At 36.9% G+C, this 55805-nt stretch carries 63 protein-coding genes and 4 pseudogenes (2 of these 67 cut by a window edge); 51 read left to right on the forward strand and 16 right to left on the reverse strand.

The features are described 5' to 3' along the window. From CYK18_RS01435 to CYK18_RS01445, 3 genes and pseudogenes are all read left to right on the forward strand, one after another. Positions 1-1697, forward strand: the 3' portion of a protein-coding gene (locus CYK18_RS01435; RefSeq protein WP_101784649.1) for an ABC transporter ATP-binding protein. It extends 28 nt beyond the left edge of the window; only the last 1697 of its 1725 coding nucleotides appear in the window; its start codon lies beyond the left edge, outside the window; it ends in the stop codon at positions 1695-1697. Between the two features lies 1 nt (position 1698). Continuing rightward, positions 1699-3447, forward strand: a complete 1749-nt coding sequence (locus CYK18_RS01440) for an ABC transporter ATP-binding protein (protein WP_101782735.1) — start codon at positions 1699-1701, stop codon at positions 3445-3447. A gap of 136 nt (positions 3448-3583) precedes the next feature. Continuing rightward, positions 3584-4874: pseudogene (locus CYK18_RS01445) on the forward strand (IS4 family transposase). A gap of 601 nt (positions 4875-5475) precedes the next feature. Here CYK18_RS01445 and CYK18_RS01450 read toward each other — a convergent pair. Then, positions 5476-6372: a tyrosine-type recombinase/integrase gene (locus CYK18_RS01450; RefSeq protein WP_101782561.1), complete on the reverse strand. Its 897-nt coding sequence runs from the start codon at positions 6370-6372 to the stop codon at positions 5476-5478. Positions 6373-6465: 93 nt separating this feature from the next. On the opposite strand from CYK18_RS01450, the gene CYK18_RS01455 reads away from it, so the two are divergent. After that, the gene (locus CYK18_RS01455; RefSeq protein ID WP_075228613.1) at positions 6466-7212 is read left to right on the forward strand and encodes a toll/interleukin-1 receptor domain-containing protein; all 747 of its coding nucleotides are present in this window, start codon (positions 6466-6468) and stop codon (positions 7210-7212) included. On the opposite strand, the gene CYK18_RS01460 is transcribed toward CYK18_RS01455, so the two are convergent. Beyond that, positions 7171-8538 (reverse strand): SIR2 family protein, encoded by a 1368-nt coding sequence (locus CYK18_RS01460; protein WP_080980799.1) that lies wholly within the window; start codon positions 8536-8538, stop codon positions 7171-7173. The genes CYK18_RS01455 and CYK18_RS01460 overlap by 42 nt on opposite strands. A gap of 515 nt (positions 8539-9053) precedes the next feature. Here CYK18_RS01460 and CYK18_RS01465 point away from each other — a divergent pair. The 8 genes and pseudogenes from CYK18_RS01465 to CYK18_RS01505 all read left to right on the forward strand — a co-directional run. After that, positions 9054-9149, forward strand: a pseudogene (locus CYK18_RS01465) (plasmid mobilization relaxosome protein MobC); the annotation flags it as partial. Then, positions 9136-9510, forward strand: a pseudogene (locus CYK18_RS01470) (relaxase/mobilization nuclease domain-containing protein); the annotation flags it as partial. The pseudogenes CYK18_RS01465 and CYK18_RS01470, both read left to right, overlap by 14 nt. Positions 9511-9959: 449 nt before the next feature. Further along, a complete protein-coding gene (locus CYK18_RS01475) occupies positions 9960-10193 on the forward strand; it encodes a hypothetical protein (protein WP_101784651.1) in 234 nt (77 codons plus the stop codon). A gap of 305 nt (positions 10194-10498) precedes the next feature. Beyond that, positions 10499-12004, forward strand: a complete 1506-nt coding sequence (locus CYK18_RS01480; RefSeq protein ID WP_101782563.1) for an AAA family ATPase — start codon at positions 10499-10501, stop codon at positions 12002-12004. Further along, entirely contained in the window at positions 11991-12935 is a 945-nt protein-coding gene (locus CYK18_RS01485; protein WP_050243434.1) for an HNH endonuclease, read from the forward strand. The genes CYK18_RS01480 and CYK18_RS01485 overlap by 14 nt, the downstream gene beginning before the upstream one ends. 335 nt (positions 12936-13270) lie before the next feature. Beyond that, complete coding sequence (locus CYK18_RS01495) at positions 13271-13630, forward strand: SAG1252 family conjugative relaxosome accessory protein (protein ID WP_101782564.1); 360 nt, start codon at positions 13271-13273, stop codon at positions 13628-13630. Positions 13631-13639: 9 nt separating this feature from the next. After that, positions 13640-14005, forward strand: coding sequence for a plasmid mobilization relaxosome protein MobC (gene mobC, locus CYK18_RS01500; RefSeq protein ID WP_000263039.1), 366 nt, complete (start codon positions 13640-13642; stop codon positions 14003-14005). After that, entirely contained in the window at positions 13992-15857 is a 1866-nt protein-coding gene (locus CYK18_RS01505; protein ID WP_101782565.1) for an SAG1250 family conjugative relaxase, read from the forward strand. Before mobC ends, CYK18_RS01505 begins: the two co-directional genes overlap by 14 nt. Before the next feature lie 44 nt (positions 15858-15901). Here the strand turns inward: CYK18_RS01505 and CYK18_RS01510 are convergent, their stop codons facing one another. Further along, positions 15902-16756 carry a helix-turn-helix domain-containing protein gene (locus tag CYK18_RS01510; RefSeq protein WP_101782566.1) on the reverse strand — a complete coding sequence of 285 codons (855 nt, stop codon included), beginning with the start codon at positions 16754-16756 and terminating at the stop codon, positions 15902-15904. A gap of 79 nt (positions 16757-16835) precedes the next feature. Between CYK18_RS01510 and shp3 the strand changes: the two genes are divergently transcribed. From shp3 to CYK18_RS01520, 3 genes are all read left to right on the forward strand, one after another. After that, a complete protein-coding gene (shp3, locus tag CYK18_RS10680) occupies positions 16836-16907 on the forward strand; it encodes a peptide pheromone SHP3 (RefSeq protein ID WP_001812431.1) in 72 nt (23 codons plus the stop codon). A 203-nt stretch (positions 16908-17110) separates the two neighbouring features. Beyond that, positions 17111-17266: an ATP-binding cassette domain-containing protein gene (locus CYK18_RS01515; protein WP_257958639.1), complete on the forward strand. Its 156-nt coding sequence runs from the start codon at positions 17111-17113 to the stop codon at positions 17264-17266. Positions 17267-17304: 38 nt separating this feature from the next. Then, on the forward strand, positions 17305-17934 hold the full coding sequence (locus tag CYK18_RS01520) for an ATP-binding cassette domain-containing protein (RefSeq protein ID WP_257958642.1): 630 nt from the start codon (positions 17305-17307) through the stop codon (positions 17932-17934). A 218-nt stretch (positions 17935-18152) separates the two neighbouring features. On the opposite strand, the gene gdhA is transcribed toward CYK18_RS01520, so the two are convergent. Next, the gene (gene gdhA / locus CYK18_RS01530; protein ID WP_101785293.1) at positions 18153-19499 is read right to left on the reverse strand and encodes an NADP-specific glutamate dehydrogenase; all 1347 of its coding nucleotides are present in this window, start codon (positions 19497-19499) and stop codon (positions 18153-18155) included. A gap of 229 nt (positions 19500-19728) precedes the next feature. Between gdhA and CYK18_RS01535 the strand changes: the two genes are divergently transcribed. The 7 genes from CYK18_RS01535 to CYK18_RS01565 all read left to right on the forward strand — a co-directional run bounded on the left by CYK18_RS01535 (position 19729) and on the right by CYK18_RS01565 (position 26302). Beyond that, positions 19729-20664: a dihydroorotate oxidase gene (locus tag CYK18_RS01535; protein ID WP_101782567.1), complete on the forward strand. Its 936-nt coding sequence runs from the start codon at positions 19729-19731 to the stop codon at positions 20662-20664. Between the two features lie 32 nt (positions 20665-20696). Next, entirely contained in the window at positions 20697-21734 is a 1038-nt protein-coding gene (holA, locus tag CYK18_RS01540) for a DNA polymerase III subunit delta (protein ID WP_101782568.1), read from the forward strand. A gap of 144 nt (positions 21735-21878) precedes the next feature. Further along, on the forward strand, positions 21879-22484 hold the full coding sequence (gene sodA, locus CYK18_RS01545) for a superoxide dismutase SodA (RefSeq protein ID WP_000974728.1): 606 nt from the start codon (positions 21879-21881) through the stop codon (positions 22482-22484). A gap of 156 nt (positions 22485-22640) precedes the next feature. Then, entirely contained in the window at positions 22641-23171 is a 531-nt protein-coding gene (locus CYK18_RS01550; RefSeq protein WP_084889475.1) for a YutD family protein, read from the forward strand. A gap of 20 nt (positions 23172-23191) precedes the next feature. Continuing rightward, complete coding sequence (rlmN, locus tag CYK18_RS01555; RefSeq protein WP_101782569.1) at positions 23192-24277, forward strand: dual-specificity RNA methyltransferase RlmN; 1086 nt, start codon at positions 23192-23194, stop codon at positions 24275-24277. Then, positions 24277-24759 (forward strand): VanZ family protein, encoded by a 483-nt coding sequence (locus tag CYK18_RS01560; RefSeq protein ID WP_101782570.1) that lies wholly within the window; start codon positions 24277-24279, stop codon positions 24757-24759. The genes rlmN and CYK18_RS01560 overlap by 1 nt, the downstream gene beginning before the upstream one ends. A gap of 1 nt (position 24760) precedes the next feature. After that, complete coding sequence (locus CYK18_RS01565; protein ID WP_101784653.1) at positions 24761-26302, forward strand: ABC-F family ATP-binding cassette domain-containing protein; 1542 nt, start codon at positions 24761-24763, stop codon at positions 26300-26302. A gap of 140 nt (positions 26303-26442) precedes the next feature. Here CYK18_RS01565 and CYK18_RS01570 read toward each other — a convergent pair whose 3' ends face one another. The 5 genes from CYK18_RS01570 to CYK18_RS10990 form a co-directional block, all read right to left on the reverse strand. Further along, the gene (locus CYK18_RS01570; protein ID WP_101784655.1) at positions 26443-27267 is read right to left on the reverse strand and encodes a peptidylprolyl isomerase; all 825 of its coding nucleotides are present in this window, start codon (positions 27265-27267) and stop codon (positions 26443-26445) included. 179 nt (positions 27268-27446) lie between these two features. After that, entirely contained in the window at positions 27447-27572 is a 126-nt protein-coding gene (locus CYK18_RS10985; protein WP_257958648.1) for a hypothetical protein, read from the reverse strand. Positions 27573-27848: 276 nt separating this feature from the next. Next, entirely contained in the window at positions 27849-28073 is a 225-nt protein-coding gene (locus CYK18_RS01580; RefSeq protein WP_001041097.1) for a helix-turn-helix transcriptional regulator, read from the reverse strand. Between the two features lie 2 nt (positions 28074-28075). Then, the gene (locus tag CYK18_RS01585) at positions 28076-28672 is read right to left on the reverse strand and encodes a hypothetical protein (RefSeq protein ID WP_101782572.1); all 597 of its coding nucleotides are present in this window, start codon (positions 28670-28672) and stop codon (positions 28076-28078) included. Between the two features lie 431 nt (positions 28673-29103). Then, entirely contained in the window at positions 29104-29277 is a 174-nt protein-coding gene (locus CYK18_RS10990) for a FanG protein (RefSeq protein ID WP_078374329.1), read from the reverse strand. A gap of 28 nt (positions 29278-29305) precedes the next feature. On the opposite strand from CYK18_RS10990, the gene CYK18_RS01595 reads away from it, so the two are divergent. The 4 genes and pseudogenes from CYK18_RS01595 (at position 29306) to CYK18_RS10995 (ending at position 31313) form a co-directional block, all read left to right on the forward strand. Continuing rightward, positions 29306-29920, forward strand: a complete 615-nt coding sequence (locus CYK18_RS01595; protein WP_000615750.1) for a CadD family cadmium resistance transporter — start codon at positions 29306-29308, stop codon at positions 29918-29920. Between the two features lie 11 nt (positions 29921-29931). Then, the gene (cadX, locus tag CYK18_RS01600) at positions 29932-30270 is read left to right on the forward strand and encodes a Cd(II)/Zn(II)-sensing metalloregulatory transcriptional regulator CadX (protein WP_000711078.1); all 339 of its coding nucleotides are present in this window, start codon (positions 29932-29934) and stop codon (positions 30268-30270) included. A 43-nt stretch (positions 30271-30313) separates the two neighbouring features. Next, positions 30314-30721, forward strand: a pseudogene (locus tag CYK18_RS01605) (helix-turn-helix domain-containing protein); the annotation flags it as partial. A 466-nt stretch (positions 30722-31187) separates the two neighbouring features. Continuing rightward, on the forward strand, positions 31188-31313 hold the full coding sequence (locus CYK18_RS10995) for a hypothetical protein (protein WP_257958669.1): 126 nt from the start codon (positions 31188-31190) through the stop codon (positions 31311-31313). Positions 31314-31492: 179 nt separating this feature from the next. On the opposite strand, the gene CYK18_RS01620 is transcribed toward CYK18_RS10995, so the two are convergent. Continuing rightward, on the reverse strand, positions 31493-31684 hold the full coding sequence (locus CYK18_RS01620) for a hypothetical protein (protein WP_101784657.1): 192 nt from the start codon (positions 31682-31684) through the stop codon (positions 31493-31495). Positions 31685-31869: 185 nt separating this feature from the next. On the opposite strand from CYK18_RS01620, the gene rpsP reads away from it, so the two are divergent. The 7 genes from rpsP (at position 31870) to CYK18_RS01655 (ending at position 35272) form a co-directional block, all read left to right on the forward strand. Further along, complete coding sequence (gene rpsP / locus CYK18_RS01625; protein ID WP_000268760.1) at positions 31870-32142, forward strand: 30S ribosomal protein S16; 273 nt, start codon at positions 31870-31872, stop codon at positions 32140-32142. Between the two features lie 19 nt (positions 32143-32161). Beyond that, on the forward strand, positions 32162-32401 hold the full coding sequence (gene kphA, locus CYK18_RS01630; protein WP_000379617.1) for an RNA-binding protein KphA: 240 nt from the start codon (positions 32162-32164) through the stop codon (positions 32399-32401). A 44-nt stretch (positions 32402-32445) separates the two neighbouring features. Then, positions 32446-32772, forward strand: a complete 327-nt coding sequence (locus tag CYK18_RS01635) for a MazG nucleotide pyrophosphohydrolase domain-containing protein (RefSeq protein WP_101785295.1) — start codon at positions 32446-32448, stop codon at positions 32770-32772. Positions 32773-32875: 103 nt separating this feature from the next. Then, positions 32876-33664 (forward strand): alpha/beta fold hydrolase, encoded by a 789-nt coding sequence (locus tag CYK18_RS01640; RefSeq protein WP_101784659.1) that lies wholly within the window; start codon positions 32876-32878, stop codon positions 33662-33664. 30 nt (positions 33665-33694) lie between these two features. After that, positions 33695-34213 (forward strand): ribosome maturation factor RimM, encoded by a 519-nt coding sequence (gene rimM / locus CYK18_RS01645; RefSeq protein ID WP_057487241.1) that lies wholly within the window; start codon positions 33695-33697, stop codon positions 34211-34213. Then, a complete protein-coding gene (gene trmD, locus CYK18_RS01650; protein ID WP_101784662.1) occupies positions 34203-34922 on the forward strand; it encodes a tRNA (guanosine(37)-N1)-methyltransferase TrmD in 720 nt (239 codons plus the stop codon). Before rimM ends, trmD begins: the two co-directional genes overlap by 11 nt. A gap of 11 nt (positions 34923-34933) precedes the next feature. Beyond that, positions 34934-35272, forward strand: a complete 339-nt coding sequence (locus CYK18_RS01655; RefSeq protein WP_001196040.1) for an ATP cone domain-containing protein — start codon at positions 34934-34936, stop codon at positions 35270-35272. Positions 35273-35302: 30 nt separating this feature from the next. Here CYK18_RS01655 and CYK18_RS01660 read toward each other — a convergent pair whose 3' ends face one another. Next, positions 35303-35623, reverse strand: coding sequence for a hypothetical protein (locus CYK18_RS01660; RefSeq protein WP_060805622.1), 321 nt, complete (start codon positions 35621-35623; stop codon positions 35303-35305). Between the two features lie 98 nt (positions 35624-35721). Here CYK18_RS01660 and CYK18_RS01665 point away from each other — a divergent pair, with 98 nt between their 5' ends. After that, positions 35722-35937, forward strand: a complete 216-nt coding sequence (locus CYK18_RS01665) for a YdbC family protein (protein WP_000807422.1) — start codon at positions 35722-35724, stop codon at positions 35935-35937. A 158-nt stretch (positions 35938-36095) separates the two neighbouring features. On the opposite strand, the gene CYK18_RS01675 is transcribed toward CYK18_RS01665, so the two are convergent. Beyond that, positions 36096-36632: a biotin transporter BioY gene (locus tag CYK18_RS01675; RefSeq protein WP_101784664.1), complete on the reverse strand. Its 537-nt coding sequence runs from the start codon at positions 36630-36632 to the stop codon at positions 36096-36098. A 426-nt stretch (positions 36633-37058) separates the two neighbouring features. On the opposite strand from CYK18_RS01675, the gene CYK18_RS01680 reads away from it, so the two are divergent. The 4 genes from CYK18_RS01680 to CYK18_RS01695 all read left to right on the forward strand — a co-directional run bounded on the left by CYK18_RS01680 (position 37059) and on the right by CYK18_RS01695 (position 40562). Next, positions 37059-37397, forward strand: coding sequence for a hypothetical protein (locus tag CYK18_RS01680; protein WP_000746106.1), 339 nt, complete (start codon positions 37059-37061; stop codon positions 37395-37397). 65 nt (positions 37398-37462) lie between these two features. After that, the gene (locus tag CYK18_RS01685; protein WP_033677480.1) at positions 37463-39445 is read left to right on the forward strand and encodes an ABC transporter permease; all 1983 of its coding nucleotides are present in this window, start codon (positions 37463-37465) and stop codon (positions 39443-39445) included. Continuing rightward, positions 39442-40065: an ATP-binding cassette domain-containing protein gene (locus tag CYK18_RS01690; RefSeq protein ID WP_000151033.1), complete on the forward strand. Its 624-nt coding sequence runs from the start codon at positions 39442-39444 to the stop codon at positions 40063-40065. The genes CYK18_RS01685 and CYK18_RS01690 overlap by 4 nt, the downstream gene beginning before the upstream one ends. Beyond that, positions 40062-40562, forward strand: a complete 501-nt coding sequence (locus tag CYK18_RS01695; protein WP_101784666.1) for a hypothetical protein — start codon at positions 40062-40064, stop codon at positions 40560-40562. The genes CYK18_RS01690 and CYK18_RS01695 overlap by 4 nt, the downstream gene beginning before the upstream one ends. A gap of 165 nt (positions 40563-40727) precedes the next feature. On the opposite strand, the gene gor is transcribed toward CYK18_RS01695, so the two are convergent. Further along, positions 40728-42074: a glutathione-disulfide reductase gene (gene gor / locus CYK18_RS01700; RefSeq protein ID WP_101784668.1), complete on the reverse strand. Its 1347-nt coding sequence runs from the start codon at positions 42072-42074 to the stop codon at positions 40728-40730. A 289-nt stretch (positions 42075-42363) separates the two neighbouring features. Here gor and CYK18_RS01705 point away from each other — a divergent pair, with 289 nt between their 5' ends. The 4 genes from CYK18_RS01705 (at position 42364) to metG (ending at position 47636) form a co-directional block, all read left to right on the forward strand. Next, positions 42364-43569: an efflux RND transporter periplasmic adaptor subunit gene (locus tag CYK18_RS01705; protein ID WP_180948008.1), complete on the forward strand. Its 1206-nt coding sequence runs from the start codon at positions 42364-42366 to the stop codon at positions 43567-43569. Then, on the forward strand, positions 43553-44254 hold the full coding sequence (locus tag CYK18_RS01710; RefSeq protein ID WP_101784672.1) for an ABC transporter ATP-binding protein: 702 nt from the start codon (positions 43553-43555) through the stop codon (positions 44252-44254). Before CYK18_RS01705 ends, CYK18_RS01710 begins: the two co-directional genes overlap by 17 nt. A gap of 1 nt (position 44255) precedes the next feature. Continuing rightward, on the forward strand, positions 44256-45515 hold the full coding sequence (locus CYK18_RS01715) for an ABC transporter permease (RefSeq protein ID WP_101782581.1): 1260 nt from the start codon (positions 44256-44258) through the stop codon (positions 45513-45515). Between the two features lie 123 nt (positions 45516-45638). Further along, a complete protein-coding gene (metG, locus tag CYK18_RS01720) occupies positions 45639-47636 on the forward strand; it encodes a methionine--tRNA ligase (protein WP_101784674.1) in 1998 nt (665 codons plus the stop codon). A 300-nt stretch (positions 47637-47936) separates the two neighbouring features. On the opposite strand, the gene trhA is transcribed toward metG, so the two are convergent. Further along, complete coding sequence (gene trhA, locus CYK18_RS01725) at positions 47937-48584, reverse strand: PAQR family membrane homeostasis protein TrhA (protein WP_101782583.1); 648 nt, start codon at positions 48582-48584, stop codon at positions 47937-47939. Beyond that, entirely contained in the window at positions 48581-49027 is a 447-nt protein-coding gene (locus tag CYK18_RS01730; RefSeq protein WP_101782584.1) for a DUF1836 domain-containing protein, read from the reverse strand. The genes trhA and CYK18_RS01730 overlap by 4 nt, the downstream gene beginning before the upstream one ends. Positions 49028-49161: 134 nt before the next feature. Here CYK18_RS01730 and CYK18_RS01735 point away from each other — a divergent pair, with 134 nt between their 5' ends. The 7 genes from CYK18_RS01735 (at position 49162) to trxB (ending at position 53516) form a co-directional block, all read left to right on the forward strand. Continuing rightward, a complete protein-coding gene (locus CYK18_RS01735; RefSeq protein ID WP_101784676.1) occupies positions 49162-49656 on the forward strand; it encodes a GNAT family N-acetyltransferase in 495 nt (164 codons plus the stop codon). Then, positions 49656-50174 (forward strand): methylated-DNA--[protein]-cysteine S-methyltransferase, encoded by a 519-nt coding sequence (locus CYK18_RS01740; protein ID WP_101784678.1) that lies wholly within the window; start codon positions 49656-49658, stop codon positions 50172-50174. Before CYK18_RS01735 ends, CYK18_RS01740 begins: the two co-directional genes overlap by 1 nt. A 5-nt stretch (positions 50175-50179) precedes the next feature. Further along, positions 50180-50536, forward strand: a complete 357-nt coding sequence (locus CYK18_RS01745; RefSeq protein WP_101782587.1) for an arsenate reductase family protein — start codon at positions 50180-50182, stop codon at positions 50534-50536. Positions 50537-50693: 157 nt separating this feature from the next. Beyond that, on the forward strand, positions 50694-51494 hold the full coding sequence (locus tag CYK18_RS01750; RefSeq protein ID WP_101784680.1) for an amino acid ABC transporter permease: 801 nt from the start codon (positions 50694-50696) through the stop codon (positions 51492-51494). After that, positions 51494-52237, forward strand: coding sequence for an amino acid ABC transporter ATP-binding protein (locus CYK18_RS01755; RefSeq protein ID WP_000590982.1), 744 nt, complete (start codon positions 51494-51496; stop codon positions 52235-52237). Before CYK18_RS01750 ends, CYK18_RS01755 begins: the two co-directional genes overlap by 1 nt. A 77-nt stretch (positions 52238-52314) precedes the next feature. Then, complete coding sequence (locus tag CYK18_RS01760; RefSeq protein WP_000926599.1) at positions 52315-52539, forward strand: DUF4059 family protein; 225 nt, start codon at positions 52315-52317, stop codon at positions 52537-52539. Positions 52540-52604: 65 nt separating this feature from the next. Further along, on the forward strand, positions 52605-53516 hold the full coding sequence (trxB, locus tag CYK18_RS01765) for a thioredoxin-disulfide reductase (RefSeq protein WP_101782588.1): 912 nt from the start codon (positions 52605-52607) through the stop codon (positions 53514-53516). Between the two features lie 110 nt (positions 53517-53626). On the opposite strand, the gene CYK18_RS01770 is transcribed toward trxB, so the two are convergent. Beyond that, on the reverse strand, positions 53627-53812 hold the full coding sequence (locus tag CYK18_RS01770) for a hypothetical protein (RefSeq protein ID WP_001068559.1): 186 nt from the start codon (positions 53810-53812) through the stop codon (positions 53627-53629). A gap of 225 nt (positions 53813-54037) precedes the next feature. On the opposite strand from CYK18_RS01770, the gene rpiA reads away from it, so the two are divergent. Continuing rightward, entirely contained in the window at positions 54038-54721 is a 684-nt protein-coding gene (gene rpiA / locus CYK18_RS01775) for a ribose-5-phosphate isomerase RpiA (RefSeq protein ID WP_101784682.1), read from the forward strand. Between the two features lie 23 nt (positions 54722-54744). Beyond that, positions 54745-55805, forward strand: partial view of a phosphopentomutase gene (locus CYK18_RS01780; RefSeq protein WP_101784684.1) — the 5' portion only. It continues 151 nt past the right edge of the window; 1061 of the gene's 1212 nt are visible here — the first part of the coding sequence; the start codon lies at positions 54745-54747; its stop codon lies off the right edge, out of view.

Raw genomic sequence — 55805 nt, forward strand, 5'->3', positions numbered from 1 at the left:
CCTACATCAAGGAATCGATTTTAGCACCCCTGTTCAAGCTACTAGAAGCTGTGTTTGAGCTCCTGGTTCCCATGGTGATTGCAGGAATTGTTGACCAATCCTTGCCCCAGAGAGATCAAGGACACCTCTGGATGCAGATTGGCCTGCTCCTTATCTTTGCAGTAATTGGTGTTTTAGTGGCCTTGGTAGCCCAGTTTTACTCAGCCAAGGCAGCGGTTGGGTTTGCCAAAGAACTGACAAACGACCTTTATCGTCATATTCTTTCCTTACCCAAGGATAGCAGAGACCGTCTGACAACTTCGAGCTTGGTGACTCGCTTGACTTCGGATACCTATCAGATTCAGACTGGTATCAATCAATTTTTGCGCCTCTTTTTACGAGCACCTATTATCGTTTTTGGAGCCATTTTTATGGCCTATCGAATCTCAGCTGAGCTGACTTTCTGGTTCTTGGTCATGGTTGTCATTTTGACCCTTGTCATTGTCGGCCTCTCTCGACTGGTCAATCCTCTCTACAGCAGTCTCAGAAAGAAAACGGACCAGTTGGTTCAGGAAACGCGCCAGCAATTACAAGGAATGCGAGTAATTCGTGCTTTTGGTCAAGAAAAACGAGAGTTACAGATTTTTCAAACCCTTAACCAAGTTTATGCGAGACTGCAAGAAAAGACGGGTTTCTGGTCTAGTTTATTAACCCCTCTGACTTATCTAATTGTTAATGGAACTCTTCTCGTCATCATCTGGCAGGGCTATATTTCTATTCAAGGAGAAGTGCTCAGTCAAGGTGCCTTGATTGCTCTTATCAATTACCTCTTACAAATTTTGGTGGAATTGGTTAAGCTCGCCATGCTGATCAATTCTCTTAACCAGTCCTATATCTCAGCCAAGCGAATCGAGGAAGTTTTTGCTGAGGCTCCAGAAGATATCCATTCAGAGTTAGAACAAAAGCAAGCTACCAACGAGCAGGTTTTACAAGTTCAAGAATTGACCTTTACCTATCCTGATGCGGCCCAGCCTTCTCTGAGAGGCATTTCTTTTGATATGAAGCAAGGGCAAATCCTCGGTATCATCGGAGGGACGGGTTCTGGTAAATCAAGCTTGGTGCAAGTCTTACTTGGACTTTACCCAGCAGACAAGGAGAGCATTGACCTTTATAGAAATGGACGTAGTCCTCTTAATCTTGAGCAGTGGCGGTCTTGGATTTCCTATGTGCCACAAAAGGTCGAACTTTTTAAGGGAACTATTCGTTCCAACTTGACTCTAGGCTTAAATCAAGAAGTGACTGATCAAGAACTCTGGCAATCCTTAGAAATCGCGCAAGCCAAGGATTTTGTCAGTGAAAAGGAAGGTCTCTTGGATGCCACTGTTGAGGCAGGAGGTCGAAATTTCTCAGGTGGACAAAAACAAAGGCTGTCTATCGCACGTGCAGTCTTGCGCCAAGCTCCGTTCCTTATCCTAGATGATGCGACCTCGGCCCTCGACACCATTACCGAGTCCAAACTCTTGAAAGCTATCCGAGAAAATCTGCCAAATACCAGTTTAATCTTGATCTCTCAACGAACCTCGACTTTACAGATGGCTGACCAGATTCTCCTCTTAGAAAAAGGAGAGCTCCTAGCTATCGGCAAGCACGAGGACTTGATGAAATCTAGTCAAGTTTATCGCGAAATCAATGCATCCCAACATGGTAAGGAGGACTAGTATGAGACGACAAACTGCAAACCAGACGCTCAAACGTTTGGCCAAAGATTTAGCAAGCCATCCCTTCCTCCTTTTACTAGCCTTTCTAGGAACTATTGTCCAGGTTGCCCTATCAATCTACCTACCTATATTGATTGGACAGGTCATCGACCAGGTCCTAGTGGCTGGTTCTTCGCTAGTTTTTTGGCAGATATTTCTCCAAATGATCTTGGTGGTCATAGGAAATACTTTGGTACAATGGGTAAATCCTCTTCTTTATAATCGCCTAATTTTCTCTTATACCAGAAACTTGCGAGAGCGAATCATCCATAAGCTCCATCGTCTACCGATTGCTTTTGTAGATAGGCAAGGTAGTGGGGAGATGGTCAGTCGTGTAACCACGGACATCGAACAGTTGGCAGCTGGTTTGACCATGATTTTTAACCAATTTTTCATTGGCGTCTTGATGATTTTGGTTAGTATTCTAGCCATGCTCCAAATTCATCTCCTCATGACTCTCTTAGTCTTGCTGTTGACGCCACTGTCTATGGTGATTTCACGCTTTATTGCCAAACGCTCCTATCATCTCTTCCAGAAGCAAACAGAGACGAGGGGAATTCAGACTCAGTTGATTGAAGAATCGTTGAGCCAACAGACCATTATCCAGTCTTTTAATGCTCAGGAAGAGTTTATCCAAAGGTTGCGTGAGGCTAATGACCACTACGCAGGCTATTCTCAGTCAGCTATCTTTTATTCTTCAACGGTCAATCCTTCGACTCGCTTTGTCAATGCGCTCATTTATGCGCTCCTAGCTGGGGTGGGAACTTATCGTATCATGATGGGGTCCACCTTGACCATTGGACGTTTAGTGACTTTTTTGAACTATGTTCAACAGTACACCAAGCCCTTTAACGATATTTCTTCAGTGTTAGCTGAGTTGCAAAGTGCTCTGGCTTGTGCAGAGCGCGTCTATGCTGTCTTAGAAAGTCCTGAGGTGGCTGAAAGTGGTAAGGAAGAGTTGACCAGTGACCAAGTTAAGGGAGCTATTTCCTTTAAACATGTCTCTTTTGGCTATCATCCTGAAAAGATTTTGATTAAGGATTTATCTATTGATATTCCAGCTGGTAGCAAGGTGGCCATCGTTGGTCCGACAGGTGCTGGTAAATCAACCCTTATCAATCTTCTTATGCGTTTCTATCCTATTAACTCAGGAGATATCTTGCTAGATGGGAAATCCATTTATGACTATAGTCGTGCTTCGCTACGACAGCAGTTTGGCATGGTGCTCCAAGAAACCTGGCTCAAGCAAGGGACCATTCATGACAATATTGCCTTTGGCAATCCTGAAGCCAGTCGAGAGCAGGTGATTGCTGCTGCCAAAGGAGCCAATGCAGACTTTTTCATCCAACAGTTGCCACAGGGATACGATACAAAGTTAGAAAATGCTGGAGAATCTCTCTCTGTCGGTCAGGCTCAGCTCTTGACCATTGCCCGAGTCTTTCTGGCTATTCCCAAGATTCTTATCTTAGACGAGGCAACTTCTTCTATCGATACGCGGACAGAAGTGTTGGTACAGGATGCTTTTGCTAAACTCATGAAGGGGCGCACAAGCTTTATCATCGCCCACCGCTTGTCAACCATTCAGGATGCGGATTTGATTCTAGTCTTGGTGGATGGTGATATCGTGGAGCATGGCAATCATCAGGATCTCATGGCTAGAGAGGGCAAGTATTACCAAATGCAGCAAGCTGCAGCTTTTAGCTCTGAATAAAACTTTCTACTTTGAAATCTTATGGACAAAAAAAGTTGCCTTCGGGTCAATGTCATTAAGTTAAGAAATTCAAATACAATTCTGTATTTGGGTTTCTTTTTTATGTGATAAACTTATAGTTAAGGAGGGATTTCCCATGATAAAACAAATAAAAGCCCACTTGAATAATAGTATTCAGAGTATCATTGGTCAAAAAGTTGAGTTCGTCAAACAAGATGAACAGGCCTTTACTCGTAAAAGAAGTTTATCACTAGAAACTATGATTCGTACCATTCTGGGAATGGGAGGAAAATCCTTGTCAAAAGAATTACTAGATGCCAAACTGACAGTTTCAAATTCAGCCTTTGTTCAAAGACGCTATCAGATAAAACCTGAAGCGTTCTATGCCCTATTTAAAGAATTTACAGCACCTATTCCACTTAATACTGATTTTCCAATATTCGCTGCAGATGGGAGTGATATCTGTATTCCTCGAAATCCCATGGATACAGAAACCTCTATCCAAACCCAAAAGGATGTTAAATCCTATAATCTCATACACATAAATGCCCTATACGACTTGACGAGTGGAGTGTATAGAGATGTTTCTATTCAAGACAAACATACGCAACATGAGCGCTTAGCTCTGATTCAGATGATGGAGGATTCTCCCTTTCGAGAAAGCTCTTGTTATCATGGATAGAGGCTATGAAAGTTACAATCTTATGGCTCATTTTCAAGAAAAAGGTTGGCTTTATATCATCCGTATTCGAGATGGAAAACAATCCATGCGTTCCTCCTTCAACTTGCCAAATACGGAGTGTTTTGATCAAACATTTTCTCTAACATTATCACGAAAGCAAACCAATCAGCTCAAAAAACTTTATCGTGATTTTCCCAATGACTATCATTTTATTCCACACAATTCTACTTTTGATTTTCTTCCAGAAACAAGTCAAAAACAGGATCCTGTAGTACTCTATGAGCTTCCTTTTCGTATGGTGCGTTTAGAAGTGGAAGAAGGAAAATACGAAACTTTAGTGACAAATACAGACTATTCAATCCAAGAATTAAAAAATCTCTACGCCAGCAGATGGGGCATAGAGACTAGTTTTCGTGACCTGAAATACAGTGTTGGCTTGGTCAATTTTCATGCAAAAAAGAAGGAAGGGATTCTCCAAGAAATCTTTGCTCGCTTTACAAATTTTAACTTTTATCGTTGGGTAATCTCGCAAGTTGCCATCGACAGTAGTCGTAAAAAACAAAGATATAAAGTGTGTTTCTCAGATGCGGCTTATGCCTGCCGTTTGTTTTTTAACTGTTCCCTTTCTTCTCTCCAGTTGAAAAACTACCTCAAGAAACAGTTATCTATTATTCGACCGAATCGAAAATATCAAAGAAAGATAAAGACCCAATCGGTAGTTGATTTCATCTATAGAGTAACATAAATCTCAAAAAATAGGGTGAAAAAACCTTTATTTGTCATGCAAAAAAATAGAAGATAGGATAGAGAATCACTTTGATGTTCTCAATCCTATCTCCTATTTAAAGAGTTAGATCACTAACTTAATGACATTGCTGAGAAGGTAGGTTTTCTTTTTTAGTCAGTGAATAATATAGAATAAAGTAGATCAGAAATTTAGCAGGGTTATTCTCTTTTACTAACAATCTGCTGACAAAGATTAAACTTATTGTGAACCTTACTAGTAAGTGAAATGATAGGCAAAGAGTCTTAAAAATAAGAAAAAGGCATAGTATCAGATGTTGAAAATAACTTGATACTATGCCTTTTATTGTGGGAAGATTTACTCCATTTTCTTCAGGAATTGAGATTTTGCCCATCTCTTTTTATTATATTTAAGGATATTTGAAAGATATATTTTAGAAAAACAATTATGGAGTTCTTAAATACAGAATATATTATAAATGCTGATTCAAAGTGAAGTTTTATATGTTTTTTGATTTTGTTGAGCATAAAATCTATTAACTAAATTCGAACTACAAAAATTAATTTTAGATGAACTAAACTGTAGGCTTTGGAAAGTTCTCTTATTCGATTTCAGAATGAATCGCTGATACAGGATTAAAAGAACTAAGTATTTCTTTTTGTTTTGAATGAGATACGTGAGTATAGATTTGTGTGATTGATATAGAACTGTGTCCAAGAATTTGTTGAATGTATCGAATATCTACATCATTATCTAGAAGCATTGTCGCAAAGCTATGTCTAAACATATGTGGTGTAATAGTTTTAGATAAGCTATTTTGTTCAACGATTCTCTTTATAACTAAACGTACACTTTGCTCTGACAATGGTTTAAGAGAATGTTTCCCTGGAAACAAGAAATCATTTGATTCATTTCTTGTTTTATTTATATATGTTTCTAATAAATTGAATGTTTTTTGATCTCCTAAAAATAGGATACGTTCTTTCTTACCCTTTCCTATAATATGGAGTGTCTTATTGGAAAGATTAATATCTTTGAGATGAATATGGCAAAGTTCAGAAATTCTGATGCCTGTTGAAAGTAAAAGTGAAATAATTAGTAGATTTCTTTCAGCGTGTTGTTTTTGATAATCAGTTTTAGATAGAGCTACTCTCTGCTCTAAATATAAAAAAATACTTTTCAGAATGTCATACGGAATCGTTTTAGGCAATATTTTTTCAGTTCTAAATTGAAAACGCAATTGATTGAAGGGGTTCTCTTCAATTATGTTCTGGTATTTTAGATAGTTATAAAACACCTTCATACAAGCAATTTTTCTTCTTAATGTATTCGTTTTTATGTTAGATTGTGTCAAGTGTTCTATATAGGATTCGACATTATCATAGTCTGAGTTATAAAATTGCATAAGATCATTCTTATAAGCGCGAATTGTGTGTGAACTCAAACGCTTATGAGTTTTGCAATAATCTAAGTAAGTAGAAATAAGTTTATAATCCATAAAAATCTCCTTTATCAATAATCATGCTATTATAAACCTATTTGGGTGCTTTGTATAGCGATAATAAATAGTTATCGGTAGGAGAGATATATTTTGGAAGATAGGGTATTTTTTTGTTTTTCAGGTAAAGATAGATTAGTTTATGCTCAGTCTCTAAATTTTCATTTAAAAAATTTAGGAATTGAAGTGTGGTACGATTATGAAAAACTGTATCTAGGAGATGACGGTGACTATGTCAATATTGAAGAGGGAGTAGAACAATCTAAGATATTTTTACTTTTTATTTCAACACAATTATTTCAAAGTACAGGAGCAATGTTAGAATTAGATGCAATTAAAACCAAAATTGATAAATATCAAGAAATAGTAATCATTCCCATTCTTTGCGAGATAACCAGTAGCCAAATTCCTAAGAAATACAATTGGATTTCTAAGTATATATATGGAGAAATGAAACTTGATATTTCTAGCGGAACCTATGATTTATCAATTGATATACTAAAACGTTTACTATACGAACAATTAAAGTCAGTAGAAATAAAAAATCTACTGACTTTAGAAAATATAACAACAGATAAATTTATCAATGCTATTATTGATAAATATAATTATATTGATAAAAATTGTTTTAGCATTAGAATCACAATGCTGTATACATTGATTTTATATTGTTTAGAAAAATACAATATTAATGATAATATTTCATATTATAGTAGTAGCTTCATTTTTAATAAAGTTAAATTTAATATTCAGCCAACTTTAAAAGAAATAGCTTGTATGGAATCAATTATACTGGTATTAATCAATAAAATTGAAGGATATTTCTTCAATAATATGTAATACTAATTCCGCTAGTTTGTCTGGACTATTTTCCGAACATAATTTCTCAATATAATTTTCTAAATAAGGGTATTCAGTTATACTTGATTTTATTTTCTCCCCTAACTCTGCTGCAGCAAATCCAGTGCTAGCAATTGGAATGATATAATTTCCTTGTTCTTTCGAAATTTTAATTTCTTCCCAAACACCCCTAGAAGTGACAATGTCACCTTTACTATTGATTGCCTGACCATACATAACAATGGTAAACTTTGTATCCGATATCAGATTTCGTCTATAAGACGTATCCTCATCTAAACTCATATCGTGAGCGAATGGTCGCATAATTAAACGTTTTTCAATATTAGCCTCATTAATTGAGTAAAGTTTTTGTATGCTGGAACCGGAAATGTAATAGCCAATGTTCTTTCCAAATCCAGTAACTATATTGTATCCTCCGTCAATTAGTTTTTCAACTAAAGATTTCGAAAGGTTATAGGCTCTAGTCTCCTCTAGTGCATCATCTAAACTACCTGAGATATAAATATTTTTACTAATTGTTTTTTCTTTTATTTCCCTCAAAATTTCTTTAATGTCTTCGGGAGTTTGGACCAACAAAACTTTTATGTTGTACCTTTTTCCTAAATCATCTATAAAAAGTTGAAAATTTTTATCCCCAGGCTTATCTATCATAATTGTATAGAATGCTTTATTATTCTTACCTATGTAACTGTGTAGCTTTTGAATAGATTTTAGAACGATATCATCAGTAAAACTATAACCAATAAATAAAAAAGTATTAGTGACTAACTCTCTTTGAAAAAAACTTAAAAATAACTCATGATTAAGGTAATAGTTTTCAATATCAGATTTTGAAATAACAATTTTTGAAATACTACCTATATCTCCGTTAAGCTTGAATATATTTACTCTATTTTTCAAACTAACAGAACCTAAGTCTTGTTCATCATGAATACTATTAATATTTATTTTTTGATACTCAAAATTCTTCTCTATTACTTTATCAAAATTAGTTGTCCAAATTGATTTGAAACCAATTTGGACAATTATTTTCATTAGTTCGCTTTCATAATCAAATTTGTTAATTTTATGATTTATTAGTGAATATAATTCTCGCTCACTATACTCATTAATAAAATATTGAGCAAGTTGAAAATAGTCTGTGATACTACTAATATCGAGTCCTAATTTTTCGGCACATGGGGTTAGAAGTTCTTTCCAAGTTGGAAAATGAGCATCTAAACTACTTCCTGCACCTAAAAATAATGATAATTCTCCATCATTAAAAGAGTCACTTATTTTTGTAATAAAACTTTTTCTATCCAAAATATATCTCTCCTACCGATAACTATTTATTATCACTAGTATACCATAAATTCATTTTTAGTTGTTTGATTTGTATAATGATTTTTTAGTTAAAATTAGATGATATTGGCCAACTATAAATTAAAACACTGTTTTGAAATTATATCGAATACTTTTGAGTCAATTACAAACTTACAACAACTAGAGAATTGTGTAGTTTGAAGGAAATAAGTACAAGTTTATTAGAAAAGTAGCATTTTATAGGATTATCACGAAAAATTCTAATTTTAGAATTATACTTTCTATTAATTTAGAACATGTTTTTTTATTTTTAAATGTTATAATAGTGTTATCAAGTAAAAGGAGCATACTATAATTGGTAACAATATAAAATTATACGAAAGACACATGGCCTGACAAAAACAGATTTGCTCGAATTGTATAAATTTTAGGCAATAGCCCTTAGCTGTTATAAAAACGGAACAAGTACCATTTCAACAGAATTCATAGACACTATTTGCCAGGAACAGTTATAAAAACTGAGTAAAGGAGTCGGAGAGTTGGTCAAGGAAGTGGAGAAAGAATTTCAAGTGGAAGTGAAAAGATTGAAGGAGTTTCATGGTAGTCACTAAGCATTTTGCGACACACGGAAAAAAATATCGTAGGCGTTTAATTAAGTATATCCTCAATCCTGATAAAGCGGACAATTTGAAATTAGTATCTGATTTTGGTATGAGCAATTACTTAGATTTTCCTAGCTATGAAGAGATGGTAGAAATGTACAATGTCAACTTTACCAATAACGACAAGTTGTACGAATACAGAAATGACCGACAAGAAAAACACCAATAAAATATTCCTGCCCACCATCTGATCCAATCATTTTCTCCTGATGATAATCTAACACCAGAAGAAATCAATCACATTGGATATGAGACTATGATGGAGTTGACAGGAGGACGTTTTCGTTTCATCGTAGCAACTTACACAGAAGTGTGAGTACTGAAATTGATACATTTTTTTATGATTTTGTTTTTGAAATTACGAATAGTAAGTTGGATAGTTTTGATTGTTTTTTCAAAAATTTCATGCTAGAATATTCTTAGTAATTTAAAACCTTCTGGTATCGGGGAATAGGGGTTCGACTCCCCTCCCCATCATTTGTTGCTAACCGATGTTTCAGACTCCACTACCTTTATTCTATTGTGTGTAGAAGTAGCAATAGAAATCCTCATAGACTTAGTGAGTGATTGGCTATTCAATGTATTGAATGATATGGAGGGCAAGTTTATGGCTATAATAATTTCGTCAGGTTTTAAATTTATGTGTCTCGTTGCAGCGGTGGGGAGCTTCGGTAGCGTTTATGCAGGGCTAGCGAGACACTACAGAAGGGCATTATAAAAGGAATGCCTTTCTGTAGTGTCCCCAAGATTGGAGTTGTTATGACAGATTCTATTATTTCTAACGCAATAAAAACAAGTATAGATCGCCCTAAATATGAGGGTTTTGATGCATGTGCTGACATTACTTTTGAATTGTTAAATGGAGAAAAAAATAAACTGATTGAAAAGATATCTTCAGGTAGTTACCTCACTTCTGAGGAGCAGTATTTTTTAATAAAACTTGAATCTATTATAAACACTCTCAACGATGAATATAACGGATTTTGCTTTTGATTTTAAAGTATCTTAGTATAAATCGGAAAAATTGCACCCCCTTTTCTATAATCGTTAAAAAGTGTATCCTATCATAGGCCACTCGAAAGGGTGGTTTTGTATTAGGTTCTTAATGTGAAAAAAATCACATTAAAATTTGTATAATGGTAAGGTAGGCTTTTAGAAAGGAGGTAAATCATGGCTAGAAGGAAAATAAGAATAATTACTCAGAAGCAAGAGACTTTCCGTCAGGCTTTTGAGAATGAACTATTTGTTGAAGACTAATGTAAATTATTTAGTAGTTTATTTAGCATGGAGGATTACTGATGAAGAGAAGAAGGTTCGCAGAAGTAAATTTCTATACTACAGATTGGCCAATAGATACTGATCAAGATATGAGTGATGGATTTTATTTTGCAAAAGATAATTGGGACGATTACGGATTTAAAACAACATATCAAGTAGTGGCTTGTTTTGAGGGGGAAAAGAACGACTTAGGGAATATTAACATCACAGTTTATCCATACTCTTCAAGTGATGTGATATCTTTTGACAAAATTAAAAAGAATTTACACTCTCAAAATATAATATCTTTAGGAAATTTAGAATATTATAGATTTCTCAATAATATTTTTGATGAAAAAGATAGAATAGAGTATTTAAAAATATTAGGAGACCTTGCATTTGATGATGAAAAATTAGAAGAATTATATAATAACCCTAATTTTCAGACGATATTCAGTTGGGCACATAAAAAGGACGTAATCAGAGATTCTTTTTTTAGAAATAATAATTATAATGAAGTTATTGATCAGTTCCATCGAGTTACTCTAGGTGGAAGTTATCAGGATAAATATGAAGTTAATCTGATTAATCTTAATGAAGAGGAAATTTTTAAATTCAATGTTGATCCTAATTCTAAAATCCCCACTTCAATGTATTCTATTATCGGAAATAATGGTAGTGGCAAAACTAATTTTTTGAAACAAATTATAAGTTTTTATCATTATCAAAAAAATGGAAGTTTACTAGATGATGCTGAAGAAAAATTATATTCTGATAGGTCGAATCTTAATCAATTTAATTCATTAGTTTGTTTTTCGTATAGTCCATTTGATTCGGGTTTTAAAAAAGAAGACTCAGATATTTATAAATTTATAGGAATAAATTTTTCGAATACTGAAGATCTAAGCGAAATTATTGCAAAAGATATTCATAAATTGTTCACTGAAGTAGGCAAAAGATACCGTACAAAGTTAGGAAATATTATAAAAAAATTTTCATTTGATCCATGGTTTTTACAAATTGAACACGCTATTGATATGGAAAATTTCAGTTTAGAAGATGTGAAGAAATTAAGCTCAGGACAAAAGATTATTCTTCTAAATTTATTAAATCTAATTATTTATGTTTCAGAAAAAACTTTTGTGATTATTGATGAACCCGAACTATTTCTACATCCACCATTATTAAAAGCTTATATACGGGCGATAGATGAAATTATAAGCGATGCCAATGGAGTTTGTTTATTAGCGCCCCATTCTGCTATTGTGCTTCAAGAACTGGCTCACATCAATATTAGGAAGATAGTACGGAATTTTGATAACAATCAAAATCGAATTGAGTCAATTTCAATTAAAACTTTTGGAGAAAGCATTAGTTATATTAATAATGCGATTTTTGGTACAGATCTTAGGAACACTGGATTTTACAAATTTATAGTGGATTTAATTAAGGAAGATAAAACTGAACTAGATAAAATTGATTTTATCTTTGGAAGCGAAGCATTACTAGTAAAGAAATTTGAAGAGGTTAGTGATGAAGAAAATTAGTTCACCAAGCTTTTGTATAGCAAATGTAATTGATGAAATAGTTGGATACATGGAACAAAATCAAGGTAATAATAAATCTGGTATTATTAGGAAGCTTCATGAATCCAATTGTCTTTTACCATACTTCAATAAAATTGAAAGCGACTATCTTGAGGCTGGTGAAAATTTACAATCTTTGATTTCTAAATTAGAGCAATCAGATGAAGTTTTGGGAATTGAAAAATCAAAAATGAAAGAACTATACAAGACGTTTTACTCTTCAGAAAGTTCATTTAGGAGAGACTTGTACAAACTTACACCTAGATGTTGTCCAATTTGTGATGCCGAATGGGGTTATGCAACACATACTTTAGATCATATTTTACCAGAATCAATCTTTCCACAATTTGCTATCTTACCAATTAACTTAGTTTCAACGTGTTATAGGTGTAATCATTCAAAAAATTCGATTGTAGGCTATTCAGAAAATCAGGGAGTTTTAAATCCGTATTTTAATTCTGTAAATTTGTTACCATACTTGAAATGTTATACATATATCAAAGGTGACGATTTTATTACGCATATCCAATTAAAGAACGAGTCAGTTGTCGGACTTGATCCATTGAAATATCAAAGATTGAGATTCTTTTACGAGGAAGTTTATAAATTGAATGAAACTTATAGTGAAGTAGCACGTGTAAGTGTTTTGAATAGCCTCATTGATACGCTTTCAGAATTAGGGAATGTAACAAATGATTTTATTAAGGGGTATTTTCAATCTCTTATTATGGATGATAAAGAAGATTTAATTTTAAAGGGAGTTGTCACATTAGAATTCTTAAAAGTTTTAGTTTTAGAATCTCTTCAAGACTTGGAGGTTGAAGCGTATGATTTAATTAACAGAATGCTTCAAGAAAGACGACAAATGAGTGAAGTACAGGATATATTTTAAAATCGAGAGAGCATTCAGCTCTCTTTTTTTATCCTCTTTTCAATGATGTGATAATTTTTCCAAATTATTCTTGTTATCCTTTTATCATACTCAGGAAAATCAATCTTTGATTTTTCACTGGGGGTTTGGGGGCGAAGCCACCAAGTTATCGTATCGTTGGCTGTCAAAACTGAAAATTTTTGGTCGGCTGGCGATATGATTTTTGGGATATTGTGTCCACAATATCTGAGCTCGCAAAGACCGAACAAGGAGAGACTGAGGTCTTTAGGAATTGTACTGACAATGTGAGGCAGCCTTACATTGTCAGACAAGTATAATGTTGAAAGGATGGTAAGATGGGACAAGAAATTAAGTTAATCCGTAAGCAATTTAGAATCACGAGACAAGAAGAAAAACAGATAAAAGAAATGATGAGGGAACAAAAAGTGGATAGTTTCTCAGAATTTCTTCGTCAAAATTTATTGAAAAAGAATTATCAGTATAGAATTTTTGAAAGTTGGTTCTCCCTTTGGAAGTCTCAAAAGTTTGAACAGATTAGTCGAGATGTGTATGAAGTTCTGGTTGTCGCAAGAGAAAATCATCAAGTGACTCAAGAGCACGTCTCAATCTTATTGACTTGCGTTCAAGAATTGATTGCAGAAGTGAATCAAGTGCAGCCACTCAGTCGTGAGTTCCGTGAAAAATATATGGGTTAGGAGGATGTAATGGTTTATCGCTATCGTACCAATCTCAAAAAAGTATTTCTAACTGATCCAGAATTACACCAATTGAATGAACGGATTGCTAAGAGCAATTGTCAAAATTTCTCAGTCTATGCCAGAAAAGTTTTGCTTAATCCCAATATGTCATTTGTCACGATTAACACTGATACTTATGACCAGTTAGTTTTTGAATTGAGACGGATTGGAAATAACATCAATCAAATTGCGCGTGCGATTAATCAAAGCCATCTGATTTCTCAGGACCAATTACAAGAATTGAGTAAAGGAGTCGGAGAGTTAATTAAGGAAGTGGACAAAGAATTTCAAGTGGAGGTGAAAAGACTGAAGGAGTTTCATGGTAGTTACTAAACACTTTGCGACGCACGGAAAAAAATATCGTAGGCGTTTAATTAAGTATATTCTCAACCCTGATAAAACGGACAATTTGAAATTGGTATCTGATTTTGGCATGAGCAATTACTTGGACTTCCCTAGTCATGTAGAAATGGTAGAGATGTACAATGTCAACTTCGCCAATAATGACAAGTTGTACGAGTCCAGAAATGACCGACAAGAAAAACACCAACAAACTATTCATGCCCATCATCTCATCCAATCATTTTCTCCTGAAGATAATCTGACACCTGAAGAAATTAACCGCATTGGTTATGAGACCATGATGGAATTGACAGGAGGTCGTTTTAAGTTTATCGTAGCAACTCACACAGACAAAGATCATGTTCATAATCACATCCTAATCAACGCTATTGACCGCAATTCAGATAAAAAGTTGATATGGAACTATGCCTTGGAACGAAACCTCCGTATGATTTCAGACCGTATTTCTAAAATGGCTGGTGCAAAAATTATTGAGAAACGTTATTCCTATCGAGATTATAAAAAATATAAGGAATCTAGTCATAAATTTGAATTGAAACAATGTCTTTATTTTTTGCTTCAGCAATCTAAATCGTTTGATGATTTTTTAGAGAAAGCAAAGCAGTTGCATGTTCAGATTGATTTTAGTCAAAAGTATAGCCGTTTTTTGATGACAGATAGAACGATGGTAAAACCAATTCGAGGTCGCCAACTTAGTAAACGAGATTTATATGATGAAGACTTTTTTAAAACATATTTTGCAAAACAAGAGATTGAAAGTCGTTTAAAATTTTTACTAAAGTCTGTTTATTTATTAGAAGAATTGCATGTAAAGGCTAAAGAGTTGAATCTAACCATCGAGTTAAAACAGAAAAATGTGATGTTTACCCTAGAAGAAGATGGCAAAAAGATAAGCCTGAGTCATAAAAAAATTAGCGATAAGAAATTGTACGATGTTCAATTTTTTAATCGTTATTTTGAAGATAGAGAAGTTAGAGATATTCAAGCATTAGAAAATCTTCAGGAAGATTTTCAGACTTTTCGAGAGGAGCAGCATAAGGAGAAAGTCTCCGCTGAAGAAATCGAGGAAGCCTTCAAGAAATACAAGGAAAAACGAGATGCTATCCATGAGTTTGAGATTGAACTTACGGATAATCAGATAGAGAAGTTGGTTGATGATGGTGTCTATATCCAGGTTTCGTTTGGTATCAAACAGAGTGGACTCATCTTTATTCCTAACTACCAGCTAGATATTTTTGAGGAAGACAATCATAAAAAATATAAAGTTTACATTCGAGAAACGTCTTCTTACTTTGTCTATAATAAAGAAAACATGGATAATAATTGTTTCATCAAGGGTAGGACCTTAATCAGACAATTGAGCAACGATAGCCAAAAACTCCCCTATAGACGACCAACTTTAAAAAGTCTTCAAGAGAAGATTTCTGAAATTAATCTTATGATTGAACTATCTAATACGAACAAACAATACCAAGAAATCAAAGATGAGCTTGTATTAGAAATTGCAGAGATTGATATGCAGCTAGAAGAAACCCAAGAAAAAATCGCCACCTTAAACAAGATGGCGGAAGTCCTTATCAATTTGAAGAGTGAAGATCATGAGACTAGAAAATTAGCTAAGTATAATTTTGACCAAATGAACATGACGGAATCAATAATGTTAGATCGACTCAATACAGATATTTTAAAATTACAACAGGAACTTGGTAATGAAATTAATAAATATGAGGAGATAGCTAGAAGATTGGATTTGTTTGTGAAAATTATTAATACCAATAAATTTACAGTTCTAAAATTTCACGAGAATGCCTTACTAGAATAATATTATTTACGACTAATTAGTTAAAAGATAGAGAATAATTTCATTTATTTTTTGTTTACTAGTTTATTAAAATGGTCAGTATAGTGTAATTTTAACTTATCTTCTCCTAAAATATCGAAGACTTGTATGGCTTGTTTCATTTTTTCAATTCCACTGGTTGATTGGTAACGTTTAAATTCAAAGTAACCAGTTGCATAGAGAAAAACTGTTTGTTCATAAAAGTTTAGTTCATTATCCAACAATGTCTTTATCTTACTAATTAAATAGGAGCAATTAGAAAATTCTTCCTTACCAATGCTTAGAATGAAGCAATTAATAGCAAGCTGAGAGACAATCTGCTTATTAGTTTTATTCAGAGATGAGTAAATATAGTTATTTAACATCTCTTTAGTTAATAAGAAGTAGGAGTTGTAGTTAATTGTGCGTACACAGTTACCTAATAAAATGATTTCATAATAGCCCCATTTTTCAACTTTGAAAAGATAGTCTGTCAGATGAAGAAGCTCTTCATCTGATGGAATGATGTTCGAATCCATTGTGTGTAAAATAGATTTTACCATTGTTTTCTCAAAAGAATTTAGAGTGTAATCAGAAGTATCAGAAAGTAGACATGCTATATTATTGATACTTTGTGATGAATATTGCTTACGAATGTATTGTACTAGATTAGCAAATGATTCGGAACTGGTATAGTCGTCATTGTGTAAAACAAGGAACTCATCCAAAGTAATATGTAATTTGTCTAAAATATTGATTAGTCGAATACAAGATATCTCTGACTCCCCACGTTCAAAACGAGATATTTGTGATTTTGAAAGATGTTCATCTGCTACAGAGCATAGACTAATTTGTTTTCCTTTACGAACTTTTCTAAGTGTGATGCCAAGTTTTGATTTCATAATTTTCCATTTTCCCAACAAAAATTAAATCCGTTTTTATTTATTGTACAATAAATAAAAACGGAAAGGAAGTCCAAGTATGAAGAAAATTTCAAAATTTTTACCGATTTTGGTTTTGGTGATGGATATTATCATCATTGTTGGTGGGTAAGATGCTTAGGTGTACACCTAAGTCTTTAGATGATATCTAAAGACTTAGTACTGGTTGGAGGATACGATGAAAGATAGTATGATTAATTATTGGTTAAATTATTTTCCGGAGTATAGTTTAGAAACGTTTGAAGTAGAATAGATATTAAGGACCTTTCTTTCTCTTATTCCAAAGACTCAGCTCCTGTAATAGAAAATTTAAATTTGACTATTGAGTCAGGACAGAGAATTGCACTAGTCGGTCAACCGAGGTCAGGAAAAAGTACATTATCAAAAATACCATCAGGATTATATAAGATTGATACAGGAAAAGTTTTATGTGATTGTGTAAATATTAATCAAATAGATAAAAAATATTAAGTCAAAATTTAGAAGTAGTTCCACAGGATTCATTTTTATTGAACAGAAGTATTCTTGATAATATAACTTTAAAGCACGAAGTTACTTCACAAAAGATAGAGGAAGTTTGTAAAGCAGTTCAAATCTATGATGAAATCATGGCTATGCCGATGAAATTTAACACTATCATCTCAGATTTGGGTTCAAATATTTCAGGTGGTCAAAGACAACGGATAGCACTGGCACGTGCATTAATAAATAACCCTAGTATTGTAATTTTAGATGAAGCAACTAGTGCATTAGACACTATTAATGAGGAAAGAATAACAAAGTATATAAAAAGTAAGGGCTGTACTCAAATAATTGTAGCTCATAGATTGTCAACGATTAAGGATGCAGATATTATTTTTGTAATGAAAAGTGGTAAGATTGTTGAGTCAGGAAATCATAAGTACTTAATGGCTCTTGGTGGAGAGTACTACAGCTTATATACAAAAAGGAAATTAGGTGTAAAGAAAATGAAGAAAGAAAATGAATATGTAATTTCAACAGCAGCCTCACTAGGGGTGATGATTGGAATAGTGTTTGCAATTTTTTTAGATTTTCCAGTTGAATATGGTATTTCTTTAGGCTTGTTGAATGGAATAGTATTGGGGTCGCTGATTTCTTACAAAAACAATAAGAATTAAGCATAATTTTTTGCTGTAAACTAAGGAGTAGAGATGGCTATAGTTGAAATTATAAATCTAACAAAAAGCTTTAAAGATATTGAAGTTATTCATAACACTTAAGTACAGCCTGTTGCTCGCTTCCTAGTTTGCTCTTTGATTTTAATTAGAATTCCCCAACTGTCTAACTCAACAAAAAAATCCCCAATCGGAGCGATTGAGGATTAAGCGAATGATTCTTAAACAATACCTTGTGCAATCATAGCGTTTGCTACATTTTCAAAGGCAGCAATGTTAGCTCCTGCAAGGTAGTCTTTATCAAGACCATATGTTTCTGAAGTTGTTTTAGCTGTGTTGAAGATGTTTGTCATGATGTCTTTGAGACGTCCATCAACTTCTTCACGAGTCCATGAGAGGCGAAGACTATTTTGGCTCATTTCAAGGGCTGAAACTGCTACACCACCAGCGTTGGCAGCTTTTGCAGGTCCGTAGAAGATACCATTTTCTTTGTAAACTTTGATGGCATCAAGGTCGCTTGGCATGTTGGCACCTTCAGATACACAGATAACGCCTTGAGCAACCAAGCGTTTAGCTGCTTCACCGTTGATTTCGTTTTGAGTAGCACATGGAAGAGCAATGTCATAGTTTCCAGCGTAAGTCCATACAGAACCTTCGTGGTATGTTGCAGTTGCTTTTTCGACAGCATACTCAGTCAAACGAGCACGACGTTTTTCTTTAACATCTACTAAAAGATCGAAGTCGATACCATTTTCATCGATGACATAACCATTTGAGTCAGAAACAGAGATAACAGTTGCACCAAGTTCAGTCGCTTTTTGAAGAGCGTATTGGGCTACGTTACCAGAACCTGAAATAACCACTTTCTTACCAGCAAAGCTGTTGCCGTTAGCTTTAAGCATTTCTTCAGTGTAGTAAACCAAACCGTAACCAGTTGCTTCTGGACGAATCAAGCTACCACCAAATCCAAGAGGTTTACCAGTCAAGACACCAGCATCAAATTGGTTAAGGCGTTTGTATTGACCGTAAAGGTAACCAATTTCACGCCCACCAACACCGATATCACCAGCAGGTACGTCAAGTGATGGTCCGATATGTTTTTGCAATTCAGTCATGAAGCTTTGGCAGAAGCGCATCACTTCAGCATCTGTTTTACCTTTAGGATCAAAGTCTGATCCACCTTTACCTCCACCGATAGGAAGTCCAGTTAAGACGTTTTTGAAGATTTGTTCAAATCCGAGGAATTTCAAAATCCCTTGGTTAACAGTTGGGTGGAAACGAAGTCCGCCTTTGTATGGTCCAACAGCTGAGTTGAATTGAACACGGTAACCACGGTTTACTTGAATGTTTCCATCACGGTCAACCCAAGGAACACGGAAAGAAATCACGCGTTCTGGCTCAGTAATACGTGCCAAGATATTTTCTTCGATATACTCAGGGTGTTTTTCAAATACAGGTTCTAAAGTGTTGAAAAATTCTTCAACAGCTTGGAGGAATTCAGCCTCGTGCCCGTTACGAGCTTTTACAGTTTCAAACACGCTTTGGATATATTCTTTAGCAGATGTCATATCGTTCTCCTTAAATTCTAATTTAATTATGTGTGTCATTATAGCAGAATTTTTTTTAACTGTAAAGAGAAAAAACAAAAATTTTCTAAAAATTCTTTCAATTTAGTTTTTGGGATTTTTTGAAAATAGATAAAAAACGAACCTTTTTCTTGTAAATATCTTTCTCAAAGAGAAATTGTGAAAATATGGTATAATATTAGCAATAAAAGGAATCTGGAGGATTAGAATCATGGTATCAACGAAAACGCAAATTGCTGATTTTGAGTTTGACAATTGCTTGATGAATGCAGCAGGTGTAGCTTGTATGACTATAGCAGAGTTAGAAGGAGTTAAAAACTCAGTGGCAGGAACCTTTGTCACAAAGACAGCGACTTTGGACTTTCGTCAGGGGAACCCTGAACCACGTTATCAAGATGTTCCACTTGGTTCTATCAACTCTATGGGCTTACCAAATAATGGCTTAGACTATTATTTGGACTATCTTTTGGATTTGCAGGAAAAAGAGCCGAACCGAACTTTCTTCTTATCTCTGGTCGGCATGTCTCCAGAGGAAACTCATACTATCTTGAAAAAAGTCCAGGAGAGTGAGTTTCGTGGCCTGACTGAGCTAAACCTCTCCTGTCCAAATGTTCCAGGAAAACCTCAGATTGCCTATGATTTTGAGACAACAGACCGGATTTTGGCAGAAGTATTTTCCTACTTCACCAAACCTCTTGGAATTAAATTACCACCATATTTTGATATTGTTCACTTTGATCAAGCGGCAGCTATTTTCAACAAATATCCGCTCAAGTTTGTCAACTGTGTCAACTCTATCGGAAACGGTCTTTATATAGAAGATGAGTCTGTTGTTATCCGTCCTAAAAATGGTTTCGGTGGTATTGGTGGCGAGTATATCAAACCTACGGCACTTGCAAATGTTCATGCCTTCTATCAACGCCTCAATCCTCAAATTCAAATCATCGGAACAGGTGGCGTCTTAACTGGTCGTGATGCCTTTGAACATATCCTCTGTGGAGCAAGTATGGTGCAGGTGGGAACCACCCTTCACAAAGAAGGAGTTGGTGCTTTTGACCGTATTACCAATGAACTGAAAGCAATCATGGCGGAAAAAGGGTACGAAAGCCTAGAAGATTTCCGTGGGAAATTGCGCTATATTGATTAAATTCATTAAAAAATCAGAAGAAAGGAGAGAAGATGCTAGCTATTGAAGAAAGCCAGAAGTTGACTTTATCAAATTTATCGAGACTGAACCTTTTTACAGGGACAGACCAGGGTCAGTTTGAAGTGATGAAGAGTCAAGTATTGAAACAGATTGGCTATGATTCTGCTGACCTCAACTTTGCCTACTTTGATATGAAAGAAGTAGTTTACAAGGATGTGGAACTGGAGTTGGTCAGTCTTCCTTTCTTTGCGGATGAAAAAATCGTGATATTAGACCATTTTGTTGATATCACGACTGCTAAAAAACGATTTTTGACAGATGATGAGCTCAAGTCATTTGAGGAATACCTTGATAACCCTTCACCAACAACTAAGTTGTTGATTTTTGCGGAAGGAAAACTGGATAGCAAAAGACGATTGGTTAAATTACTGAAGCGTGATGCCAAGGTCTTTGATGCAGTAGAAACCAAAGAACAAGAATTACGCCAGTATTTCCAAAAGTGGAGTCAGAAAGAAGGTCTGCAGTTTGCCAATCATTCTTTTGAAAATCTCCTCATCAAGTCGGGTTTTCAATTTAGCGAAATCCAGAAAAATCTCCTCTTTTTACAGTCCTATAAGGAAGACTCTGTTATCGAGGAAGAGGATATTGTTAACGCAATTCCCAAGACCTTACAGGATAATATTTTTGATTTAACTCAGTTTATTCTGACTAAAAAGATGGACCAGGCGCGTGATTTGGTTAGAGACTTGACCTTGCAAGGGGAAGATGAAATTAAGCTCATAGCAGTCATGCTGGGACAATTTCGGACTTTTACTCAGGTGAAAATTTTGTCGGAGTCTGGGAAAACAGAATCGCAGATAGCAAGTAGTTTAGGCAGTTTTCTCGGACGTAATCCAAATCCCTATCAAATCAAGTTTGCGCTGAGGGATTCGCGAGGACTTTCCTTGAGCTTTTTGAAGCAAGCTATTTCTTATTTGATTGAGACAGACTATCAGATTAAGACAGGTCTTTATGAAAAAGGTTTCCTTTTTGAAAAGGCACTCTTACAGATTGCTAGTCAGGTAAATTAATCCTATTTCAAAAAATTTTTATCCCGCGTCAAGATTATCTTGTCGTGGGTTTCTTAGTGATTTCTTCATCTATAAGCAAAAAACTTGAAAAAAGTGAATGTTTGCGTTATCATTTTCATATAGAAAGAAAAAGAGGTATTACAGATGGCTATTATCTTACCAGATCTTCCATATGCATACGACGCTTTGGAACCATACATCGATGCGGAAACAATGCACTTGCACCATGACAAACACCATCAAACTTATGTCAACAATGCTAATGCAGCTCTTGAAAAACACCCTGAAATCGGTGAAGACCTTGAAGCCTTGCTTGCTGATGTAGACTCTATCCCAGCTGATATCCGTCAAGCACTTATCAACAATGGTGGTGGACACTTGAACCACGCTCTTTTCTGGGAATTGATGACTCCTGAAAAAACAGCTCCATCAGCAGAACTTGCAGCAGCAATCGATGCAACATTTGGTTCATTTGAAGAATTCCAAGCGGCCTTTACAGCAGCAGCTACAACTCGCTTCGGTTCTGGATGGGCATGGTTGGTTGTTAACAAAGAAGGTAAACTTGAAGTGACTTCAACAGCAAACCAAGACACACCAATCTCAGAAGGTAAAAAACCAATCTTGGGCTTGGACGTTTGGGAACATGCTTACTACGTGAAATACCGCAACGTGCGTCCTGACTATATCAAAGCTTTCTTCTCAGTGATTAACTGGAACAAAGTAGATGAATTGTACGCAGCTGCTAAATAATGATAGTTGGAGGGAAGAATTGTTCTTCTCTTTTTTAGGTTATATGATTCTGGTCTGACAAAATCGTCAGACTTTTTTCATTTTTATGAGAAACGTGCTAACTGCTAGAAATTATGGTAGAATAAAGTATTAAGTAATCGTGGAAAAAGGATATCTATGCGAAAAGAAATTGCACCTGAATTATACAACTATAACAAGTTTCCTGGTCCTGAGTTCCATTTACACGGGGACAAGGTCGAAACGGAAGGGATAGCTTTTTCCTTGGTTGAAAATATCAAGGATGCCTTCGATGTAACGGCTTTTAATCAGCGTTTTTCAGAAGTCTTAACCAAGTTTGATTATATCGTGGGAGATTGGAGCAACGAACAGCTTCGCCTACGAGGTTTTTATAAGGATGATAGAACAGAAGAAAAACTTGAAAAAATCAGTCGTTTACAAGACTACCTTTTAGAGTATTGTAGTTATGGTTGTGCCTATTTTGTCTTAGAAAATGAAGCCCCTAAGCGAGCATCATTTGACAAGAAAATGCGTAAGAAGGAAGAAGAAACACCTTCTAAAAAAGGAAAGAAACCGGCTCAAACCAAACGAAAACCGAATGCAGATAAGAAAAATAGACGTCGTCAGAAAGACCAGCATTCTCAGAAAGAGGACAAGGGGCAACGTCATTTTGTCATTCGTCAGAAGTGAGTAGAGAATAAGGAGAAGAAATGAAACCGTCAATTTATAGTTTAACACGTCAAACCATGCAGGAATGGGTTTTGGAGCAGGGAGAAAAGAAATTCCGTGCAGATCAAATCTGGGAATGGCTTTACCGTAAACGTGTCCAGTCATTTGAAGAGATGACTAACCTTTCCAAGGATTTGATTGCTAAGCTTAATGACCAGTTTGTGGTCAATCCCTTGAAACAACGTATCGTTCAAGAATCTGCTGATGGGACAGTTAAATATCTTTTTGAATTGCCAGATGGAATGCTGATTGAGACAGTACTCATGCGTCAAAACTACGGTTTATCTGTCTGTGTGACGACTCAGGTCGGCTGTAATATCGGTTGTACCTTCTGTGCCTCTGGTTTGATTAAGAAACAACGTGACCTCAATAATGGAGAAATCGTAGCGCAAATCATGCTGGTTCAGAAATACTTTGATGAGCGTGGTCAGGATGAACGCGTCAGCCATATCGTTGTTATGGGAATCGGTGAGCCCTTTGATAACTATAACAATGTCTTGAATTTCGTCCGTACTATCAACGATGACAAGGGGATGGCAATCGGTGCTCGTCATATCACGGTTTCAACCTCAGGTTTGGCCCATAAAATTCGTGATTTTGCTAATGAAGGGGTTCAGGTCAATCTTGCAGTGTCACTTCACGCACCTAACAATGAGTTGCGTTCAAGCATCATGAAGATTAACCGTGCCTTTCCGATTGAAAAACTCTTTGCAGCTATTGAGTACTACATTGAGACAACTAATCGTCGTGTGACTTTTGAATATATCATGCTTAATGAAGTTAATGATGGTGTAGAACAAGCCTTGGAATTGGCTGAATTGCTCAAGAATATCAAGAAATTGTCTTATGTAAACTTGATTCCTTATAACCCAGTTAGTGAGCATGACCAATATAGCCGTAGTCCTAAAGAGCGCGTCCTGGCCTTCTATGATACGCTTAAGAAAAAAGGTGTTAACTGTGTGGTTCGTCAAGAGCACGGAACAGATATTGATGCAGCTTGTGGACAATTGCGTTCTAATACAATGAAACGTGACCGCCAGAAAGCAGTCGCAGCAGTCAATCCTTAATGATGAAGAAGAGTTATAATCATGTTTTGGTCTGGGGAGTCATTTTCTATAGTATTTGTATCGTCTATTTTTGCTTTACTCCTCAAGAACATTCTCCCGTGGGAGTGGAAACTCCAGGTATTCAGCATCTTGGACGCCTGGTTTTTCTTTTGACTCCTTTCAATTCTTTCTGGAAACTGGGTGAGGTGACTGACATAGGACAATTATGTTGGATTTTTCTACAAAATATCCTCAATGTCTTCTTACTTTTTCCTCTGATTTTCCAACTCCTTTATCTCCTTCCAAACTTGCGTAAGACAAGAAAAGTGATCTTTTTCAGTTTTCTAGTGAGTCTTGGAATCGAGTGTACGCAGTTAGTCTTGGACTTTTTATTTGATTTCAATCGCGTCTTTGAGATTGATGATTTGTGGACCAATACCTTGGGTGGCTATCTAGCTTGGCTCCTCTATAAACGATTACATAAAAACAAGATAAGGAATTAAAATGAGTATTTTAGAAGTTAAAAATCTGAGTCACGGTTTTGGTGACCGTGCAATTTTTGAAGATGTGTCCTTCCGTCTCCTCAAGGGAGAACATATCGGTCTGGTCGGTGCTAATGGTGAAGGAAAATCAACCTTTATGAGTATCGTGACTGGTAAAATGCTGCCAGATGAAGGGAAGGTTGAGTGGTCCAAATATGTGACTGCCGGTTACTTGGATCAGCACTCCGTCCTTGCTGAAGGGCAGTCGGTACGTGATGTTCTCCGTACAGCTTTTGATGAGCTGTTTAAAGCAGAAGCTCGTATCAATGACCTTTATATGGAAATGGCTGAAGACGGTGCGGATGTTGATGCTCTCATGGAAGAAGTGGGTGAACTTCAAGACCGTCTGGAGAGTCGTGATTTCTATACTTTAGATGCTAAGATTGACGAAGTAGCGCGTGCCCTTGGTGTCATGGACTTTGGCATGGATACAGATGTAACCTCTTTGTCAGGTGGGCAAAGAACCAAGGTGCTTTTGGCTAAACTCCTCCTTGAAAAGCCAGATATCTTGCTGTTGGACGAGCCGACCAACTACTTGGATGCTGAGCATATTGACTGGCTTAAGCGCTATCTCCAAAACTATGAGAATGCCTTTGTCCTTATTTCGCACGATATTCCATTCCTCAATGATGTTATCAATATCGTCTATCATGTGGAGAATCAACAGCTGACGCGTTATTCTGGTGACTACTACCAGTTCCAAGAAGTCTATGCTATGAAGAAATCTCAGCTAGAGGCAGCCTACGAACGTCAACAAAAAGAAATTGCAGACCTTAAGGACTTCGTCGCACGAAACAAAGCGCGTGTTGCAACACGAAACATGGCCATGTCTCGTCAGAAGAAATTGGATAAGATGGATATTATCGAACTGCAAAGTGAGAAACCAAAGCCATCCTTTGATTTCAAACCAGCTCGTACGCCAGGACGCTTTATCTTCCAAGCCAAGGATTTGCAAATTGGTTATGATCGACCTCTCACTAAGCCTTTAAATCTTACCTTTGAACGCAATCAAAAGGTTGCCATTATTGGAGCAAATGGTATCGGGAAAACAACTCTCTTGAAGAGCCTTTTAGGGATTATCCCACCTATTGCTGGGGAAGTGGAGCGTGGTGACTACCTAGAACTCGGTTATTTTGAGCAAGAAGTAGAAGGTGGCAATCGTCAAACACCACTAGAGGCTGTCTGGAATGCATTTCCTGCACTTAACCAAGCAGAAGTTCGTGCAGCCCTTGCTCGTTGTGGTTTGACAACCAAGCATATTGAAAGTCAAATTCAGGTCTTGTCAGGTGGGGAACAAGCCAAGGTTCGTTTTTGTATCTTGATGAATCGTGAAAACAACGTTTTAGTGCTGGACGAGCCGACCAACCACTTGGATGTGGATGCCAAGGATGAACTCAAACGTGCTCTCAAAGAATATAAGGGATCTATCCTTATGGTCTGCCACGAACCAGACTTCTATGAAGGCTGGATGGACCAAATATGGGATTTTAATAATCTAACTTAAAAATGAGGACAAAAGAAATACAGTACCGAATGTGGGTACTGTATTTTTTAGGTTTTTAAGATTTAATACTCTTCGAAAATCAAATTCAAACCGCGTCAACGTCGCCTTGCCGTACTCAAGTACAGCCTGTGGCTAGTTTCCTAGTTTGCTCTTTGATTTTCATTGAGTTTAAAATCGTAGTCTTTCACCACTTCGATGCTGTCGATTGTGATAGCAGTAGTTGGCTTGTCTTTTTCATCTTTTTCGGCTTTAGCAATTTTATCTACAACATCCATACCGTCAATCACTTGACCAAAGACTGGGTGTTTGCCATCTAGACTAGGGTTTCCCCCTTCTTTATAGGCTTCGATGATTTTCTTTGGATACTTGCTTGTAGGGATTTTAGCAGAGGTATCTGTAGAGTTTTGGTTGATGAAGAACTGGCTGCCATTGGTGTTTGGTTGACCAGTATTAGCCATAGAAAGAGCACCACGGATGTTATAGAGATAAGGAGTAATCTCGTTTTTGAAACCAGTTCCCTTGTCTTTAGTCTTATCCTTGTCATGCCAGATGGATTGACCACCTGTACCGTCCCCTTTTGGATCTCCAGTTTGAACCATGAAGCCATCGATGACACGGTGGAAGGTGATGCCGTTATAGTAGCCTTCTTTGGCATGAGTGAGGAAGTTTTCAACTGCTAGAGGAGCGAGTTTAGGGAAGAGCTTAATGCGAATATCACCTTGGCTTGTGTGGAGAATCACCTCGGCTTCATCTTCAGCAACTTCTTTAGATAGTTGTGGAAAATTGGCGTTTTCGTTTGTTAAAGCATCGTTTAACTCCTTGGCAGATTGGGCTACTGCTTTGGAGCTTTCCTCAGCGGCCAAGCTAGAATCTACATAGTCATCACCACGCAGACTACGTTGGATGTTGCTACATCCAGCTAGGGCTACAGTGGATAGTAAAAGAAGGGTTGCTAGTTTTTTCATTCTATTCCTCTCAAAAATTCATTTCTACTATTGTACCCTAAAAGGAAGGGGATTTCAAATATTAGTGACAAGACAATTTTAGAGAAAATTAACTAAAAAATCGCTTGATTAAAGATTCTTCTTTGGATGAAGGTCGATAATATCCTTGTATTGTTCCAGTATCTGCTCTCCCTTTAGAGTCAATTTGTAGCCACGATTGCTAATTCTTCTTCTGAGAAGTGGTCATGAAGGGCTTGGTCCAAATTTGTAGCCTTCATCTTAGACAGTCCTGTAATTCCCTTGCTTTTCAGAATATTCTTTTTCATAGTAGCATTGAGATGATTAAGTGAGTCAGATGCAGTTTCGACAAGAGTATAACCTTTTTCTACCAGAGTTTTTAGATGCTTAGGGGAATCAATATCATAAGTCTACTCAAAGTATTTAGAGAACCAGGTATTAAGAAAGCTCGTAAAGCACCACAATTAGTAAACGTTAATTCAAAAGAATTACTATATTTTAAAAGAGCACATTTTCAAAGGATTTTTTCTTTTTGCTTCACTTCCTAATTAGTCAATGAACTTAATGCTAGGTTTCGAAAAGAATTATGCTTCCTCTTTCTGTCTGAGTTCAAAGAGGTCTTCTACTTTTAGATTAAAAACTTGAGCAATTTTAAGAGCCATTTCCAGCGAAGGGTTGTAACGGTTATTTTCCAAGTGCAGAATTGTCTCGCGTCGCATGCCGATGAGGTCGGCTAACTCCTGCTGGGTCATGCCTGTGGACTCACGAACAGATTTGAGATTAGTAATAATCTTGCTTTCTTTGGCCATGCTTATCCTCTACGTTCCAAGATAAAATAGACAACCGCAAAGATGCAAATCAAGGCAGTTATGCTAATAAATATCTGTCCCATGTAAAGAGTGAGAGACCCCATATACCCAATGATAACTACTAGGATCATCAGTGCGCCTAGTATAAAAACAAACATCAAGCTAGCTGCCTTTGCTAAATTAGCATAAAAGCGTTCGTCCGGAGTTTCTTTGACATTTTTTAAAGAGAAAAAACCAAATAGAATCACTTCAATAACGAGGATAATTCCCAAAATCCATTCTTTAATACCAGAACTTACGCTAGGGGTCGCAACCCAAATTCCTACTGTATAAAAAATGCTTGCTGCAAACACAAGTATCGTGTAAAGCTTAGCAGACAAGTCAAAAATAATCTTTCCCTTACCTTTCTGACTTTTATGAGACCATAGTTTCATATGTAGCCAGCTCCAAATAGCTATAATTTGGCCTGATACTGAAATACCAGTAATAACTAACTTGGGTCCCCAACTAAGATTAGAACCAAATAAAACAATAAAATCAATAAAGAGAGCTACGGCAATCATTGCAATGAGGCCACGCATTTTTTGACTTTTTTTCATGATAGACTCCTTTTTTATGTTATAAATATATAACACTTAAATTTTATGTTATAAATATATCACATTTAAATTTAGAAAGCAAGAATTTGTGTGCCAAGGTGGCAATTATTTGAAAAAATTTTTTAATAAAAGCCCTTGATAGTCAAACAACTAAAGAATTCTTTGAAGTAATACATCGGATTTGGTTTGTATAGTTTCGTTAATAATATTTGATGATAAAGAATTTTTGATGATAAAGAACTTTTGAAAAATCTAGATACTGTATGAATCTCTACTTTTTTTCTTAGACTGTATAAAGTCTGTCAGAATAAGCTTTGTAGGTGTAGAAGTTAATTTTTACAGAGGTTAAGTAAGGATTTCAGTACACGTCAATAGATGTCAAAATACTGATTTTAAGCGATTTTTGATTTTTGGAAACTCATTATATCGCACTACAAATCAATAAAAACTCTACCTTTTTTAGATAAATATATCATCTGGATATTGAAGTTAAGCCCTGCTATCATTTCGATGGCAGGGCTTTTTAATATTTGATACACTAACTTCTTATCTATATTTTGGTGGATTTTAAGTTGACATCTACAAAGTTTAATGTTAGAATACATTCAAAAATATATTTGAATGAGGTGTTTTATGATTCAAAATGTTGTTACTTCAATAATACTGTATTCTGGGACAGCCGTAGACTTACTTATTATCCTAATGTTATTTTTTGCCAAAAGAAAAAGCAGAAAAGACATCATTAACATCTATTTAGGACAATTTCTAGGCTCTGTTAGTCTAATATTGCTAAGTTTGCTTTTTGCATTTGTCTTAAATTATATTCCTAGTAAAGAGATTTTAGGTTTACTCGGTTTGATTCCAATTTTCCTAGGTCTCAAAGTTTTGCTTTTAGGAGATTCTGATGGAGAAGCTATTGCCAAAGAAGGTTTGCGCAAAGATAATAAAAACCTGATATTTCTAGTCGCTATGATTACTTTTGCAAGTTGTGGTGCTGACAATATTGGTGTCTTTGTTCCATATTTTACTACCTTAAATTTAGCAAATTTGATAGTAGCTTTACTTACCTTTCTAGTCATGATTTATCTCTTGGTTTTTTCTGCCCAAAAATTGGCACAAGTCTCTTCTGTTGGAGAAATTTTGGAAAAATATAGCAGATGGTTTATTGCCGTTGTTTATTTAGGATTGGGGATATATATCCTGATTGAAAATAACAGTTTTGACATACTATGGACTATATTAGGCTAGGAGAAAATATTATGAAAAAAGATAGTATCTGTCAAGTGGATGTTATAAATCAACAAAATGTTACAACCGCAACGAACTACCTTGAAAAGGAAAAAGTCCAAAAATCACTTCGCATTTTATCAAAATTTACCGATAATAAACAGATAAATATCATCTTTTATCTCCTTGCCGTCGAAGAACTCTGTGTCTGCGATATAGCCTGTTTATTAAATCTCAGTATGGCATCTGCCTCCCACCATCTTCGTAAACTAGCCAATCAAAACATCTTGGACACTAGAAGAGAGGGGAAAATTATATATTATTTTATAAAAGATGAGGAAATCAGAGATTTTTTTAATCAACTAGGATAACAACTATTTTTACTACTTTTCCATGATTATAGGGGGATTGTATATGAAATTTTTTGAAGAAAATTATTCACATGAACTACCTACTCGTATCAAAAATTTAAGAAAAAAACACAATATTACACAAAGCGAACTGGGCAATGCAGGTCAAGTTAGTCAAGTTGAAAAGGAAAAGCAACAAGTTATCACTTCAATATTGCTTTATTTGAATACTCAAACCGACTTGGACTATAAAGAAATTATTTTTAGAGATATTGCCAAGTTTGTTGAAAATATGTTTTATCACTGCTTCAGCTCTATTATATTTAGAGTTTTAGAAACTGTAGATAAAAGAATGAATTCTTTGTCGGATGATGACTTAATTTCTATACAATCTAGCTGTCTTAGACTTTCCAAGACATTCGCAAATTTCAATATTCAAAGAAAAAAATTTTTGATTTCTGATGCAACTGAAAAAATTATCCATAATGGCAAAAAGGTCATCAAAAAATCAAAAAAGATAAATCAATTTCAACAACAATGGACACATACGCCGAGTTAGCACCGCAAAGAAAGTTAGAATCTGTTAATCTTTATATCGATAAGATTGCTGACCTAACGCAATAACTACTCTACTATTCACTCTACCTTTTATTATGTAGCATTCTAAAAACATTGATGTACCAACGTTTCTAACAGCTAAAATAGAAATTATTTAATCTTTTACAGACCTAGACTATTCCCCTATTTAGAATCTATTAATTCATATTTTATAAATTAATTAGTAGATATCTTTTTTAAAATCCTTGATATTTCGCTGTTTTTAGTCTAATTGAAATCTATACTTTCCAAACCAGATCTTAAGAAAGCTCGTAAAGCTAGCCAGTTCTCTAAAGGTTAAGAACTAGCTACAATACAGTATTTACAACACTTTATACTCAATGAAAATCAAAGAGCAAACTAGGAAGCTAGCCGCAGGTTGTTCAAAGAACTGCTTTGAGGTTGTAGATAAGACTGACGAAGTAAGTAACCATACCCTACGGCAAGACGACGTTGACGTGGTTTGAAGAGATTTTCAAAGAGTATTATGGTTCACACCATGGGGTGTTTTTTGATGATTTTAAGCAAAATTCATACCATTTAATTGAAAGTTATTTAAATTAGATGAAAATTTGTTTTCTGAAAAAGTGGGAAAACATTGATTTTAAGCGAATTTTGAATCATATTCGAATGGGAGTTTTTAAAATCATGTTTCGGTGGTAAAGGTTCCAAACTGTATTCTCCATAGTAGAATGATATCACCTGCCAGCAAATCATCTGCCAATAAGTCCATATTTCGCTTAGGAACAGGCTTGGGATTTAGGAGCCAAGTATCCAAATCATGTTCAGGCGATATGAAGGGTTTGACTTGATGGTCTTTATAAAATTTTTCTAAAATAGTATTTACGGATAGTCTCTTTCAAACTTTTATTTCCTATTCTAACAACTTTCTAAAAGCTTTAAAAATTTTATAGTCTGTCAAGTTTTTTTCTTGACACCTGTCAGAAATCTGCTATAATAGAACATGTGCTAAATAGCTTAGCTATTTCACCGAAATAAAAAATAAGAAAAGAGACTCTAAAAATGGCAGTTAAAATCCGTTTGACTCGTATGGGTTCTAAGAAAAAACCTTTCTACCGTATCAACGTAGCAGATTCACGTTCACCACGTGACGGACGTTTCATCGAAACAGTTGGAACTTACAACCCACTTGTTGCTGAAAACCAAGTAACTTTGAAAGAAGACCGCGTTCTTGCATGGTTGGCTGATGGAGCTCAACCTTCAGATACAGTTCGCAATATCCTTTCAAAAGAAGGTGTATTGAAGAAATTCCACGATTCTAAATTCTCAAAATAAGTTTAAAGTAGGTTGACAGATGGATACGATTGAAAATCTCATTATTGCGATTGTGAAACCCTTGATTTCACAACCAGATGCCTTAACTATCAAGATTGAAGATACACCAGAGTTTTTGGAGTATCATTTGGATCTTGACCAAAGCGATGTGGGTCGTGTAATCGGTCGTAAGGGTCGCACTATTTCTGCGATAAGAACGATTGTCTACTCTGTCCCAACTGAAGACAAAAAAGTAAGAATCGTTATTGACGAAAAATAAGAAGGGCGGGACGAATGTCTCGCTTTTTTTGCAAGGAGCAGGATATGAAGGATTTAACGTTTAGACAATTACAAGACTACTTACTCGAACATTACCAGCAGTCTCGGACTGAGGAAGGTCTTTTTATCAAGCTAGTGGAGGAAGTCGGTGAAGTAGCTGAAGTTTTGAATGGTCGCTCTGGTCGAAAAGAAGGGGTGCAGGATTCTAACGAGGAACTTGCTAAAGAACTGGCTGATATCATTCACTACACCGTCGCAATAGCAGCTATTAATCATATTGATCTTACCAAGACTATCTTTGAGAAAGACAAAACTGCAGCCATTAAGTACCAACATGAACGTGATTTGGAAGGATTTTTGAAGGGAAAGTAGAGATGTTGTCCCCTTCCTCCAACTTGAGAAAATCCTTGGAACGTGATAAAATAAAGGATAAGGATTTTTAATAATTTATTATATAGAACGAGTGGATTTCTTTATGAAGAGGTTTGAGGTATCTACAGAGATTGGTAGTCTCTCTGTTACTTATCAAAAGCAAAAGAAAATGCTAGTTTGTTTAAGTGGCGCAGGTTTGCTACCAAGTTATGAAAATTTTTCACTTATACTTGAAAAACTTCCTCCTACAATTGGTTATTTGACAATTGATTTTCCGAACACAGGTAGAAGTCCGATTCATGACCAAGCTGGAAAAAATCTAGATAATCTTGCAGATGCGGTTTATGAAGTACTTGAAGTATTAGGGATTTCTGAATATATACTTTGTGTACATAGTTTGAGTGGAATTTTAGCTTGTAAATTGCTCAAGAAACCAATTAAGTGTCAGGCTTTAGTAGCAATGGAACCGACAACTAAAAACGTCATGTTTGCTGATTTTTCAGAAAATCCTTATCCAGAAATGGAAGAGCAGATGAGGCTGATTAATGAGTGTGGTCCTGAACTTTATTTTAAGAACTTAACTCAAGCCACATTTAGCCCTGAAACTAATAAAGAAATCTGGGCAATAATGCAAGAAAAAGGTTCAGAGTTGGAAAATCAAGATACAGGATTTCAGATATCTGGAGAGATTACTGAGGAAGATTTTGAGAACGTATCTATAGAATCTTATATCCCTGTATTTATTTTTTGTCAGGCTTATAGGGAAAAAGAGTACAGAGAATCAGAATATTGGACTTCCAATACTAAACTCATTTTAGGAGGGAATCACCATTATTTACAATGGTCAGAATCAGAAAAAATTGTGACTATTATTCGAGAATTATCCGAATAAGATGGAAAGAAATAGACTACAGGAGACAAGATGAACTACTTTAATGTTGGGAAAATCGTCAATACGCAGGGGTTGCAGGGTGAGATGCGAGTCTTGTCTGTGACAGATTTTGCAGAAGAACGGTTTAAAAAAGGTACTGAGCTAGCCTTGTTTGATGAAAAAGATCAGTTTGTTCAAACAGTGACCATCGCTAGCCACCGTAAACAGAAGAACTTTGACATTATTAAATTCAAAGATATGTACCATATCAATGCTATTGAAAAGTACAAGGGATACAGTCTCAAGGTTGCTGAGGAAGATTTGAATGACCTAGACGATGGTGAATTCTACTATCACGAGATTATCGGTTTGGAAGTCTATGAGGGGGATAACTTGATTGGAACCATCAAGGAAATCCTGCAACCAGGTGCCAACGATGTCTGGGTGGTCAAGCGAAAAGGAAAGCGTGACTTGCTCTTGCCTTATATCCCACCAGTGGTTCTCAATGTTGATATTCCAAATAACCGCGTCGATGTGGAAATCTTAGAAGGGTTAGACGATGAAGATTGATATTTTAACCCTCTTTCCAGAGATGTTTTCTCCGCTAGAGCACTCAATCGTTGGAAAGGCTCGAGAAAAAGGGCTCTTGGATATCCAGTATCATAATTTTCGAGAAAATGCTGAAAAGGCCCGCCATGTCGACGATGAGCCCTACGGAGGAGGTCAGGGGATGTTGCTCCGAGTCCAACCCATTTTCGATGCCTTTGATGCTATTGAAAAGAAAAATCCGCGCGTTATTCTCCTAGACCCAGCTGGAAAGCAGTTTGATCAGGCTTATGCTGAGGATTTGGCTCAAGAGCAAGAGCTAATCTTTATCTGTGGTCACTACGAGGGGTATGATGAGCGCATTAAGACCTTGGTGACAGATGAGATTTCCCTGGGCGACTATGTCTTGACTGGTGGAGAGTTGGCTGCTATGACCATGATTGATGCTACGGTACGTCTGATTCCAGAAGTGATTGGCAAGGAGTCTAGCCACCAAGATGATAGTTTTTCTTCAGGCCTTCTTGAATATCCTCAGTACACACGTCCCTATGATTATCGAGGCATGGTTGTGCCAGATGTACTGATGAGCGGACACCATGAAAAGATTCGTCAGTGGCGATTGTATGAGAGTTTGAAGAAAACCTACGAGCGCAGACCAGATTTGTTAGAAAATTATCAACTTACAGCAGAAGAAGAAAAAATGCTGGCAGAAATCAAAGAAAACAAAGAATAAAGGAGAAACCTATGCAAGTAATCAAACGTGATGGAGAAATTGCTGAATTTAATCCAGATAAGATTTACCAAGCTATCTTAAAGGCAGCCCAGACTGTCTATGTATTGACAGATGATTTACGTCAAAACCTTGCACAAGTCACTAAGAAAGTGGTTTTGGATTTGGAAGAGGCCAAGGTGGAACGTGCGACCATCAGCATGATTCAGTCTATGGTTGAACATCGTTTGCTGGGTGCAGGTTACATTACCATTGCAGAACACTACATTTCCTATCGTCTACAACGTGACTTGGAAAGAAGTGGTTATGGAGATCATATCGCAGTTCATTTACATTTTGAACAAATTCGCTAAGAAAAAAGAGTGGGATGAAACAACTACATCTCACTCTTTCTTAAATCTATTTTTTTGGGCTGTTTGGACAGTTGAGGGGACAAATCGCAGGCGTTGAATATCGCTTATGCGGATAATACGGGTCACATTTTTGGCAAAATTTTTCACGATAATTTGCTGGCGTTGCTGATCGTATTTGATGATATCACCTGTAAAACTTGCCTCAGACAAGATAAGGTGAACAGCAGTTTGTTTCTGGATAGCCTCTTCAATAGTGGCTGTAAGGGAGTTGCTTTCAGTATGGTCTGGTTGGTCATGTCCATTTAAAAAGTCATGTATTTTATCTAGAACTTGCTGGAATTTATGTCTCATATTGGCCTCCCTTCTTTTATATCAATATTATATAAAATTTTCCTAAAATCTACAAGATTTTACGAATAATCAAATGAAAGCTAAAAAAGGAGAAGAAAATGGCAGAATTTACATTTGAAATTGAAGAGCACTTGTTGACTCTTTCTGAAAACGAAAAAGGTTGGACTAAGGAAATCAACCGTGTGAGCTTTAATGGTGCCCCTGCAAAGTTTGATATTCGTGCTTGGAGCCCAGACCATACTAAAATGGGCAAAGGGATTACTCTCTCCAATGAAGAATTTCAAACAATGGTGGATGCTTTTAAAGGAAACTAATACTCTTCGAAAATCTCTTCAAACCGCGTCAGCTTCGCTTTGCCGTACTCAAGTATAGCCTGCGGCTAGTTTCCTAGTTTGATCTTTGATTTTCATTGAGTATAAGTTTTTAAAATGAAAGAAAAGGATATTGAGTCATGGCAACTCGATATCCTTTTTTAGTTAGCGAAGTAAGCCTGATTTTTAAGGCGTTGAAGTAAGGGACGGCTAATCAAACTAATAGCTAGAAGTTTACCAAGGTCTGGAATGATAAAGGGAATGACCCCCACAACAAGAGCTTTTTCAAATGCCATTCCAGCTAGAAAATGCAAGCTGAGAATCCCGCCGACAAAGACAAGGGCATCACCCAAGAGGTTTGCAAGGAAAATCTTGACAACACCACTCTTGCTGTTGGTTAGAGAGGAAGTAAGTCCAGAGTAAACGAGATAAAACCAAAGATAGCCTGCAGTAGGGCCAATCAAAGCATGAAATCCAGCTCCATCTCCTGCAAAGACAGGAAGACCGATAGCACCTAGAAGAAGATAGAGTCCAACAGAAAGTACAGCCTCCCTCGGTCTAAAGACAGTAGCAATCAAGCCGATTGCAAAGTTTTGCAGAGTGAAGGGAACAGGTCCAATTGGAAGACTGATTTGTGCCAAAACAGCAATGAGAGCAGCCCCAATAGCAGGGATAGCATAAACGTGAGCTTTTTTCAAAATAGTTAACCTCTTTTCTGATGTATAGTAACTATTATACTCATAGAAGAATTATTGTCAACCTATTTTTATATAAAAGGTAACAAAAACTGTAACGGCCGATTTTTCTTATTGGTTAAGTTGGATAATTATTTTGTTGATTCGAAAATCGCCTTTATAGATAATCCCATTTTATCAAAAAAAAATATACTATAAATACTTGACGAACTAAAAAATAAGTTTTATATTAATAAATGTAAGCGAATGCATATAGATGTGTTCAATTTTAAAAGGAGGGGTAGTTATGAGATATTTTAACTACTCTAGATACCATAACGGTGATTAAAAACATAAATATTATCAATTCATATTAAAGTAATATGGATGGACTAAAAAGGGGACTGTTGCTTATTCTTCATCAAATATTTTAATTAAAGAAGAAGTAAAATGAAAAAAAGAATTAACAAGAAAGCATCTGTTTTTCTAGTCGCAAGTGTTTTAAGTTTTAGCTTTGCTACTGTAGCTAGTATTGTTAGTGCAACTACAGCACACCCTGCTCCAAGTCCCATTATTGATGTATGGGAATATGGTGTAAATGATAACTCTGGTTATTCGAATTACTTTGTTAGTTCTCCAGATAATATTGGTTCAAAATCTTCAGTAACGAATTTTTGGGGAACAGTTAAAGCTCAGGATAAACAAGATTATGGATGGGCATATTCAAGTGCTACAAAATCTTGGAGCGATGTTCGATTAAATGCATATTGGGATTATTATAGATTTTAAAAATAATTTATGAAAACAAGAGACCCAATTATAAAATAGGGTCTCTTGTAATATGGTAATTGCTTATGAAATTAAAATTATGTATCATTGGATTCTTCTTCTGTTTGATTGCTGCAATTGGTTGGGTCACTATTAGCGATACAGAAATGCCCATACCTTTACCAATTGATGGTGCTTTTTCTATTCAAGGAAAAAGCAATCTTTCAAATAACGAAATATACGAAATGGTTCGTGATTTATCAAAATCGGAAAAGGTTACCATTTACAAGCCCATCGTTCAGAGTTCGGGTCAGTTGAGGTATGTAAATTTTGATGATGTAAATAATGAACAATTAAAGTCAACACCAATAATAGGGATGTATTACACCCTTGGGAAAATGGATATAGATAGTTTGAAACCACTTACGATGACGGGGTTGCAAACAGTATATATGGCTTATCCTTGGTATATAGGAGGAATCTTACAATTTACTGGAACTTTAAGAATACTGTTAATGGGTTCAATTTACTTAACTTTATTAGTTGTGTTATTTGTTGTTAGAACGAAGCAGATTAAAGAAGGAGTGATACGACGTTCTTTGGGATTGCCTGTATACGATCTAAGAAGAGATTATGGTATTTCTCTTATTTTTGAACTGATTATGATGGCTTTATTGATGATTTCTTACAGTTCTTTTTTGGGAAATGGTTTCTTCACCTATAGTTCTAAGTTATTTTTCTCTCTGATTTTAACGAATTTTATACTATTTCAAATCATTGATCTCATCACCTTTGTTTTATTTTGGTTGACGATTCAGGTTGAAAAGCCTATTGAAATTATTAAAAACAAGGCAAAAAATAAACTTATTTTTGTCGTATGGCTTGCCATTATTTCGATTATTATCCTTATCTCAGGAGTTTTTTTACAAGAAACAAAGAGTAGTCAATCCAGTATTAACATTCAGATACAGAATTTAGTACCATGGGACACAGTAAAAGACTGGAGAAGGATTGAGTTCCTTGGAATTGAAAGTAACTCTACTAAAAATGGAGAAGTTAATGATTCGGATGGTCAGTATCTACAGATAGCTGCTTCCTTAAAAAACTTAGATTATTTATATATAGATCGATCCTCAGCATATGTTCCAGATTTCATGAAAACTTCACATGTTATGGAAAATTTTTCTAAACAATTAGAAAATGACGGAATAACGAATCCAGAAATAAATAAAGAGTTGATTTATATCAATCAAACAGGTGCTAACCTACAAAATAAAGTGAATGGAACAAACTATCATCTTTTAGATAATAAGATAGCAACCATTTATATTCCTGAGAAATGGAAAGAAAATCAGAAATCTATTGAGAATACAGTTGTAGCAGAACAATTTATTGGAACAAACTATACAAAAGAAGAAATTGCAGTACAAATAATTCCTGATGGTGATAAAATTTTTTATTTCAATGAAGATGCTGATGATAATCATAAAATGAAAGAGCTTTTACCAATGGCAAGTGTAGCAGATAGCACAGATAACATTGTTGTTGTGTTAGATACGGACAAAATGATTGAAAACAACAAGTTTTCTTTGGCTAGTAATATAACAACTAAGTCTCTTTTTAGTCCTGAGGCGGTAAATAAAATAAATGAAATGGCTACCCAGTTGAATGTTTCAATGAATCCAGTAGATGTTTACCAAATTGTGAAATTAAAGATCCAGTCCTTAGAGCACCAAATTCTACTTTCACAAATTTTGCAGAAGATAATTTACAGTATTGTCTTTATACTCATTTATCAATATGTCCAACTTTATATTACCCTAAAACAGAATGAATATGTGAAGAAAATCATTTTAGGTCTGTCAAAAACATATATAGCAATTTCAAGTCTCAAGTATTTTATGATGACTATTACAATCGTTATCCTATTTACATTTCTTATGACAGGTCAAATAGAGTTGCTATATATTGGTCTTGCTTCTCTGCTCGTTTTGATGTTGTCAATAATCATGAGTTTTAGAAAATTATCTGAAAGCTACACTAAAATTTTAAAAGGAGATGAAACATGACAATTGACCTTTTGAACGTTTCAAAAAGTTTCGGCTCAAAGAAGATCTTTACAGACTTAAATTTAAAATTTGAATCTGGAAAAAGTTATGCATTGATTGGAGGTTCTGGCTCTGGTAAAAGTACCCTTCTTAATATTATAGGAAGATTAGAAAAAATTGACAGTGGGAATGTTTTAGTTGATAAACAAGATATTTGGAAGATAAAAGAAAGAACTTTTTTTAAAAATACTGTTGGATATGTATTTCAGAATTATTCTTTAATAGATAACAAAACAGTATATGATAATTTGAAACTTATCACTAAAGACAAAAAAACAATAACTGATGTACTTGAAAAAGTAGGACTGTCAAGTGACTATTTACATCAAAAAATATATGAATTGTCTGGAGGGCAGGCTCAACGTGTAGCTATTGCCAGAATGTTAATGAAACCACGTAAAATTATCTTAGCAGATGAGCCTACAGGAGCTTTAGATGGTGAGATTGGAAAAGAAATTATTCGTTTATTATTGAATGAAAGAGATGAAGATAAATATGTCATTATAGCGACGCATGATCCAGCTGTCTATAACGAAGTTGATGTGATCATTGATATGAAAGATATAGGGGATAATGTATGAAAAAGATAATTTATATTGCTTTGATCTTTGTAGCTGGAATGCTTGCCATTTTCTTCTTTGGAAAACAAATGATCACAAAAGAAAATACCAATAAACCAACACTGGAGTTAATAGTCTATACGCTTTCTTCTACTGATACAGAAAAATGGAATAAAGTGAAACAAGTAGAAACGGAAGAAGCTACATATATCATAACTGTGAAAGAAGTAGCGTCTTCAGAAGAAGTATTTTCAAACATCATTGCAAATGGAGCTGCTGCGGGGTTCGGAGTTCGTGAAGAAGAAGTGAAGCAATTTAATAATAATTTAGGAGACACTATTGAGGACTCTAAGCATAATAAACTCATTGGAATAGAATTTTTTACTTTTTCTAATGCTGACGAGGGATTTGTAGTAGCAAATTTTGACTACGGTAGTGAAGAGTTGAATTCTCAGAAAAAAGATATGAAAGAGTTATATAAAAAAATATATGAATCTTTTAAAGAAAAGAATAAATGATTGTGTTATAATCCTTATATTTTGTTATGGTTTGTTAATTGATTTTTGCATATCTTATTTCAACATACTATAAAATAAAACATAAGAAAACGAGTATCTCCAACTACGGCAATACTCGATTTTTGATATTTAGAAGTGTTTTTTGCTCTGCTTCTTTTATTTCGATTAACGCATAGTTACAAATTCTTCAGATGCAGTTGGGTGAATCGCAACAGTTGCATCAAAGTCAGCCTTGGTTGCTCCCATTTTGATAGCAACAGCAAATCCTTGAATCATTTCATCAACACCATAGCCAATTCCATGAAGTCCGACAACTTTTTCTTCTGAACCAGCTGTGATCAATTTGAAACGGGATTCTTGTCTATTGCTAGTAACGGCAGAGTACATAGATGCAAAGCTTGATTTGTAAACCTTGATTTGGTCTTGACCGTATTCTTTAATAGCTTGCTCTTCGGTCAATCCAACCGTTCCGATAGCAGGGTGTGAAAAGACAACGGTTGGAATAGTTGAGTAGTCCATTTTAGCAGTTGTTTTTCCGTTAAAGAGACGTTCAGATAGGGTACGCCCAGCCTTGATAGCAACTGGAGTCAGTTCCTTTTCACCTGTTACATCACCTAGAGCGTAGATTCCTTCAACAACAGTATTTTGGTATTCATCCACTTGGATAAAGCCACGTTCGTTCAGAGTGACTCCAGCTTTTTCAAGTTGCAAGCCCTTAACGTTTGGACGGCGACCCGTAGCCCAGATAACTTGGCTAGCTGTGTGACTAGTACCATCTTCAAAATGAATGGTAATGCCTTCAGCAGTTTTTTCTAACTTGACAGGGACTTTGTGAGTATGAAGTGGTAAGTTTGTTCTTTCCATTTCCTTGACCAAACCTTCAACGATGTAGGAATCAAAACCACGTAAAGGGCGATCACGGCGAACAAAGAGGTCTGTCTTGACACCAAAAGTGTGGAGTACGCCAGCCAATTCAACGGCGATATAACCAGCGCCTAGAATAGCAACTGGCTCTGGCAATTCTTCCCAAGCAAATACATCATCAGAAGAGCCACCTAGCTCAGCACCAGGAATATTAGGAATACTTGGATGGGCACCTGTCGCAATCACGATATGTTTAGCACGAATCAGTTCATCATTTACGCTGACAGTATGAGAATCTACAAATTCAGCATGACCTTCAATTAAGTCTACACCGTTACGTTTAAAACTGCCATCATAAGAAGAACGAGCGCGATCGATGTAGGCTTCACGATTGCGACGTAGGGTTGCAAAGTCAAAGTTAAGATCAGTATTCTTAAAGCCGTAGTCTTCTCCAAATTGATGGAAAGTCTCAGCGATTTGCGCCCCGTACCACATGATTTTTTTCGGAACACAGCCGACATTGACACAGGTTCCACCTAGTTTCTTTTCCTCAATAACGGCTGCTTTAGCTCCGTGTTCACCAGCACGGTTCATGGTAGCAATTCCTCCGCTACCTCCACCGATAGCGATGATATCGTATTCTCTCATTGAAAACTCCTTTGTACTCTTTTAAATAGTCGAGTGTCATTTTTTGATAGTCATATTCTATCTTTTTTTTGATTTGATTGCAAAAATCTGCTACGTACAAAAAAATTCAAGAAAAGGCTTGCAAAAAAGAAAAATAAAGTGTATGATATAACTAGTACAATGATTGTAAAATGAATCCCGAACAATAATTAAATCCTGAAATGTCATTATTTCGTTCTGAAATGTTATTGTTTCAAATTGATAATTTTTGTATAATATTGTTAAGAACTTTAAATCAAAAAGGAGTTTCATTATGAAAAAGAATGGTAAAGCTAAAAAGTGGCAATTGTATGCAGCAATTGGTGCTGCAAGTGTAGTTGTATTGGGTGCTGGGGGGATTTTACTCTTTAGACAACCTTCTCAGACTGCTGTAAAAGATGAGGCTACTCATCTTGTTGTTGCCAAGGAAGGAAGCGTGGCATCCTCTGTTTTATTGTCAGGGACAGTAACAGCAAAAAATGAACAGTATGTTTATTTTGACGCTAGTAAGGGAGATTTAGATGAAATCCTTGTTTCTGTGGGCGATAAGGTCAGCGAAGGGCAGGCTTTAGTCAAGTACAGTAGTTCAGAAGCGCAGGCGGCCTATGATTCAGCTAGCCGAGCAGTCGCTAAGGCAGATCGTCATATCAATGAACTCAATCAAGCACGAAATGAAGCCGCTTCAGCTCCGGCTCCTCAAGCCTCTACGCCAGCAGGAGGAGAAGATGCAACGGTGCAAAGCCCAACTCCAGTGGCTGGAAATTCTGTTGCTTCTATTGACGCTCAGTTGGGTGATGCCCGTGATGCTCGTGCAGATGCAGCAGCACAATTAAGTAAGGCTCAAAGTCAGTTAGATGCAATGACGGTTCTCAGTACCCTAGAGGGAACTGTGGTCGAAGTCAACCACAATGTTTCTAAATCTCCAACAGGAGCTAGCCAAGTAGTCGTTCATGTCGTAAGTAATGAAAACTTGCAAGTTAAGGGAGAACTATCTGAATATAACCTCGCCAACCTATCTGTAGGTCAAGAAGTAACCTTTACTTCTAAAGTTTATCAAGATAAAAGCTGGACTGGTAAGCTTAGCTATATTTCTGACTACCCTAAAAACAATGGAGAAGCAGCAAGTGCAGCTGCAGCAGCAGGCGGTAACTCTGGTTCTAAATATCCATATACCATCGATGTTACAAGTGAAATCGGTGACTTGAAACAAGGATTCTCAGTAAGTGTTGAGGTTAAGAATAAGAGTAAAGCTATTCTGGTTCCACTAACAAGTGTTGTGACTGAAAATGATAAGAACTATGTCTGGGTACTTGACGAGCAGAAAAAGGCCAAGAAAGTGGAAGTCGGTTTGGGAAATGCTGATGCAGACAACCAAGAAATCACTTCAGGTCTGACAAATGGAGTCAAGGTCATCAGTAACCCAACGTCTTCTCTAGAGGAAGGAAAAGAGGTGAAGGCTGATGAAGAAACTAATTAGTTTAAAAAATATCTGCAGAAGTTACCGGAATGGTGACCAAGAGCTGCAGGTTCTCAAAAATATCAACCTAGAAGTGAATGAGGGTGAGTTTGTTGCCATCATGGGACCATCGGGTTCTGGTAAGTCTACTCTAATGAATACCATTGGCATGTTGGATACACCAACCAGTGGAGAGTATTATCTTGAAGGCCAAGAAGTGGCTGGACTTGGTGAAAAACAACTAGCCAAGGTCCGTAACCAACAAATCGGATTTGTCTTTCAGCAGTTCTTTCTTCTATCCAAACTCAATGCTTTGCAAAATGTAGAATTGCCCTTGATTTACGCAGGAGTTTCGTCTTCAAAACGTCGTAAGTTGGCTGAGGAGTATTTAGAAAAGGTTGAATTGACTGAGCGTAGTCATCATTTGCCTTCGGAATTATCTGGAGGTCAAAAGCAACGTGTAGCTATCGCGCGTGCATTGGTAAACAATCCTTCTATTATCCTAGCGGACGAACCGACAGGAGCCTTGGATACTAAAACAGGGAATCAAATTATGCAACTATTGGTTGACTTGAATAAAGAAGGAAAAACCATTATCATGGTAACGCATGAGCCTGAAATCGCTGCTTATGCTAAACGCCAGATTGTCATTCGAGATGGAGTTATTTCATCTGATAGTGCTCAGTTAGAAAAGGAGGAAAACTAAGATGCAGAATCTGAAATTTGCCTTTTCATCTATCATGGCTCACAAGATGCGTTCTTTGCTTACCATGATTGGGATTATTATCGGTGTTTCATCAGTTGTTGTGATTATGGCTCTAGGTGATTCCCTATCTCGTCAACTCAACAAAGATATGACCAAATCTCAGAAGAATATTAGTGTCTTTTTCTCTTCTAAAAAAAGCAAAGATGGATCTTTTACTCAGAAACAATCAGCTTTTACGGTTTCTGGAAAAGAAGAGGAAGTTCATGTTGAACCGCCAAAACCGCAAGAATCCTGGGTTAAAGAGGCAGCCAAACTCAAGGGAGTGGATAATTACTATGTAACCAACTCAACTAACGCCATCTTGACTTATAAAGATAAAAAGGTTGAAAATGCCAATTTGACAGGCGGGAATAGAACCTATATGGACGCTGTTAAGAATGAAATCATTGCAGGTCGTAGTCTGAGAGAGCAAGATTTCAAAGAGTTTGCAAGTGTTATTTTGCTTGATGAAGAATTGTCCATTAGTTTATTTGGCTCTCCTCAAGAGGCTATTAACAAGGTTGTAGAAGTCAATGGATTTAGTTACCGGGTCATTGGGGTTTATACTAGTCCAGAGGCTAAACGTTCAAAAATATATGGTTTTGGTGGCTTGCCCATTACTACAAATACTTCCCTTGCTGCGAATTTTAATGTAGATGAAATAGCTAATATTGTCTTTCGAGTGAATGACACAAGCTTGACTCAAACTCTGGGTCCAGAATTAGCACGAAAAATGACAGAGCTTGCTGGCTTGCAACAGGGAGAATATCAAGTGGCGGATGAGTCAGCTGCATTTGCAGAAGTTCAACAATCGTTTAGTTTTATGACGACGGTTATTAGTGCCATTGCAGGAATTTCTCTCTTTGTTGGAGGAACTGGTGTTATGAACATTATGCTGGTTTCTGTTACAGAGCGTACCCGTGAGATTGGTCTCCGTAAGGCTTTGGGTGCAACGCGTGCCAATATTTTAATTCAGTTTTTGATTGAATCCATGATTTTGACCTTGCTTGGTGGAGTCATTGGTCTAACCATTGCGACAGGCTTAACCGCTATAGCTGGTCTACTCTTGCAAGGATTGATAGCTGGTATAGAAGTAGGAGTATCAATTCCAGTTGCCCTATTTAGTCTTGCAGTTTCGGCTAGTGTGGGTATGATTTTTGGAGTCTTGCCAGCCAACAAGGCATCGAAACTTGATCCGATTGAAGCCCTTCGATATGAATAAGATCAACAAGATGGACGCTTGTCTATCTTGTTTTTGTATAGATTTCCCTATCGAAAATCCTTAAAAATGTGATATAATGAAGTGTTAGAAAAACAGGTTTCATTTGCCTGGAAAGGAAAAATTATGTCTGAAAAGAATTTTTATATTACAACGCCGATTTACTATCCATCTGGAAAACTGCATATCGGTTCTGCCTACACAACCATCGCTTGTGATGTCCTAGCACGTTACAAACGCCTGATGGGCTACGATGTCTTTTATCTGACAGGTCTTGATGAACATGGTCAGAAAATCCAGCAGAAAGCAGAAGAAGCTGGAATTACTCCTCAAGCCTATGTTGATGGGATGGCAGTTGGAGTTAAAGAACTCTGGCAATTACTCGATATCTCATACGATAAATTTATCCGTACGACTGATGACTACCATGAAAAAGTTGTCGCACAAGTCTTTGAGCGCTTACTTGCTCAAGATGATATTTACTTGGGTGAATACTCTGGTTGGTACTCAGTCTCAGATGAGGAATTCTTTACAGAAAGCCAGCTTGCGGAAGTTTTCCATGACGAAGCTGGAAATGTAACTGGGGGTATTGCTCCATCAGGTCACGAAGTAGAATGGGTTTCTGAAGAATCATACTTCCTTCGTCTCAGCAAATACCAAGATCGTTTGGTGGAATTTTTCAAGTCCCATCCTGAATTTATCACTCCAGATGGTCGTCTGAATGAAATGCTTCGCAACTTCATCGAACCTGGTTTGGAAGATTTGGCGGTTTCTCGTACAACCTTTACATGGGGGGTACCAGTTCCATCAAATCCAAAACACGTTGTCTACGTTTGGATTGATGCCCTTCTTAACTATGCGACAGCTCTTGGATACGGTCAAGATGAACATGGTAACTTTGACAAATTCTGGAATGGCACAGTCTTCCATATGGTAGGGAAAGACATCCTTCGATTCCACTCAATCTACTGGCCAATCCTTCTTATGATGTTGGATATCAAATTGCCAGAACGTTTGATTGCCCATGGTTGGTTCGTCATGAAAGATGGCAAAATGTCTAAGTCAAAAGGGAATGTCGTATACCCTGAAATGTTGGTAGAGCGTTATGGACTAGATCCGCTTCGTTACTACCTCATGCGTAGCCTTCCAGTTGGTTCAGACGGAACCTTTACTCCAGAAGATTATGTAGGACGTATCAACTATGAATTAGCCAATGACCTTGGAAACCTCCTCAACCGTACGGTTTCTATGATTAATAAGTACTTTGATGGGCAAATCCCAGCCTATGAAGAGGGCGTGACAGAATTTGACAATGCTCTTGATCAAGTAGTTGCTGAATCAATCGCTGACTACCATACTCACATGGAAGCAGTTGACTACCCACGTGCCCTTGAAGCAGTCTGGACCCTTATCTCTCGTACCAATAAATACATTGATGAAACAGCTCCATGGGTATTGGCTAAGGATGAAGCTCATCGTGACCAATTAGCAAGTGTTATGAGCCACTTGGCAGCCAGCCTTCGTGTCGTAGCTCACTTGATTGAGCCGTTTATGATGGAAACCAGTCGTGCAGTTTTGACTCAACTTGGCTTGGATGAAGTAGCGAGCCTTGAGAACTTGAAATTGGCTGATTTCCCTGCAGGTGTGACTGTAGTTGCTAAGGGAACACCAATTTTCCCACGTCTGGATATGGAAGAAGAAATCGCCTATATCAAGGAACAAATGGAAGGCAACAAACCAGCTGTAGAAAAAGAATGGAATCCAGATGAAGTTGAACTCAAACTTAACAAGGAAGAAATCAAGTTTGAAGACTTTGACAAGGTTGAAATCCGTGTCGCAGAAGTCAAAGAAGTTTCTAAAGTGGAAGGTTCTGACAAGTTGCTTCAATTCCGCTTAGATGCTGGTGATGGTGAAGATCGTCAAATCCTCTCAGGAATTGCAAAATATTATCCAAATGAACAAGAATTGGTCGGCAAGAAAGTTCAAATCGTTGCCAATCTAAAACCTCGTAAGATGATGAAGAAATATGTCAGCCAAGGGATGATTCTCTCAGCTGAACATGATGGACAATTAACTCTTCTCACAGTTGATCCAGCTGTACCAAATGGAAGTGTGATTGGGTAACAATAGACAGGACTAGTTCATGCTAGTTCTGTTTTTTATTTAGACTCAATGAAAATCAAAAAGCAAACTAGGAAGCTAGCCACAGGGTGTACTTGAGTACGGTAAGGCGACGCTGACGTGGTTTGAAGAGATTTTCGAAGAGTATAACTATTCTGATTTACATACTATCAGGGAAGCAGTATCCCATAATTGACGGCACGCTAGTAGGTACTATAAAATGGACTAGAGTACTTTTTTGATTGGGTATAAAACATCATAGAGAATAAAAAATAGGTTAGGATTTTTTCTCCTAACCTATTTTTACATGAAATAAACAATGGCAATGTACTGGAGGGCAGATGCTGCTAGGATAAAGAGATGCCAAATCATGTGGAAATAAGGTTTTTTCTTGGCGTAAAATCCAGCCCCAACTGTATAACAGAGTCCGCCAGTTACCATGAGACTCCAGAAAATTGGCGTTGTTTGACTGATAATGGCAGGAATGATAGCCAGAACCAACCAGCCCATAATCAGGTAAAGAGCAAGGCTGAATTTCTCATTGACCTTTTTAGCAAAGATTTTATAGAGAATACCAAAGATGGTCGTTCCCCATTGAATGACAATAATTAGATAGCCAAACCAGTTATTCATCAAAGTCAGTACGACAGGTGTATAAGAGCCAGCAATGGCAACATAAATCATAGAATGGTCAATAATTCTCAAGACATATTTGTGGGTTGAACCATAGGCCATAGAGTGATAAATGGTGGATGAGAGGAACATGAGAAAGAGACTAATAACGAAAATGGAAACGCCGATAGATGATAAAAATCCGTGTGCCTCATAACTATAGGTGGATGAAATAGGCAGTAAGATGAGCATGATGATTGAACCTACGGCATGGGTCACGCTATTAGCAATCTCCTCTCCAAAACTGAGTTGTTTGCTGAGTTTAAGACTAGTGTTCATTTGATTACCTCCTCTTGAGTATGATCGATTAAGGCTAGAGTTTGATGATAGAGTTTAACGGTTTTGCAGCTGGTTTGGATAATGGGGTTAGCTGGGTCAATTCCTTGGTTCATGTAGTCCACAAAAGCATCGTAGAGTTGGTCTGAACTTGCTTGAGTTTGGAGAGTATTCAGTGTCTGAGCGATTTCTTGGATTGAAAAGACAGACTTTAGGGTTGTGATAGCAATCAGACGGGCAATCTGTTGGCGTTGGTATTTTTTCTTGTCAGGCTTTGTCAGGTAACCATGTTTCACATAATTATTAACCATAGATGCTGTCAGGCCCTTGTCTTTATCAGGAGAGATAGGGGCGCAGACCTGATTGACATAGAGTAAAACCTGGTCTAGATAGAGGTCAATGTTTGGAATTTCTGCCCATTTTGGGTAGGAAAAGGTAGTTTTCATTTCCAACTCCTTTTTATCTAGTTTTAATAACTAGATTATAAAATAACAAAAACAGAAAGTCAAGTTTTAACTGCTTGTAGAAAGACTTAAATTATGCTATGATGGGAGAAACTAGTCAGAAATGAGGAGAAAAGATGGAGATTCGTTTAGCTTTTCCAAATGAAGTAGATGCCATCATGCAGGTGATGGAAGATGCTAAAAAATGTTTAGCGGATGCTGGTAGTGACCAGTGGCAAAATGGTTATCCAAATGCTGATATTATTATTGAGGATATTATCTCAGGTCAAGCCTATGTAGCATTGGAAGATGGAGAACTACTAGCTTATGCAGCTGTGACCAAGAGTCCAGAGGAGGCCTATGAATCCATTTATGAAGGAAAATGGCAAGCTGGAGAGTCAGAGTACCTAGTCTTTCACCGTATTGCTGTGGCTGTAGATGTCCAGGGACAAGGAATTGCTCAAACCTTCTTAGAGGGCTTGATTGAAGGTTTTGACTATCTAGATTTTCGCTCAGATACACATGTTGCAAACAAGGCTATGCAACATATTTTTGAAAAACTCGGTTTTAAACAGGTTGGTAAGGTCCCAGTTGATGGCGAACGCTTGGCCTATCAAAAATTGAAGAAATAATGCAAAAGAAGTATGCAAAAATTCTCTACTCTTCGCCAATTGGTATTCTATCACTGGTTGCCGACGAGCAATATCTGTATGGCATTTGGGTGCATGAGCAGAAGCATTTTGAGAGGGGACTGGGAGATGAGACTATAGAAGCAGTTGTTAGTCATCCCATTTTAGACCCAGTTATTGCTTGCTTAGATGCTTACTTTAAAGGCAAGCCTCAGGATTTATCCGACTTGCCCTTGGCTCCAATCGGAACGGATTTTGAAAAGCGAGTTTGGTCCTATCTACAGGGAATTCCTTATGGTCAGACAGTGACCTATGGACAAATAGCACAAGACTTGCAAGTGGATTCTGCTCAAGCAATTGGTGGAGCGGTAGGACGCAATCCTTGGTCTATCCTAGTACCTTGTCATCGGGTGCTGGGAGCTGGCAAGCGTCTGACAGGTTATGCTGCAGGAGTGGAAAAGAAAGCTTGGCTCTTGGAGCATGAAGACGCAGATTTTAAAGATATAAATAATAGAAAGTGAAAGACATGTTAGAATTTATCGAATATCCAAAATGTTCAACTTGTAAAAAAGCAAAACAAGAATTAAATCAATTAGGTGTGGACTACAAAGCCGTCCATATCGTCGAAGAAACACCTAGCCAAGAAGTCATTTTAAACTGGCTAGAAACCTCGGGTTTTGAGTTGAAGCAATTTTTCAACACCAGTGGGATCAAATACCGTGAATTAGGGCTGAAAAATAAGGTAGGAAGCCTGTCAAACCAAGAAGCAGCTGAGTTGCTAGCAAGCGACGGAATGTTGTTAAAACGACCCATTTTAGTAGAAAATGGAACTGTTAAGCAAATCGGTTATCGAAAACCTTATGAAGAATTGGGATTGAAATAGTTTTTATCTATCTCTTTGATAGATAAAATATATAACCTCCCTGTTTCAAAGTATGATAAACTAGTAGGTAGATAAAGTCTGTATCTGACCGTAGCAAATAATTTCATTGACGGCAGAAGTATGGTAGAATGAATCATTATCAGGAGAGGATGTTTTTATGAATGTTACAACGATTTTAGCATCAGATTGGTACCAAAACTTGATGCAATTGATTCCGGATGGCAAGCTGTTTAGCTTGCGTTCGGTCTTTGATGGAATCCCGAGAATTGTCCAACAACTTCCAACAACGATCATGTTGACAATTGGTGGTGCTCTTTTTGGCTTGGTTTTGGCACTTCTTTTTGCCATTGTGAAAATCAATCGTGTCAAGATTTTATATCCCTTGCAGGCCTTCTTTGTTAGCTTCTTAAAAGGGACACCGATTTTGGTGCAACTCATGTTGACCTACTACGGAATTCCTTTGGCTTTGAAAGCTCTCAATCAGCAATGGGGAACTGGTCTCAATATCAATGCGATTCCAGCCGCTGCTTTTGCGATTGTTGCCTTTGCCTTCAATGAAGCAGCTTATGCCAGTGAAACCATTCGTGCAGCCATTCTCTCAGTCAATCCTGGTGAGATTGAGGCGGCACGCAGTCTGGGCATGACCCGAGCACAAGTTTATCGTCGCGTAATTATTCCAAATGCAGCAGTTGTGGCGACTCCAACCTTAATCAATTCTCTAATCGGATTGACCAAGGGAACTTCCCTAGCCTTTAGTGCGGGTGTTGTGGAAGTCTTTGCCCAAGCTCAGATTCTAGGTGGAGCTGATTATCGTTACTTTGAACGCTTTATCTCCGTTGCCCTTGTTTATTGGGTAGTCAATATCGGAATTGAAAGCCTCGGTCGTTTCATCGAGAGAAAAATGGCTATTTCTGCACCCGATACAGTGAAAACAGATGTGAAAGGAGACCTTCGTTAATGATTAAGATTTCGAATTTAAGCAAATCCTTTTCAGGACAGACTGTCTTGGATCATCTGAACTTGGATATTCAAAAAGGGGAAGTTGTAGCCTTGATTGGTTCTTCAGGAGCTGGAAAATCAACCTTCCTTCGTAGTCTCAATTATCTTGAAACACCTGACAGTGGCTCTATTCAGATTGATGATTTCTCAGTTGATTTTTCTAAAATCACTCAAGAAGAAATCCTTGCCCTACGCCGTAAGTTGTCTATGGTTTTCCAACAGTTTAATTTGTTTGAACGCCGAACAGCACTTGATAATGTGAAAGAAGGCTTGGTTGTTGTCAAGAAATTATCCGACCAAGAAGCAACCAAGATTGCCAAGGAAGAGTTGGCTAAGGTTGGGCTTTCAGACCGTGAAAACCATTATCCTCGCCATTTATCAGGTGGACAAAAGCAACGGGTTGCTTTAGCGCGTGCGCTTGCTATGAAACCAGATGTCTTGCTTTTAGACGAACCAACTTCAGCTCTTGACCCAGAATTGGTTGGTGAAGTAGAAAAATCTATTGCAGATGCTGCTAAGTCAGGACAGACTATGATTTTAGTGAGTCACGATATGTCCTTTGTAGCCCAAGTGGCTGATAAGATTCTCTTCTTAGATAAGGGGAAAATCATTGAGTCTGGAACACCGGATGAGATTATCCACCATCCTAAAGAAGAGCGGACAAAAGAATTCTTCGCTAGTTACAAACGGACTTATATTTGATATAATAGATAAAGAAAAACTCAGTTAGCTGGACTAGCTGAGTTTACTCTTTAAAAAAGATAGAAATGAGAGAAATCATGCTACTGCAACTATTTTCTTTATATTTCGAGAGTTTGATCTTGACCACCATCCTAGTCCTGATTTTTTTAGGGATTTGGATTGGACTGAGAGCCATGTCGGGAGTTGATAAGACAGCTAAGGCTCGCCAAGCCCATCTCTATGATATGATTATGATAGGGGTCTTGGTTGTTCCAGTATTATCCTTTGCGGTTATGAGTTTAATTCTTGTTTTCAAAGCATAATCCTTGCTTGATTGATAAGAAAGAGTTAGAATAAAGATAGTTACAACAAGAAAGAAGGGATGTATATGTACGATACTATTATTATCGGTGCTGGACCTGCAGGTATGACTGCAGCCTTGTATGCTGCTCGAAGCAATCTAAAAGTAGCCTTGATTGAAGGTGGTCTGCCGGGTGGTCAGATGAATAATACATCTGATATTGAAAATTACCCTGGATACGCTAATATTAGTGGGCCAGAATTGGCAGAAAAGATGTTTGAACCGCTTGAAAATCTTGGTGTTGAGCACATCTATGGTTATGTTGAGAATGTCGAAGACCATGGTGATTTTAAGAAAGTGATTACTGATGACCAAGCGTATGAAACACGTACAGTTATCGTAGCAACTGGTTCTAAACACCGTCCTTTGGGAGTACCTGGAGAAGAAGAACTGAACAGTCGTGGTGTTTCTTACTGTGCCGTGTGTGATGGTGCTTTCTTCCGTGACCAAGATTTGTTGGTAGTCGGTGGTGGAGATTCAGCTGTTGAAGAAGCCATCTTCTTGACTCGTTTTGCTAAGACTGTTACCATTGTTCACCGTCGTGACCAACTTCGTGCTCAAAAGGTTTTACAAGACCGCGCCTTTGCGAATGAGAAAATCAGATTTATCTGGGATTCTGTAGTAAAGGAAATTAAGGGTGAAAACCGAGTAGAATCTGTCGTATTTGAAAATGTGAAAACAGGTCAAGTGACAGAACAAGCCTTCGGTGGTGTCTTTATCTATGTTGGATTGGACCCTCTTAGCGATTTTGTTAAAGAATTGAATATCCAAGATCAGGCTGGCTGGATTGTGACAGATAACCACATGAAAACTGCAGTTGATGGTATCTTTGCAGTTGGAGATGTTCGCTTGAAAGATCTTCGCCAAGTAACAACAGCAGTTGGAGATGGAGCTATCGCTGGTCAAGAAGCCTACAAGTTTATCACCGAACATAGTTAATTATAAAAACGCATAGTATCAGATTTACAAGCCTTGATATTATGCGTTTTGTTGTAGGAATATTTACTTCATTTTCTACTGAAATTGAGTTTTGCCAGCCTCTTATATTTTTAGAAAAATCCTTTAATCTTGCTAACTAGGCCATCTAGACCTTCTGAACCAGAAATCAACTGCTGAGCTTGAGAGAAGTATTCTCCAAGTTGTTCTTGATTTTCTGCAACGAATGTCTTAGCAGCTTCGAAATCTTTTGTTTCGATTAACTCTTTTACTTGATTAAACAAATCTAATGGGTTCATCTTATTTCTCCTTTTCTGTACTTAATTATTTAACCATCTTTATGATAAAAAATCAACTGTTGCTGCTTTTGGCTAGGACCTGTTTTTATCTACAAGTTCTCATAACTAAGATTCTAACTACCAAAACAAGGTGGACATAAAAATGTTCGGGTTTTTCTAGTGTATCCATGAAATAAAAACGGATACATGGTATAATAGAGGTAGCTCTTTAATGGAGGTGTTTGAGTGGAAAATCTGAAGAAAATGGCAGGTATCAAGGCTGCTGAGTTTGTCAAGGATGGCATGGTAGTCGGACTTGGAACGGGGTCTACTGCCTATTATTTCGTAGAAGAAATCGGTCGTCGTATCAAGGAAGAAGGATTGCAGATTACAGCTGTAACGACTTCTAGTGTGACTAGTAAACAGGCTGAAGGGCTTAATATCCCACTCAAGTCTATTGACCAAGTAGACTTTGTCGATGTGACAGTCGACGGGGCGGATGAAGTGGATAATCAGTTTAATGGAATCAAAGGTGGTGGTGGTGCCCTTCTGATGGAGAAGGTTGTCGCAACGCCCTCAAAAGAATATATTTGGGTGGTGGATGAAAGCAAGCTAGTCGAGAAACTGGGTGCTTTTAAATTGCCAGTAGAAGTGGTTCAGTATGGCGCAGAACAGGTCTTTCGTCGTTTTGAGCGTGCTGGCTACAAACCAAGTTTCCGTGAAAAAGACGGCCAACGTTTTGTGACCGATATGCAGAACTTTATCATTGACCTTGCCTTGGATGTCATCGAAGATCCAATTACTTTCGGACAAGAATTGGACCATGTCGTTGGCGTCGTGGAGCACGGCTTATTCAACCAAATGGTGGATAAGGTCATCGTTGCTGGACGAGACGGGGTTCAGATTTTAACTTCAACAAAAGCAAGATAACTAAAATAATAAGGAGATACACTATGTCAAAATTTAATCGTATTCACTTGGTGGTACTAGATTCTGTAGGAATCGGTGCTGCACCAGATGCTAATAACTTTGTCAATGCAGGGGTTCCAGATGGAGCTTCTGACACACTGGGACACATTTCTAAAACCGTTGGTTTGAATGTGCCAAACATGGCTAAAATCGGTCTTGGAAATATTCCTCGAGAAACTCCTCTTAAGACTGTTCCAGCTGAAAGCAATCCAACAGGATATGCAACAAAATTGGAAGAAGTATCTCTTGGTAAGGATACGATGACTGGACACTGGGAAATCATGGGACTCAATATTACTGAGCCTTTCGATACTTTTTGGAACGGATTCCCAGAAGAAATCCTGACAAAAATCGAAGAATTTTCAGGACGTAAGGTCATTCGTGAAGCTAACAAACCTTACTCAGGAACGGCTGTTATCGATGATTTTGGACCACGTCAGATGGAAACTGGAGAGTTGATTATCTATACTTCAGCTGACCCTGTTTTGCAAATTGCTGCCCACGAAGACATCATTCCTTTGGACGAATTGTACCGTATCTGTGAATACGCTCGTTCGATTACCCTTGAGCGCCCTGCTCTTCTAGGTCGTATCATTGCCCGTCCATATGTTGGTGAACCAGGTAACTTCACTCGTACGGCAAATCGTCGTGACTTAGCCGTATCTCCATTTGCACCAACTGTTTTGGATAAATTGAACGAAGCTGGTATCGATACTTACGCTGTTGGTAAAATCAACGATATCTTTAACGGTGCTGGTATCAACCATGACATGGGTCACAACAAGTCAAACAGCCATGGAATTGATACACTATTGAAGACCATGGGCCTTGCTGAGTTTGAAAAAGGATTCTCCTTCACAAACTTAGTTGACTTTGATGCTCTTTACGGCCACCGTCGTAATGCTCACGGTTATCGTGATTGCTTGCATGAGTTCGATGAGCGCTTGCCTGAAATTATCGCTACCATGAGAGAGAATGATCTTCTTTTGATTACTGCTGACCATGGAAATGACCCAACCTATGCTGGAACTGACCATACTCGTGA

It is taken from the genome of Streptococcus mitis (genome assembly GCF_002860865.1).
Classification (GTDB): domain Bacteria; phylum Bacillota; class Bacilli; order Lactobacillales; family Streptococcaceae; genus Streptococcus; species Streptococcus mitis_AT.

What these genes read in the sequence shown, in the direction of transcription:
- rlmN (WP_101782569.1), top strand. Translation starts at nt 23,192, where the DNA reads ATGAAACCGTCAATTTATAGTTTAACACGTCAAACCATGCAGGAATGG.
- CYK18_RS01550 (WP_084889475.1), top strand. Translation starts at nt 22,641, where the DNA reads ATGCGAAAAGAAATTGCACCTGAATTATACAACTATAACAAGTTTCCT.
- CYK18_RS10990 (WP_078374329.1), bottom strand. Translation starts at nt 29,277, where the DNA reads ATGTATTCTAACATTAAACTTTGTAGATGTCAACTTAAAATCCACCAA.
- CYK18_RS01695 (WP_101784666.1), top strand. Translation starts at nt 40,062, where the DNA reads ATGAAAAAGATAATTTATATTGCTTTGATCTTTGTAGCTGGAATGCTT.
- CYK18_RS01535 (WP_101782567.1), top strand. Translation starts at nt 19,729, where the DNA reads ATGGTATCAACGAAAACGCAAATTGCTGATTTTGAGTTTGACAATTGC.
- CYK18_RS01505 (WP_101782565.1), top strand. Translation starts at nt 13,992, where the DNA reads ATGGTAGTTACTAAACACTTTGCGACGCACGGAAAAAAATATCGTAGG.
- CYK18_RS01560 (WP_101782570.1), top strand. Translation starts at nt 24,277, where the DNA reads ATGATGAAGAAGAGTTATAATCATGTTTTGGTCTGGGGAGTCATTTTC.
- CYK18_RS01715 (WP_101782581.1), top strand. Translation starts at nt 44,256, where the DNA reads ATGCAGAATCTGAAATTTGCCTTTTCATCTATCATGGCTCACAAGATG.
- CYK18_RS01740 (WP_101784678.1), top strand. Translation starts at nt 49,656, where the DNA reads ATGCAAAAGAAGTATGCAAAAATTCTCTACTCTTCGCCAATTGGTATT.
- CYK18_RS01730 (WP_101782584.1), bottom strand. Translation starts at nt 49,027, where the DNA reads ATGAAAACTACCTTTTCCTACCCAAAATGGGCAGAAATTCCAAACATT.
- CYK18_RS01640 (WP_101784659.1), top strand. Translation starts at nt 32,876, where the DNA reads ATGAAGAGGTTTGAGGTATCTACAGAGATTGGTAGTCTCTCTGTTACT.
- gor (WP_101784668.1), bottom strand. Translation starts at nt 42,074, where the DNA reads ATGAGAGAATACGATATCATCGCTATCGGTGGAGGTAGCGGAGGAATT.
- CYK18_RS01685 (WP_033677480.1), top strand. Translation starts at nt 37,463, where the DNA reads ATGAAATTAAAATTATGTATCATTGGATTCTTCTTCTGTTTGATTGCT.
- cadX (WP_000711078.1), top strand. Translation starts at nt 29,932, where the DNA reads ATGAAAAAAGATAGTATCTGTCAAGTGGATGTTATAAATCAACAAAAT.
- mobC (WP_000263039.1), top strand. Translation starts at nt 13,640, where the DNA reads ATGGTTTATCGCTATCGTACCAATCTCAAAAAAGTATTTCTAACTGAT.
- kphA (WP_000379617.1), top strand. Translation starts at nt 32,162, where the DNA reads ATGGATACGATTGAAAATCTCATTATTGCGATTGTGAAACCCTTGATT.
- gdhA (WP_101785293.1), bottom strand. Translation starts at nt 19,499, where the DNA reads ATGACATCTGCTAAAGAATATATCCAAAGCGTGTTTGAAACTGTAAAA.
- CYK18_RS01665 (WP_000807422.1), top strand. Translation starts at nt 35,722, where the DNA reads ATGGCAGAATTTACATTTGAAATTGAAGAGCACTTGTTGACTCTTTCT.
- CYK18_RS01760 (WP_000926599.1), top strand. Translation starts at nt 52,315, where the DNA reads ATGCTACTGCAACTATTTTCTTTATATTTCGAGAGTTTGATCTTGACC.
- holA (WP_101782568.1), top strand. Translation starts at nt 20,697, where the DNA reads ATGCTAGCTATTGAAGAAAGCCAGAAGTTGACTTTATCAAATTTATCG.
- CYK18_RS01585 (WP_101782572.1), bottom strand. Translation starts at nt 28,672, where the DNA reads ATGAAAAAAAGTCAAAAAATGCGTGGCCTCATTGCAATGATTGCCGTA.
- CYK18_RS01655 (WP_001196040.1), top strand. Translation starts at nt 34,934, where the DNA reads ATGCAAGTAATCAAACGTGATGGAGAAATTGCTGAATTTAATCCAGAT.
- CYK18_RS01570 (WP_101784655.1), bottom strand. Translation starts at nt 27,267, where the DNA reads ATGAAAAAACTAGCAACCCTTCTTTTACTATCCACTGTAGCCCTAGCT.
- CYK18_RS10995 (WP_257958669.1), top strand. Translation starts at nt 31,188, where the DNA reads ATGAAAATCAAAGAGCAAACTAGGAAGCTAGCCGCAGGTTGTTCAAAG.
- CYK18_RS01495 (WP_101782564.1), top strand. Translation starts at nt 13,271, where the DNA reads ATGGGACAAGAAATTAAGTTAATCCGTAAGCAATTTAGAATCACGAGA.
- trmD (WP_101784662.1), top strand. Translation starts at nt 34,203, where the DNA reads ATGAAGATTGATATTTTAACCCTCTTTCCAGAGATGTTTTCTCCGCTA.
- CYK18_RS01690 (WP_000151033.1), top strand. Translation starts at nt 39,442, where the DNA reads ATGACAATTGACCTTTTGAACGTTTCAAAAAGTTTCGGCTCAAAGAAG.
- CYK18_RS01755 (WP_000590982.1), top strand. Translation starts at nt 51,494, where the DNA reads ATGATTAAGATTTCGAATTTAAGCAAATCCTTTTCAGGACAGACTGTC.
- CYK18_RS01580 (WP_001041097.1), bottom strand. Translation starts at nt 28,073, where the DNA reads ATGGCCAAAGAAAGCAAGATTATTACTAATCTCAAATCTGTTCGTGAG.
- sodA (WP_000974728.1), top strand. Translation starts at nt 21,879, where the DNA reads ATGGCTATTATCTTACCAGATCTTCCATATGCATACGACGCTTTGGAA.
- CYK18_RS01735 (WP_101784676.1), top strand. Translation starts at nt 49,162, where the DNA reads ATGGAGATTCGTTTAGCTTTTCCAAATGAAGTAGATGCCATCATGCAG.
- trhA (WP_101782583.1), bottom strand. Translation starts at nt 48,584, where the DNA reads ATGAACACTAGTCTTAAACTCAGCAAACAACTCAGTTTTGGAGAGGAG.
- CYK18_RS01485 (WP_050243434.1), top strand. Translation starts at nt 11,991, where the DNA reads ATGAAGAAAATTAGTTCACCAAGCTTTTGTATAGCAAATGTAATTGAT.
- CYK18_RS01475 (WP_101784651.1), top strand. Translation starts at nt 9,960, where the DNA reads ATGACAGATTCTATTATTTCTAACGCAATAAAAACAAGTATAGATCGC.
- CYK18_RS01565 (WP_101784653.1), top strand. Translation starts at nt 24,761, where the DNA reads ATGAGTATTTTAGAAGTTAAAAATCTGAGTCACGGTTTTGGTGACCGT.
- CYK18_RS01510 (WP_101782566.1), bottom strand. Translation starts at nt 16,756, where the DNA reads ATGAAATCAAAACTTGGCATCACACTTAGAAAAGTTCGTAAAGGAAAA.
- CYK18_RS10985 (WP_257958648.1), bottom strand. Translation starts at nt 27,572, where the DNA reads ATGAAAAAGAATATTCTGAAAAGCAAGGGAATTACAGGACTGTCTAAG.
- CYK18_RS01750 (WP_101784680.1), top strand. Translation starts at nt 50,694, where the DNA reads ATGAATGTTACAACGATTTTAGCATCAGATTGGTACCAAAACTTGATG.
- metG (WP_101784674.1), top strand. Translation starts at nt 45,639, where the DNA reads ATGTCTGAAAAGAATTTTTATATTACAACGCCGATTTACTATCCATCT.
- CYK18_RS01450 (WP_101782561.1), bottom strand. Translation starts at nt 6,372, where the DNA reads ATGGATTATAAACTTATTTCTACTTACTTAGATTATTGCAAAACTCAT.
- rpsP (WP_000268760.1), top strand. Translation starts at nt 31,870, where the DNA reads ATGGCAGTTAAAATCCGTTTGACTCGTATGGGTTCTAAGAAAAAACCT.
- CYK18_RS01440 (WP_101782735.1), top strand. Translation starts at nt 1,699, where the DNA reads ATGAGACGACAAACTGCAAACCAGACGCTCAAACGTTTGGCCAAAGAT.
- CYK18_RS01770 (WP_001068559.1), bottom strand. Translation starts at nt 53,812, where the DNA reads ATGAACCCATTAGATTTGTTTAATCAAGTAAAAGAGTTAATCGAAACA.
- CYK18_RS01745 (WP_101782587.1), top strand. Translation starts at nt 50,180, where the DNA reads ATGTTAGAATTTATCGAATATCCAAAATGTTCAACTTGTAAAAAAGCA.
- CYK18_RS01480 (WP_101782563.1), top strand. Translation starts at nt 10,499, where the DNA reads ATGAAGAGAAGAAGGTTCGCAGAAGTAAATTTCTATACTACAGATTGG.
- CYK18_RS01635 (WP_101785295.1), top strand. Translation starts at nt 32,446, where the DNA reads ATGAAGGATTTAACGTTTAGACAATTACAAGACTACTTACTCGAACAT.
- CYK18_RS01710 (WP_101784672.1), top strand. Translation starts at nt 43,553, where the DNA reads ATGAAGAAACTAATTAGTTTAAAAAATATCTGCAGAAGTTACCGGAAT.
- CYK18_RS01595 (WP_000615750.1), top strand. Translation starts at nt 29,306, where the DNA reads ATGATTCAAAATGTTGTTACTTCAATAATACTGTATTCTGGGACAGCC.
- CYK18_RS01680 (WP_000746106.1), top strand. Translation starts at nt 37,059, where the DNA reads ATGAAAAAAAGAATTAACAAGAAAGCATCTGTTTTTCTAGTCGCAAGT.
- CYK18_RS01660 (WP_060805622.1), bottom strand. Translation starts at nt 35,623, where the DNA reads ATGAGACATAAATTCCAGCAAGTTCTAGATAAAATACATGACTTTTTA.
- trxB (WP_101782588.1), top strand. Translation starts at nt 52,605, where the DNA reads ATGTACGATACTATTATTATCGGTGCTGGACCTGCAGGTATGACTGCA.
- rimM (WP_057487241.1), top strand. Translation starts at nt 33,695, where the DNA reads ATGAACTACTTTAATGTTGGGAAAATCGTCAATACGCAGGGGTTGCAG.